General features: G+C 68.3%; 49 protein-coding genes (1 of these 49 only partly in view). 32 read left to right on the top strand and 17 right to left on the bottom strand.

Annotated elements, in window-relative coordinates; all coding sequences use genetic code 11:
* The 3 genes from AC0CH3_RS16635 to clpS all read left to right on the top strand — a co-directional run.
* Window positions 1-1,272, top strand: the 3' portion of a protein-coding gene (locus AC0CH3_RS16635; protein ID WP_354301067.1) for a PHA/PHB synthase family protein. 495 nt of this gene lie to the left of the window's left edge; 1,272 of the gene's 1,767 nt are visible here — the last part of the coding sequence; the start codon falls outside the window, past its left edge; the stop codon is at window positions 1,270-1,272.
* Window positions 1,273-1,393: 121 nt separating this feature from the next.
* Complete coding sequence (locus tag AC0CH3_RS16630; RefSeq protein ID WP_465238085.1) at window positions 1,394-2,266, top strand: phasin family protein; 873 nt, start codon at window positions 1,394-1,396, stop codon at window positions 2,264-2,266.
* Window positions 2,267-2,532: 266 nt separating this feature from the next.
* Complete coding sequence (gene clpS / locus AC0CH3_RS16625) at window positions 2,533-2,901, top strand: ATP-dependent Clp protease adapter ClpS (RefSeq protein WP_354301071.1); 369 nt, start codon at window positions 2,533-2,535, stop codon at window positions 2,899-2,901.
* A gap of 53 nt (window positions 2,902-2,954) precedes the next feature.
* On the opposite strand, the gene AC0CH3_RS16620 is transcribed toward clpS, so the two are convergent.
* The gene (locus AC0CH3_RS16620) at window positions 2,955-3,689 is read right to left on the bottom strand and encodes a Crp/Fnr family transcriptional regulator (protein WP_354301073.1); all 735 of its coding nucleotides are present in this window, start codon (window positions 3,687-3,689) and stop codon (window positions 2,955-2,957) included.
* 326 nt (window positions 3,690-4,015) lie between these two features.
* Between AC0CH3_RS16620 and murA the strand changes: the two genes are divergently transcribed.
* Window positions 4,016-5,299 (top strand): UDP-N-acetylglucosamine 1-carboxyvinyltransferase, encoded by a 1,284-nt coding sequence (murA, locus tag AC0CH3_RS16615; RefSeq protein WP_465238084.1) that lies wholly within the window; start codon window positions 4,016-4,018, stop codon window positions 5,297-5,299.
* A gap of 282 nt (window positions 5,300-5,581) precedes the next feature.
* Here murA and AC0CH3_RS16610 read toward each other — a convergent pair whose 3' ends face one another.
* The 6 genes from AC0CH3_RS16610 to lgt form a co-directional block, all read right to left on the bottom strand.
* Window positions 5,582-6,100, bottom strand: a complete 519-nt coding sequence (locus AC0CH3_RS16610) for a phosphoribosyltransferase (RefSeq protein WP_354301077.1) — start codon at window positions 6,098-6,100, stop codon at window positions 5,582-5,584.
* A gap of 151 nt (window positions 6,101-6,251) precedes the next feature.
* Window positions 6,252-7,601 (bottom strand): cystathionine gamma-synthase family protein, encoded by a 1,350-nt coding sequence (locus tag AC0CH3_RS16605; RefSeq protein WP_056017694.1) that lies wholly within the window; start codon window positions 7,599-7,601, stop codon window positions 6,252-6,254.
* Between the two features lie 76 nt (window positions 7,602-7,677).
* Window positions 7,678-8,436, bottom strand: a complete 759-nt coding sequence (pgeF, locus tag AC0CH3_RS16600; RefSeq protein ID WP_354301079.1) for a peptidoglycan editing factor PgeF — start codon at window positions 8,434-8,436, stop codon at window positions 7,678-7,680.
* Window positions 8,437-8,586: 150 nt separating this feature from the next.
* Window positions 8,587-9,096 carry a GNAT family N-acetyltransferase gene (locus AC0CH3_RS16595; protein WP_354301081.1) on the bottom strand — a complete coding sequence of 170 codons (510 nt, stop codon included), beginning with the start codon at window positions 9,094-9,096 and terminating at the stop codon, window positions 8,587-8,589.
* Window positions 9,093-10,145 carry a class I SAM-dependent methyltransferase gene (locus AC0CH3_RS16590; RefSeq protein ID WP_465238083.1) on the bottom strand — a complete coding sequence of 351 codons (1,053 nt, stop codon included), beginning with the start codon at window positions 10,143-10,145 and terminating at the stop codon, window positions 9,093-9,095. Before AC0CH3_RS16590 ends, AC0CH3_RS16595 begins: the two co-directional genes overlap by 4 nt.
* Before the next feature lie 137 nt (window positions 10,146-10,282).
* A complete protein-coding gene (lgt, locus tag AC0CH3_RS16585; protein ID WP_457325031.1) occupies window positions 10,283-11,167 on the bottom strand; it encodes a prolipoprotein diacylglyceryl transferase in 885 nt (294 codons plus the stop codon).
* Between the two features lie 67 nt (window positions 11,168-11,234).
* Here lgt and AC0CH3_RS16580 point away from each other — a divergent pair, with 67 nt between their 5' ends.
* From AC0CH3_RS16580 to phbB, 4 genes are all read left to right on the top strand, one after another.
* The gene (locus AC0CH3_RS16580; RefSeq protein WP_465238082.1) at window positions 11,235-12,923 is read left to right on the top strand and encodes a class I adenylate-forming enzyme family protein; all 1,689 of its coding nucleotides are present in this window, start codon (window positions 11,235-11,237) and stop codon (window positions 12,921-12,923) included.
* A gap of 234 nt (window positions 12,924-13,157) precedes the next feature.
* On the top strand, window positions 13,158-15,365 hold the full coding sequence (locus tag AC0CH3_RS16575; protein WP_354301087.1) for a xanthine dehydrogenase family protein molybdopterin-binding subunit: 2,208 nt from the start codon (window positions 13,158-13,160) through the stop codon (window positions 15,363-15,365).
* The gene (hemH, locus tag AC0CH3_RS16570) at window positions 15,362-16,369 is read left to right on the top strand and encodes a ferrochelatase (protein ID WP_056017676.1); all 1,008 of its coding nucleotides are present in this window, start codon (window positions 15,362-15,364) and stop codon (window positions 16,367-16,369) included. Before AC0CH3_RS16575 ends, hemH begins: the two co-directional genes overlap by 4 nt.
* Before the next feature lie 36 nt (window positions 16,370-16,405).
* A complete protein-coding gene (gene phbB, locus AC0CH3_RS16565; RefSeq protein WP_056017673.1) occupies window positions 16,406-17,128 on the top strand; it encodes an acetoacetyl-CoA reductase in 723 nt (240 codons plus the stop codon).
* A 74-nt stretch (window positions 17,129-17,202) separates the two neighbouring features.
* Here phbB and AC0CH3_RS16560 read toward each other — a convergent pair whose 3' ends face one another.
* Window positions 17,203-17,517, bottom strand: coding sequence for a hypothetical protein (locus tag AC0CH3_RS16560; RefSeq protein WP_354301090.1), 315 nt, complete (start codon window positions 17,515-17,517; stop codon window positions 17,203-17,205).
* Between the two features lie 439 nt (window positions 17,518-17,956).
* Window positions 17,957-18,343, bottom strand: a complete 387-nt coding sequence (locus AC0CH3_RS16555; protein ID WP_056017667.1) for a glycine zipper 2TM domain-containing protein — start codon at window positions 18,341-18,343, stop codon at window positions 17,957-17,959.
* Window positions 18,344-18,500: 157 nt separating this feature from the next.
* Between AC0CH3_RS16555 and AC0CH3_RS16550 the strand changes: the two genes are divergently transcribed.
* Entirely contained in the window at window positions 18,501-19,529 is a 1,029-nt protein-coding gene (locus AC0CH3_RS16550) for an esterase-like activity of phytase family protein (RefSeq protein WP_354301092.1), read from the top strand.
* Window positions 19,530-19,622: 93 nt separating this feature from the next.
* Here AC0CH3_RS16550 and rpmB read toward each other — a convergent pair whose 3' ends face one another.
* Window positions 19,623-19,913, bottom strand: coding sequence for a 50S ribosomal protein L28 (gene rpmB / locus AC0CH3_RS16545; RefSeq protein ID WP_056017665.1), 291 nt, complete (start codon window positions 19,911-19,913; stop codon window positions 19,623-19,625).
* A gap of 238 nt (window positions 19,914-20,151) precedes the next feature.
* Between rpmB and AC0CH3_RS16540 the strand changes: the two genes are divergently transcribed.
* Together AC0CH3_RS16540 and AC0CH3_RS16535 are read left to right on the top strand one after the other, a co-directional pair.
* Entirely contained in the window at window positions 20,152-20,373 is a 222-nt protein-coding gene (locus tag AC0CH3_RS16540; RefSeq protein WP_056017662.1) for a hypothetical protein, read from the top strand.
* A 72-nt stretch (window positions 20,374-20,445) separates the two neighbouring features.
* Complete coding sequence (locus AC0CH3_RS16535) at window positions 20,446-20,877, top strand: nucleoside deaminase (RefSeq protein WP_354301304.1); 432 nt, start codon at window positions 20,446-20,448, stop codon at window positions 20,875-20,877.
* Window positions 20,878-21,458: 581 nt separating this feature from the next.
* Here the strand turns inward: AC0CH3_RS16535 and AC0CH3_RS16530 are convergent.
* A complete protein-coding gene (locus AC0CH3_RS16530; protein ID WP_056017659.1) occupies window positions 21,459-22,133 on the bottom strand; it encodes a YiaD family glycine zipper/OmpA-like lipoprotein in 675 nt (224 codons plus the stop codon).
* A gap of 140 nt (window positions 22,134-22,273) precedes the next feature.
* Between AC0CH3_RS16530 and AC0CH3_RS16525 the strand changes: the two genes are divergently transcribed.
* Window positions 22,274-23,575 carry a hemolysin family protein gene (locus AC0CH3_RS16525; RefSeq protein ID WP_056019046.1) on the top strand — a complete coding sequence of 434 codons (1,302 nt, stop codon included), beginning with the start codon at window positions 22,274-22,276 and terminating at the stop codon, window positions 23,573-23,575.
* A 278-nt stretch (window positions 23,576-23,853) separates the two neighbouring features.
* Window positions 23,854-24,354 carry a hypothetical protein gene (locus AC0CH3_RS16520; protein ID WP_354301095.1) on the top strand — a complete coding sequence of 167 codons (501 nt, stop codon included), beginning with the start codon at window positions 23,854-23,856 and terminating at the stop codon, window positions 24,352-24,354.
* A 146-nt stretch (window positions 24,355-24,500) separates the two neighbouring features.
* On the opposite strand, the gene AC0CH3_RS16515 is transcribed toward AC0CH3_RS16520, so the two are convergent.
* The 3 genes from AC0CH3_RS16515 to purD all read right to left on the bottom strand — a co-directional run bounded on the left by AC0CH3_RS16515 (window position 24,501) and on the right by purD (window position 26,375).
* Window positions 24,501-24,653, bottom strand: coding sequence for a hypothetical protein (locus AC0CH3_RS16515; RefSeq protein WP_166746399.1), 153 nt, complete (start codon window positions 24,651-24,653; stop codon window positions 24,501-24,503).
* Window positions 24,654-24,715: 62 nt separating this feature from the next.
* Entirely contained in the window at window positions 24,716-24,982 is a 267-nt protein-coding gene (locus tag AC0CH3_RS16510) for a hypothetical protein (RefSeq protein WP_465238081.1), read from the bottom strand.
* Window positions 24,983-25,103: 121 nt separating this feature from the next.
* Complete coding sequence (gene purD / locus AC0CH3_RS16505; protein ID WP_465238080.1) at window positions 25,104-26,375, bottom strand: phosphoribosylamine--glycine ligase; 1,272 nt, start codon at window positions 26,373-26,375, stop codon at window positions 25,104-25,106.
* On the opposite strand from purD, the gene xseA reads away from it, so the two are divergent.
* The 5 genes from xseA to AC0CH3_RS16480 all read left to right on the top strand — a co-directional run bounded on the left by xseA (window position 26,374) and on the right by AC0CH3_RS16480 (window position 33,996).
* Entirely contained in the window at window positions 26,374-27,837 is a 1,464-nt protein-coding gene (xseA, locus tag AC0CH3_RS16500) for an exodeoxyribonuclease VII large subunit (RefSeq protein ID WP_354301100.1), read from the top strand. The two genes, purD and xseA, sit on opposite strands and share 2 nt — an antisense overlap.
* 17 nt (window positions 27,838-27,854) lie before the next feature.
* The gene (locus AC0CH3_RS16495; protein ID WP_056017641.1) at window positions 27,855-28,055 is read left to right on the top strand and encodes a DUF2093 domain-containing protein; all 201 of its coding nucleotides are present in this window, start codon (window positions 27,855-27,857) and stop codon (window positions 28,053-28,055) included.
* 40 nt (window positions 28,056-28,095) lie between these two features.
* A complete protein-coding gene (locus tag AC0CH3_RS16490; RefSeq protein WP_465238079.1) occupies window positions 28,096-29,019 on the top strand; it encodes a M23 family metallopeptidase in 924 nt (307 codons plus the stop codon).
* A 274-nt stretch (window positions 29,020-29,293) separates the two neighbouring features.
* Complete coding sequence (locus AC0CH3_RS16485) at window positions 29,294-32,446, top strand: TonB-dependent receptor (RefSeq protein WP_465238078.1); 3,153 nt, start codon at window positions 29,294-29,296, stop codon at window positions 32,444-32,446.
* 80 nt (window positions 32,447-32,526) lie between these two features.
* Window positions 32,527-33,996: a tetratricopeptide repeat-containing sulfotransferase family protein gene (locus AC0CH3_RS16480; protein ID WP_465238077.1), complete on the top strand. Its 1,470-nt coding sequence runs from the start codon at window positions 32,527-32,529 to the stop codon at window positions 33,994-33,996.
* A 29-nt stretch (window positions 33,997-34,025) separates the two neighbouring features.
* Here the strand turns inward: AC0CH3_RS16480 and AC0CH3_RS16475 are convergent, their stop codons facing one another.
* Complete coding sequence (locus AC0CH3_RS16475) at window positions 34,026-34,547, bottom strand: hypothetical protein (protein WP_354301109.1); 522 nt, start codon at window positions 34,545-34,547, stop codon at window positions 34,026-34,028.
* A gap of 275 nt (window positions 34,548-34,822) precedes the next feature.
* Between AC0CH3_RS16475 and AC0CH3_RS16470 the strand changes: the two genes are divergently transcribed.
* On the top strand, window positions 34,823-37,948 hold the full coding sequence (locus AC0CH3_RS16470; RefSeq protein WP_465238076.1) for a TonB-dependent receptor plug domain-containing protein: 3,126 nt from the start codon (window positions 34,823-34,825) through the stop codon (window positions 37,946-37,948).
* 93 nt (window positions 37,949-38,041) lie between these two features.
* On the opposite strand, the gene clpB is transcribed toward AC0CH3_RS16470, so the two are convergent.
* Window positions 38,042-40,621, bottom strand: coding sequence for an ATP-dependent chaperone ClpB (clpB, locus tag AC0CH3_RS16465; RefSeq protein ID WP_354301113.1), 2,580 nt, complete (start codon window positions 40,619-40,621; stop codon window positions 38,042-38,044).
* Window positions 40,622-40,802: 181 nt separating this feature from the next.
* Between clpB and AC0CH3_RS16460 the strand changes: the two genes are divergently transcribed.
* Entirely contained in the window at window positions 40,803-41,204 is a 402-nt protein-coding gene (locus AC0CH3_RS16460; protein WP_056019034.1) for an acyl-CoA thioesterase, read from the top strand.
* Between the two features lie 269 nt (window positions 41,205-41,473).
* Here the strand turns inward: AC0CH3_RS16460 and AC0CH3_RS16455 are convergent, their stop codons facing one another.
* Window positions 41,474-42,868: a helix-turn-helix domain-containing protein gene (locus tag AC0CH3_RS16455; protein ID WP_354301115.1), complete on the bottom strand. Its 1,395-nt coding sequence runs from the start codon at window positions 42,866-42,868 to the stop codon at window positions 41,474-41,476.
* A gap of 101 nt (window positions 42,869-42,969) precedes the next feature.
* On the opposite strand from AC0CH3_RS16455, the gene AC0CH3_RS16450 reads away from it, so the two are divergent.
* From AC0CH3_RS16450 to AC0CH3_RS16395, 12 genes are all read left to right on the top strand, one after another.
* Window positions 42,970-44,496 (top strand): acyl-CoA carboxylase subunit beta, encoded by a 1,527-nt coding sequence (locus AC0CH3_RS16450; protein ID WP_354301117.1) that lies wholly within the window; start codon window positions 42,970-42,972, stop codon window positions 44,494-44,496.
* A 59-nt stretch (window positions 44,497-44,555) separates the two neighbouring features.
* Window positions 44,556-44,858: a hypothetical protein gene (locus AC0CH3_RS16445; RefSeq protein WP_056673713.1), complete on the top strand. Its 303-nt coding sequence runs from the start codon at window positions 44,556-44,558 to the stop codon at window positions 44,856-44,858.
* The gene (locus tag AC0CH3_RS16440; protein ID WP_354301121.1) at window positions 44,855-45,067 is read left to right on the top strand and encodes a hypothetical protein; all 213 of its coding nucleotides are present in this window, start codon (window positions 44,855-44,857) and stop codon (window positions 45,065-45,067) included. Before AC0CH3_RS16445 ends, AC0CH3_RS16440 begins: the two co-directional genes overlap by 4 nt.
* Complete coding sequence (locus AC0CH3_RS16435) at window positions 45,064-45,573, top strand: hypothetical protein (RefSeq protein ID WP_354301123.1); 510 nt, start codon at window positions 45,064-45,066, stop codon at window positions 45,571-45,573. The genes AC0CH3_RS16440 and AC0CH3_RS16435 overlap by 4 nt, the downstream gene beginning before the upstream one ends.
* Window positions 45,570-45,989, top strand: coding sequence for a methylmalonyl-CoA epimerase (gene mce, locus AC0CH3_RS16430; protein ID WP_354301125.1), 420 nt, complete (start codon window positions 45,570-45,572; stop codon window positions 45,987-45,989). The genes AC0CH3_RS16435 and mce overlap by 4 nt, the downstream gene beginning before the upstream one ends.
* Window positions 45,989-46,768, top strand: coding sequence for an enoyl-CoA hydratase-related protein (locus AC0CH3_RS16425; RefSeq protein WP_354301127.1), 780 nt, complete (start codon window positions 45,989-45,991; stop codon window positions 46,766-46,768). The genes mce and AC0CH3_RS16425 overlap by 1 nt, the downstream gene beginning before the upstream one ends.
* 130 nt (window positions 46,769-46,898) lie before the next feature.
* Window positions 46,899-49,043: a methylmalonyl-CoA mutase gene (gene scpA / locus AC0CH3_RS16420; RefSeq protein WP_354301129.1), complete on the top strand. Its 2,145-nt coding sequence runs from the start codon at window positions 46,899-46,901 to the stop codon at window positions 49,041-49,043.
* Between the two features lie 137 nt (window positions 49,044-49,180).
* Window positions 49,181-50,167, top strand: coding sequence for a biotin synthase BioB (gene bioB, locus AC0CH3_RS16415; RefSeq protein WP_354301131.1), 987 nt, complete (start codon window positions 49,181-49,183; stop codon window positions 50,165-50,167).
* Window positions 50,158-50,517, top strand: coding sequence for a lysozyme inhibitor LprI family protein (locus AC0CH3_RS16410; RefSeq protein WP_354301133.1), 360 nt, complete (start codon window positions 50,158-50,160; stop codon window positions 50,515-50,517). The genes bioB and AC0CH3_RS16410 overlap by 10 nt, the downstream gene beginning before the upstream one ends.
* Window positions 50,518-50,572: 55 nt before the next feature.
* Window positions 50,573-52,672: an acetyl/propionyl/methylcrotonyl-CoA carboxylase subunit alpha gene (locus tag AC0CH3_RS16405; protein ID WP_354301135.1), complete on the top strand. Its 2,100-nt coding sequence runs from the start codon at window positions 50,573-50,575 to the stop codon at window positions 52,670-52,672.
* Window positions 52,673-52,819: 147 nt separating this feature from the next.
* Complete coding sequence (locus AC0CH3_RS16400; RefSeq protein ID WP_354301137.1) at window positions 52,820-55,198, top strand: DUF3772 domain-containing protein; 2,379 nt, start codon at window positions 52,820-52,822, stop codon at window positions 55,196-55,198.
* A 79-nt stretch (window positions 55,199-55,277) separates the two neighbouring features.
* The coding region (locus tag AC0CH3_RS16395) for a TonB-dependent receptor (RefSeq protein WP_465238075.1) at window positions 55,278-57,450 on the top strand (2,173 nt) is incomplete at its 3' end.

Below are 57,450 nucleotides of genomic sequence, written 5' to 3'. Positions count from 1 at the left end.
GAGGTGATCGAGCGGACGATCGAGACGCGCGGCGAGAACCTGCTGCAGGGGCTGCAGAACATGATGGCGGACATCGGCCGCGGGCAGCTGACTCACACCGCGCAAGGCAGTTTCGAGCTGGGCCGCAACCTCGCCATGACGCCCGGCAAGGTCGTCCACCGCACGCCGCTGTACGAGCTGATCCACTATGCGCCGACCACCGACCAGGTGCAGGCGACGCCGCTGGTGATCTTTCCGCCGTGGATCAACCGGTTCTACATCCTCGACCTCACGCCCGAGAAGAGCTTCATCCGCTGGGCGGTCGAGCAGGGGCTGAGCGTGTTCATGGTGTCGTGGAAATCCGCCGACGCGAGCATGAAGGACGTGGTCTGGGACGATTACGTCGCCGCGCAGATCGACGCGATCGAGACGGTGCGCGGCCTGCTCGACGTGCCCGCGGTGCACACGATCGGCTATTGCGTCGCGGGGACGACGCTCGCCGCGACGCTCGCGGTGCTGAGCGCGCGCGGGCAGGCGGACCGCGTCGCCAGCGCGACGTTCTTCACCGCGCAGGTCGATTTCGCCGATGCGGGCGAGCTGCAGCATTTCGTCGACGACGAGCAGATCGGACTGCTCGCCACGCTGTCGCCCGAGGGGTTTCTCGACGGGCGCTATATGGCGGCGACGTTCAACCTGCTGCGCGGGCGCGACCTGATCTGGAATTATGTCACCAACAATTACCTGCTCGGCAAGGACTATGTCCCGTTCGACCTGCTCCACTGGAACGGCGACACGACCAACCTGCCCGCGAAATGGCACAGCGCGTATCTGACCGACCTGTACCGCGACAATCTGCTCGTGAAGCCCGGCGCGATCAGCGTCGACGGGACGCCCGTCGACCTCGGGCGCGTGACGACGCCGAGCTATGTCCAGGCGGGGCGCGAGGATCATATCGCGCCCGCCGAGAGCGTGTGGAAGCTGACCGGGCTGTTCGCGGGGCCGGTCAAGTTCGTGCTGGCGGGGTCGGGGCATATCGCGGGCGTCGTCAATCCGCCCGCGGCGGGGAAATATCAGTATTGGACGAACCCGGCGGCGGTCGAATCGCTCGCGGACTTCATCGCGGGCGCGGTCGAGACCAAGGGGAGCTGGTGGCCCGACTGGGTCGCATGGCTCGGCGAACAGGCAGGGCCCGAGGGCGCGAAGCGGGTCGCGGCGACGGGCGCGCGGATCCCCGGCGGCGGCGCGCTGGCGGCGCTGGGCGACGCACCGGGGGACTATGTCCGGATGCGATAATTAACCTGTATCAGATTGTGGCCGTTTAACTTTGTACAAATGCTGCACTGCACAAAAAGCTTGCGGCGACGGGTGATTCGGACTATTCTGCAACGCAGCATAATAGTGCGGAGAGTTTGCAATGGCCGAGCCGAAATCCGTGTCGTCGAACGCGCGTACCGCCGCTGGAAAGCGCGGCGCGCGCAAGGTCCGGTCCGCTGCGAGCGATGTCGCTGCGGCGGTCCCGGCACCCGTCGCCCCACCGGCCATACCGGCGGTGCTCGCGCGCAAGGCCGCGCCTGTCGCGCCGCCAGCAGCGCTCGCAGCGAGTCCGGTGTCCAAGACGTCCAGCAGCGTTCCGGCAGCGCCGCCCGCCGCGACGTCAGCGACTGCCCCGCCCGTTGTAACGCCGCCGGCCGCTTCACCGGCACCGGTGGATGTCGCGGCCGCGGTCTCGGCCGAACCCGCGGTTGACGCGCAGCCCGCTGCGCCGCCCGAGCCGGCACCCGTTTTACCTTCGCTACCCGCCGCCCCACTGGCGGTTTCACCAGGAAAGGACGTCACGATGAGCTTCGACACGATCTCTGCCGAGAAGAACCCCGCCGACAAGGCGCAGGCGCTGTTCTCCGACCTGAACGACCGCGCCAAGGGTGCGATGGAAAAGGGCGCCGCGATGTTCGAGGACGTCTCCGCGTTCAACAAGGGCAATATCGAAGCCGTCGTCGAATCGTCGAAGCTCGCCGCCAAGAGCGTCGAGACGCTGGGCCATGACGTCGCGGCCTATGCCAAGACCTCGTTCGAGAGCGCGACCGACGCGATGAAGACGCTCGCCACCGCCAAGTCGCCGACCGAGTTCATGAAGCTGCAGAGCGACTATGCGCGCACCGCGTTCGACACGATGATCGCGGACAGCGCGCGCTCGACCGAAATGATGATGAAGATGATGGGCGAGATCACGCAGCCGATCTCGAACCGCGTCGCGGTCGCGACCAACAAGCTGAAGCTGTCGGCCTGAGCGTCCTGCGCGTCGATGTACGACGCGCGTGACGATGGTGACGGGACCCAGCGGGGCAGGGGGGCGAATCGTCCCCCTGTTTCGTTTTGGGGGCGTAGGCGCGACACGGGCATCGCTTGTTGTGCCGCGCGCGCAGGTCGACCGGTGCGCGTTGCGACGGCGGGACACGGGCATGTCGTCCATGTCGTCAGGGGGGCTTGTCCTTCGCTATCCAACTGCCATATTTTCCGATGATGCTTTCACACCCCAACAGACTGGTTCCGACCATGGCCGAATCCGTGGCTGAAGGGGGCGACGACCGCCCCGACGATACCGATGGCGGGCGTGGTAACGGCGGAGACAGCGGCATCGGTGTCGCGACCAAGACGCGGTCGCGGACCAAGCAGCCGACGCCGTACCGCGTGCTGATGCTCAACGACGATTATACGCCGATGGAATTCGTCGTGCTGTGCCTCCAGCGGTTCTTCCGGATGGACATGGAGGCAGCGACGCGCGTCATGCTGCACGTCCACCAGAAGGGCGTCGGCGTGTGCGGGACGTTCACCTACGAGGTCGCCGAGACCAAGGTCAGCCAGGTGATGGATTTCGCGCAGCAGAACCAGCACCCGCTGCAGTGCACGCTCGAAAAGGCATGACCCGGCTCCGGTGGAGCGTCAGGCCCTGCCGACCCGACAAATGACCGGATGGCCTAGCGTGCGGCGGGCAGCCATCTGAGGTCGAGACCGTCGAACCGGTTGATGTAGTTCGCCTCGCGCGCGAGTGCGCTTTCGTCGGTGAAGGTCATCCGGCCCTGACCGCGTGCGATCATGCCGTCCTCCTCGAGCTGGCGCAGCATCCGGTTGACGTGCACCGCGGTCAGCCCGGTCGCGTCGCCGATCTCCTCCTGCGTCAGCGGCTGGATGAAGCTGGTAGCGCTCGCCTGCTGCGTGTGGCGGACGCGGTTGCGGATCTCGAGCAGCAGCGCGGCGACGCGCGCCTTCGCCGAGGTCCGGCCGAGCGCCGCGAGCCGGTCGGTGAGCGCGACCTTCTCCATCTGGTTGATCACCATGATCACCGCGGCCAGTCGCGGATGCTCGATCAGCAAGGTCGCCATCAGCGTGCGGTCGAACGGGCAGACGGTGACGTCGGTCATCGCGACGATCGTCTCGGGGGAGTCGCGATAGACCAGGGCCGACACCGCGAGCATGTCGCCGGGAAAGAGGAAGCGCAGGATCTGGCGGCTGCCGTCGTCGAGCAGGACATAGCTCATCGCCATGCCGCGCTGGAGGATGAAGAGTTCGGACATCGGGTCGTGCTCGCGGAGCAGGATCGTGTCGCGACGCAGGTCGCGGGAACGCTCCTCGAGGCGCACCAGGGCCGCCGTTTCGCTCGCCGTCAGGTCAATAAGATCGCCGAAACGTTCGGCGAAGCAGCTATGCGGCACTCGGCAAGGTCCCCCGTTCCAGAGGAAGACCAGAGCAAACACTTGGTTTTCGTGCATTAAAGTCGATCAAGCCGCCTGCCTGGCCGTGCCACGTTAGCGGTAGCAGCCGCAGGAACGCGCATGTATTCCTTACAAGGCGGGCGGGGCCTCGGGTCTGCGGCGGATGCGGTCGCGTGTGAGCACGGTAGCGGGCCGCTCGCGGCGGCTCGTGCGGCGGCCCCCGCTGCGGCCTGCGCGGCGACTTTGCCCCGCGCGTGCCCCGCCACGTCGTATCGCCGGACGACGGGTGGCTTGCGCGGATCGTGCGGGTCGATAGACAGCCGGACATGGACCGTATTCTCATCCGCGGCGGCAATCGCCTGACCGGGCGCCTGCCCATCTCCGGCGCGAAGAACGCCGCGCTCACGCTGATGCCGTGCGCGCTGCTGACCGACGAGCCGCTGACGCTGCGCAACCTGCCGCGGCTCGCCGATGTCGACGGGTTCGGGCATCTGCTCAACCAGCTCGGCGCGTCGACCGCGATCGAGGGGACGCGCCCCGACGAGTTCGGCCGCGTGATGACGATCCGCGCCGGGAAACTGACCTCGACCGAGGCGCCGTACGACATCGTGCGCAAGATGCGCGCGTCGATCCTCGTGCTCGGGCCGCTGCTCGGGCGCAGCGGCGAGGCGACGGTGTCGCTGCCCGGCGGCTGCGCGATCGGCAACCGGCCGATCGACCTGCACCTGCGCGCGCTCGAGGCGATCGGCGCCGAGCTCGAAATGGCGGCGGGCTATGTGAAGGCGACCGCGCCCGGCGGACGGCTGACGGGCGGGCGGTATCGCTTCCCGATCGTGTCGGTCGGCGCGACCGAGAATGTCGTGATGGCGGCGGTGCTCGCGAAGGGATCGTCGCGAATCGAGAATGCGGCGCGCGAGCCCGAGATCGTCGACCTGTGCAACTGCCTCGTCGCGATGGGCGCGCGGATCAGCGGGATCGGGACCGAGACGCTCGAGATCGAGGGCGTCGACCGGCTGCACGGCGCGACCTACAAGGTGATGCCCGACCGGATCGAGGCGGGCAGCTATGCCTGTGCGGCGGCGATCACCGGCGGCGACCTCGAGCTGGTCGGGGTGAGCCAGGCGGACATGGGCGCGACGCTCGACGCGCTGGTCGAGGCGGGCGTGACCGTGACGCCGACGCGCGACGGCGTCCGCATCGCCGCGACCGGACCGCTCCAGCCGCTGACGCTGTCGACCGCGCCCTATCCCGGCTTTGCGACCGACATGCAGGCGCAGTTCATGGCGATGCTGTGCAAGGCCGACGGCGCGAGCGTGCTGACCGAGACGATCTTCGAGAACCGCTACATGCACGTGCCCGAGCTGGCGCGGATGGGCGCGGACATCCAGGTGCGCGGGCGCACCGCGGTGGTGCGCGGCGTCGACAAGCTGGTGGGCGCGCCGGTGATGGCGACCGACCTGCGCGCGTCGATGAGCCTGATCTTGGCGGGGCTCGCGGCGGACGGGGAGACGTCGGTCGGGCGGGTCTACCATCTCGACCGGGGGTATGAGCGGCTCGAGGAGAAACTGAGCGCGGTCGGTGCGGATATCGAGCGGGCGAGTGATGGGTGAGGCTCTTTCCTCCGTCATCCTGACGAACGTTGGGACCCAGAGCCACGGCGTGCGGCGCTCGTAACCCTGGATCCTGACTTTCGTCAGGATGACGGGGTGGTGGGGGCGTGGCGGCTTGCCGCTTCCGGGCTGCGGGTGGCCGACGCTCGTGTTTTTCGCGCCTGCCCTGCCTGACCCCTCCTCCGTCATCCTGACGAAAGTCGGGATCCAGAGCCGTGAAGCGCGACGCTTGTGACCTTGGGTCCTGACTTTCGTCAGGATGACGAGAAGGGGTGCTGGGCGTCAGGCGATGCGGTCGGGGACTTCGGCGGCGTCGTGTTCGATCGTGGCGGTGGGGGCGACGGCTTCCCAGGGGAAGACGAACCAGTCCTTGGTGTCGCGGCGGTCGATCGTGCGCGCGGTGTAGTCGATGCGCTCGGCGGAGCTGAGATTGTCGATCAACGTCGCGAAGCGGATCGCGCCGGGGGTCGCACCCGCGGCGGCGAGCGCGGTGCGCAGATGGGTGATCGTGCGGCCGGAATCGTTGATGTCGTCGAGGAAGAGCAGGCGTTCGCCCGACTGGGTGCGCGCGGCGAGCTTGACGAGCGGCTGGTCGGCGAAATCCTCGACCTGGCTCGAATAGTCGACCGAGAGCGTCGGGAGGCCGATCGCGTGACTGAGGAACACCGCGGGGACGAGACCGCCGCGGCCGATGCCGATGATGAAATCGGGAGTCCAGTCGGCGTCCGCGCGCAGCTGGGCGGCGAGGACGTGGATCGCGGCGACGAAGTCGTCCTGCGGGATGGGGGTGAAGATCGGCATCCGTTGCGCTTTAACGGGTGGGGGGCGCTGGGGCCAGCCGGTGTTCGGGTTCGGGTTCGGAGGGGGCGGCGCTGCTGGGCTCTGGGTCCTGACTTTCGTCAGGATGACGGGAAGGGGGGGGCGCCCTCTTTGTTAGCGGGCGCCCGGTTGGTCAGATCGCTTCGAGGGCTTGCGTGAAGTCGGCGATCAGGTCGTCGGCATCCTCGACGCCGATCGAGATGCGCACCAGGTTGTCGGTGATGCCGAGCGCCTGCTTGCGTGCGTCGGGGACCGAGAGGTGCGTCATGCCGGCGGGGTGGCTGGCGAGCGTTTCGGTGCCGCCGAGCGAGACCGCGAGTTTCGCGATCTTGAGCGCGTCGAGGAAGGCGAAGCTCTCGCGCTCGCCGCCTTTCAGGTAGAGCGAGAAGGTCGAGCCGCCGCCGGTGCAGTGGCGGCGATAGATGTCGGCCTGACGCTCGGCGCCGGGTTCGTCGGCGAGGAAGCCGAGATAGCCGACGCGCTCGACCTTGGGGTGATGCCGCAGATAGGCGCAGACCTTGGCGGCGTTCTCGCCCGCGCGGCTCATGCGGAGCTCGAGCGTCTCGAGACTGCGCAGCAGCATCCATGCGGTGTTGGGATCGGTGATCGTGCCGATCGTGTTGCGCATCGTCCGGATCGTGTTGATGTGCGCCTTGGTGCCGAGCACGCCGCCCGCGACGAGATCCGAATGGCCGCCGACATATTTGGTCAGCGAATAGACGACGATGTCCGCACCGTGCTTGAGCGGCTGGAACCAGAGCGGTCCGAGGAAGGTGTTGTCGATCGCGATCGGCGGCTTTTCGTCACCGAAGATCGCGTCGCGGCTGGCGGCGACCGCCTCGACATCGACCAGCGCGTTGGTCGGGTTGGCGGGGCTTTCGAGATAGATGAGCGCGACATTGCCGGTCGCGGCCTCGGTCATCACCGCGTCGATCTCCTCGCGCGTGGCGCCCGCGGGGAAGTCGAGCCACTTGACCCCGAACTTGCCGAGCACGCGGCCGATCAGCGTCTCGGTCGCGGCATAAAGCGGCCCCGAATGGACGATCGTGTCGCCGGGCTTGACCATCGCGAGGAAGAGCGTGGCGATCGCGGACATGCCGGACGAGAAGGCGAGCGCGTCCTCCGCCTCTTCCCAGACGCCGAGGCGATCCTCGAGGATCTCCTGGTTGGGGCCGTTGAAGCGCGAATAGACGAGGCCCTCGGCACCGCCCGGACGCTTGCCGGTGACGCCCTCGAAATGGCGCTTGCCCGCGGCGGCGTTGGGGAAGACGAAGGTCGAGGTGAGGAAGATCGGGGGCTTGAGCGACCCTTCGGACAGCGACGGGTCGTAACCATGGCCCATCATCAGCGTCGAGGGCTTCAGCTTGCGGCCGCCGATTTCCTCGACGTGCGGCTTGGGGGCGACGCGCGCGGCGACACCGGTCAGGTCGGCTTCGGTGCCGGCGGCAGTCGCGGCGGGGATTTCACTGGGCGTATCGGACATTCTTAGCTCCTGCGTGGCCCGTCTGGTGCGGGCCGATGCGGCGAGCCTAGCGATGCGCAGCCGGTTTGGGGAGGCGTCAGAGGCCGATGATACTGATCTGGCGACCATAAGTGGGTTCGCCGCGATGGGTCGCACGGCGATAGCTGAAGAAGGCGTCGTCTTCGGTGTAGGTGTCGCGGCCGAGCGCCTCGACCCGGTCGACCCCCGCGGCGGCGAGGCGATTGACGACATAGGCCTCGAGATCGAACTGGTAATGGTCGGTGCGGGCATCCGCGAAGAAGCGTTCGTTCTCGGGATCGGCCTCGCAGAAGCGGCGGAGGAAGCCGGTGTCGACCTCATAGCTGGCGCGCGCGATGCACGGGCCGACCGCGGCGACGATCCGGTCGCGGCGCGCGCCGATCGCCTCCATCGCGAGCAGGGTCGCGTCGGTGACGCCGCCGAGTGCGCCCTGCCAGCCGGCATGCGCGGCGCCGACGATCCCCGCCTCGCTGTCGGCGAACAGGACGGGCGCGCAGTCCGCGGTGAGGATGCCGAGCGCGAGCCCGGGGCGGTCGGTGACGAGCGCGTCGGCGCGCGGGCGGACGGCGTCGTCGACGGGGGCGGTGATCGTCACCGCCTCGGCGGAGTGGATCTGGTAGAGGCCGATAAGCTGTGCGCCGGGGAGGACGGCGTCGGTCGCGCGGCGGCGGTTCTCGGCGATCGCTGCGGGGGAATCGTCGGAGCCGGTGCCGGTGTTGAGGCTGGCGTAAGCGCCGGTCGAGATGCCGCCGGTGCGGGTGAGGAAGCCGTGGGGGATCGCGCCGAGCGATTTTGCGCGGATGGGGGTGGGGGTCATACGCGTGAGTCCTGTCTGTCGTCGAGCACCACCCCGGCGAAGGCCGGGGCCCAATTGGGGGACGGGTGTAACGGGGGGCGGTGCTTCATTAGCTGGGACGTTCCACTTGGGCCCCGGCCTTCGCCGGGGTGGGGTTCGGCAAGTGGCGCGTCACAGCGCCAGGCGCATGATGCGGTCGTCGTCGGCTTTTTCACCGACCATGAAGACGTAGCGGCCGATCTCGGTGAAGCCGTAGCGCTGGTAGAAGCGGTGCGCGCGGTGGTTGTCGACATAGACGCTGAGGATCATCTCGGTCCGCGCCTCGGCGCGCGCGGTGGCGAGCGCCCAGTCCATCAGCGCGGGGCCGACGCCGGCGCCGTGCTGGTCGGCGCGGACATAGAGCTGGTAGAGCTCGACCGCGGTGGCGGGCCAGTCGCCGGGGAAGGCGACGGGGCCGGTCTTGGCGAACCCGACGATCGCGCCCTCGTCGAGCGCAACGTGGATGCGGAAGCCGGGGGCGCCGATCTGTGCGGGGAGCCCCAGCGGACCGAACGCCTGGTCGAGGAAGGCGGCGAGATCCTGCAGACGGTAGAGCGGGCCGAACGTCTCGGTGAACGACGCGCGCGCCATCGCGGCGAGCGCGGGGCCGTCGGCGGGGACCGCGTCGCGGTAGGTGATCATGCGAAGGCGGCCGGGTTGGGCCAGCCGGGCGACGTGATCGCGAGCGCTTTGAACAGCGTCCCCATGTCGTCCATCAGCCGGCGGCGGTCGGCGGCGAGCGCCTCGGCGCGGTCGGGGGTGGCCCTGGCGAGCGCGGAGGTGCGCGGGTCGATGCCGAGACCGCCGAGCAGGTCGCGCTGTGCGACGGGGCCCCAGGCGACCGCGCCCTCGGCCTGCGCGGCGGCGGCGAGCGTGGTGAAATCGACATGCGCGGTGAGGTCGTGCTCGCCCGGTGCCTCGAACGGATTGGCATAGGCGTGCGCGCGGACCGCCTGGAGCGTGTCGCCGATCGCGGGGCCTTCATAACCGTAGTCGACCGCGAGCAACGCGCCGCCCTGCGCGACGAGGCGTTTGGCGAGCGCGCGGACGATGCCGACCGCGGCGGGGGCGGTCTCGAGGATCGATCCGGCGGGCGCGTCGCGGAAGGGCTCGGGGATGACGGCGTCGGGAAGCGGCTTGCCCGCGATCGGGAGGAACAGCAGGTCCTGCGCGGCGACGAGGCGTTCGTGCCAGGCGTCCTCGCGTTTGAGCAACTGGCGGATCGGCAGCGCGTCGAAGAATTCGTTCGCGACGACGATCAGCGGGCGATCGGTCGGGAGCGTGTCGATCGCGTCGTGCCAAATCGCGGCGGGGACGCGCTCGGCCTGCGCGGTGCGGAGCGCGGGGCTGGTCTCGACGAAATGCACGGGGGGCGTCAGGCCGGCCTTCGCCATGGCGCGCAGGGCATCGGCGGCGAGCGTGCCGCGGCCGGGGCCGAGCTCGACCCAGGCGATGTCGGGGCGGCCGGCGCGGTCCCAGAGGTCTGCGCACCACAGGCCGAGGAGTTCGCCGAACATCTGGCTGATCTCGGGCGCGGTGGTGAAGTCGCCTGCGGTGCCGAGCGGGTCGCGGGTCGCGTAATAATGCGCGTTGGCGGCGGCCATGTACTGCGCGACGGGGACGGGCCCCGCGAGCGTGATCGCGCGGGCGAGGCGTTCGGGGAGCGCGGTGTCGGGGGTGGTGTCAGCCATCATGTACTTTTCTACCTCCCCGGCGGAGGCCGGGGCCCAATCGGGGGACGGTGATGACGGGGGCAGTGCGCCCGTCACCTGGGCCTTCCCAATTGGGCCCCGGCCTTCGCCGGGGTGGGGTGAGGGTGGGGAGTCCGTTACGCGACGCTCTGCGTGCCGGCGATCGGTTCGACGCGGACGCGACGTTTGGCGGCGGTGAGGATCAGGAAGAGGCCGCCGAGGATCATCGGGACGCAGAGCCACTGGCCCATGTGGAGCCCGGTCTTCTCGGCGAAGGCGCGCAGCTGCGAATCGGGTTCGCGGAAGAATTCGACGGTGAAGCGCGCGACGCCGTAGCCGAGCACGAACAGCCCGACGAGCTTGCCCGGATCATAGCGCGCCTTGGTCTTCCAGAACGCGAACCAGAGGAGGGCGAACAGCGCGAGGCCTTCGAGCCCCGCCTCGTAGAGCTGGCTCGGGTGGCGGGCGGGCTCGACCATGCCGAAGGGGACGGTGCGCGCGAAGACGATGCCCCAGGCGACGTCGGTCGGCTTGCCCCAGAGCTCGCCGTTGACGAAGTTGGCGAGCCGCCCGAAGAACAGCCCGAACGGCACGCAGCAGGCGATATAGTCGTGGACGCGCAGCCAGTTGAGCTGGTGCTTGCGCGCGAACAGGATCAGCCCGAGCGACACGCCGATCACGCCGCCGTGGAACGACATCCCGCCGTCCCAGAGCCGGAGGATGCGCAGCGGCTGGAGGATCATCTCGGGCGCGTAGAAGATCACATAACCGAGCCGTCCGCCGAGGATGATGCCGAGCGTCGCGTAGAAGACGAGGTCGTCGGCGTGACGCCTAGCCATCGGTGCGCCGGGCTGTGCGAGGAGTTTCAGCAGATACCACCAGCCGAGCAGGATCCCGCCGATATAGGCGAGGCTGTACCAGCGCAGCGTGAAGAAGCCGATCGAGAAGACGTCGGGGTGGAGCCCCAGGTCCTCGAAGCGGATATGGCTGCCGGCGGCAGCCGTAATGGTTGGCAAGATCAAAGGCTTTTCCCCGTGCGTTCGCGCCTGCATAAAGGTGGTCAACGATAAGACCAAGTAGGAGAGCGATATGCGGACCGAGCTGGATGCGGCGATGGATTCGACGATGGCCGCGCTGACCGCCGAGGGCGCGCCGCTCGCGCTCGGGTCGGTCGAGCGGTTCGGGGTCACGCTGCCGACGATCGCCGCGGCACCGCCTGCGCTCAGCTATTATTTCGCGCATTATGCCAATGAGCACCGCGATCTGACGTTCCTGGTCGCGGGCGACGAGCGGCTGACGTTCGGCGAGGTGCATGCCGCGGCGACGCGCGTCGCGCGCGCGCTGGTGACGGCGCACGGCGTCGCGAAGGGCGACCGGATCGGCATCGCGATGCGCAATTCGCCGTCGTGGATCGTGCTGTACATGGGCATCGTGATGGCGGGCGGGATCGCCACGCTGCTCAACGGCTGGTGGCAGTCGGAGGAGCTCGAGGCGGCGATCCGCGACGTCGACTGCGGCCTGGTGTTCGCCGACCCGCCGCGCGTCAGGCGGCTCGCGCAGATCGCCGGGCTGAGCGCGCCGGTGGTCGAGATCGACGATACGCAGCCGCTGGCGACCGCGCTTGCCGCGGTCTTCGCCAACGACAATGACGCGGCCGCGCTGCCGATGCTGGCGCCCGACGATCACGCGACGATCCTGTTCACGAGCGGGTCGACGGGGCAATCGAAGGGCGCGGTGTGCGAGCACCGCGCGATCGTGCAGGCGGTGTTCAACTATCTCGGCCAGGCGATGATGATGGTCGGGATCGCGACCGTGCAGGGCAATCCGCCGGTCGGCCAGCCGGTCACGCTGCTGACGATCCCGCTGTTCCACATCACGGGCGAGGTGCCGGTGTTCCTGCAGAGCTTCGCGATGGGGCGCAAATTGGTGCTGATGCCCAAATGGGATGCGCGCGAGGCGATGCGGCTGATCGCGGCGGAGGGCGTGACCTATTTCGTCGGCGTGCCGCTGATGAGCTTCGAGATCCTCAACCATCCCGATCGCGCGAACTACGACCTGTCGACGGTGACCGATTTCGCCGCGGGCGGTGCGCCGCGGCCGGTCGAGCATGTCCGGCGGCTCGGCGAGGAGATGGGCGGAAGCGCGCCGCTGATCGGGTATGGGCTGACCGAGACGAACGCGGTGGGGACGGGCAACTGGCGGAGCAACTATCTCGCCAAGCCCAATTCGGCGGGGCGGGCGAGCGCGCCGCTGGTCGATCTCGCGATCCTCGACGATGACGGGCGCGCGCAGCCCGCGGGGGTGCGCGGCGAGGTGTGCATCCGCAGCGTGTGCAACTTCACCCGCTACTGGAACCGGCCCGAGGCGACCGCGGCGGCGTTCACCGCGGACGGCTATTTCCGGACGGGCGATATCGGGTTTCTCGACGAGGACGGCTATCTGTTCATCGTCGACCGCAAGAAGGACATCATCATCCGCGGCGGCGAGAACATCTCGTGCCAGGAGGTCGAGGCGGCGTTGTACGAGAACCCCGCGGTGGCGGAGGCGGCGGTGTTCGGGCTGGCGGACGAGCGGTTCGGCGAGGTGCCGGGCGCGGTGGTCGTGCTGCGCGACGGCGAGACGCTGACGCCGGACGATTTGTGCGCGTTCCTCCACCAGCATATCGCGGCGTTCAAGGTGCCGCAGCGGGTGTGGATCGCGGACGCGCCGCTGCCGCGGCTGGGGACGGAGAAGATCGACAAGGTGACGATCCGGGAACGGTATCGCGCGCTCGCCTGAGGTGGTGGGCGCGGGCGGGGTTTGGGGGTGCGGCGGTGTGGCGTTTTGGGGCTCTGGATCCTGACTTTCGTCAGGATGACGGGGTGTGTGGGGTGACGGGGGTGCCTCCTTCTTCCGTCATCCTGACGAAAGTCAGGATCCAGGGTCCGGCAGAATTGCGGTCTGTTCGTCTGCGTCGCCGTAGGGGCGTTGTGGCGGCTTCACCCCGGGGGGGAGACGGGGTAGGGGCGCGGGATGATCAGTCGGCGTGGGATCGTGGCGGGGGGCGGTGCGGGGATCGGGCTGGTCGTCGCCTGGGGGCTGTGGCCGCGCGACTATGCGCCGACGCTCGTCGCCAATCCCGGCGAGACCGCGTTCGGGGCGTGGCTGAAGATCGGCAGCGACGGGCATGTCACGGTCGCGGTACCGCAGGCCGAGCATGGCCAGGGCGCCTATACCGCGCTCGCGCAGATCGTCGCCGACGAGCTGGGCGCGGACTGGCGGACGGTCGGTGTCGAGCCCGCGCCGCTGAACCCGCTTTATGCCAATCCGGTCGGGCTGAACGCGCTGTTCGAGGGGATGCTCGGCGCGATCCCCGATGCGGTCGCGGGCCCGGCGCCGATGCTGACCGGCGGGTCGAGCACGATCCGGATGTTCGAGGAGGCGTGCCGGACCGCGGGCGCGGCGGCGCGCGTGCTGTTATGCAAGGCGGCGGCGCGGCGCTGGGACGCGGACTGGGCGCAGTGCCGGACCGAGGCGGGCTTCGTCGTCGCGGGCGCGCAAAAGCTCCGGTTCGCCGCACTCGCCGAGGAGGCCGCGCGCGAGACGCTGCCCGAACCGCTCGCCTTCGGGGTGCAGGGCGCGGGCAGGCTGGTCGGGACGTCGGTGCCGCGGATCGATACGCCCGCCAAGGTCGACGGATCGGCCAATTTCGCGGGCGACGTGCGGCTGGCGGACATGGTGCATGCCGCGATCCGGCAGGGCCCCGTCGGCGACAGCCGGCTGGTCGGCGTCGACCGCGCCGCCGCCGAACGGATCCGCGGCGTCGTGCAGGTGGTCGAGACGCCGCGCTGGGTCGCGGCGGTCGCGACCACGGGCTGGGCGGCGCAGCGTGCGCTCGACGCGATGCACCCGCGTTTCGCGACTGCGCTCGAGCCGGGTCGCGGCGGGGTGATCGACAGCGCGTCGATCGACCGCGCGCTGACCGCGGCGCTCGATGCGCCCGGGATCGGCATGGCGAAGGCGGGCGACGTCGCGGGGCCGTTGCGCGGCGCGGGCGTGGTGACCGCGGCGTACCGCGTCGCGCTGGGCGTGCATGCCGCGATCGAGACGCGCAGTGCGACCGCGTCGTACCGCGACGGACGGCTCGAACTGTGGGTGCAGACGCAGGCGCCGGGGCTCGCGCGCGCGGCGGCGGCGCGCGCGGCGGGGATCGCCGAGGCGCAGGTCGTGGTGCACCCGATGCCGGTCGGCGGGTCGTTCGGCGCCGCGCTCGAGCACGACGCGGCGGAACAGGCGGCGGTGCTCGCGGTCACGCTCAAGCGCCCGGTCAGCCTTGTCTGGTCGCGCGGCGAGGACCTGCTGCACGACCGCTATCGCCCCGCGGCGGCGGCGCGGATGGCGGCGCGGCTCGCGCCCAACGGCCGGATCCTGGCATGGCGCGCGCAGATCGCGGCGCCGGCGACGGGCGCCGAGCTCGCGCGGCGGATCATGCCGGGCGCGACGACGCGCGCGGCGACGGCGATGGCGCGCGGCGATGCCTATGCGGTCGGCGGCGCGCTGCCGGCCTATGCGATCCCCGCCTATGCGATCGACCACCACGTCGCCGATCTCGGCGTGCCGACCGGGCACCTGCGCGGCGGGGCGCATGGCTATACCGCGTTCTTCACCGAATCGTTCGTCGACGAGCTCGCGCGCGTCGCGGGAACCGAGCCGATGTCGTACCGGATCGGCATGCTGGGCGGCGGCGCGCGGCTGGCGCGGTGCCTGTCGACCGCGGCGTCGCTGGGCGGCTGGGACGGCGGGGTCGCGGGCAGCGGGCAGGGGATCGCCTGCCATGCCTTTCGCGGGAGCTTCATCGCGGTGATGGCGGAGGCGCATCCGGGCGCGGACGGGCGGCCGGTGGTCGAGCGACTCGTCGCGGCGGTCGATTGCGGCGCGCACATCAACCCCGACCTGATCCGCCAGCAGATCGAGGGCGGGCTGATCTTCGGGATGGCGACCGCGCTGGGCGCGGCGACCGGGTTCACGCGCAACCTCGCGGACGCGCGCGGGTTCGCCGACCTCGCGCTGCCGCGGCTGGCGGACACGCCCGACATCACCGTCGAGCTGATCCGCAGCGACGAGGCACCGGGCGGGGTCGGCGAACTGGCGGTGCCGCCGGTCGCCCCCGCGATCGCCAACGCGCTATTCTCGGCAACGGGCTTCCGCATCCGCAATTTGCCTTTAAGACCATCGGCATGATTATGCCCCCCGATCATCCCGCCATCCCCAAGCCCCGGATCGGCGTCCTGCTGATGAACCTCGGCACGCCCGACGGCCCGGACGCGCGGTCGGTCAAACGCTATCTGGGCGAGTTCCTGTCGGATCGCCGCGTGGTCGAGATCCCCGCGATCGCATGGCAGCCGATCCTGCGCGGGATCATCCTCAACACGCGGCCCAAGAAATCGGCGCACGCCTATGGCCAGGTGTGGCGCGAGGACGGATCGCCGCTCGCCGCGATCACGCGGTTGCAGGCGACCGCGCTCAAGGACGCGTTCGGGCCCGAGGTGCTGGTCGACTGGGCGATGCGCTATGGAAATCCGGCGATCGCCGACCGGCTCGCCGCGATGAAGGCGGCGGGATGCGAGCGCATCCTGCTCGCGCCGCTATACCCGCAATATTGCGCGGCGACGACCGCGACCGCGAACGACAAGGCGTTTGCGTATCTGGCGGGGCTGCGCTGGCAGCCCGCGATCCGGACGCTGCCGCCTTATTATGACGATTCGCTGTACATCGATGCGCTCGCCGAGGATCTCGAGACCTCGCTCGCCGCGCTCGACTTCACCCCCGACGCGATCGTCGCGAGCTTTCACGGGATGCCCAAGCGGACGCTGCAGCTCGGCGATCCCTATCACTGCCATTGCCAGAAGACCGCGCGGCTGCTGTCGGAGAAGACCGGACGCGACCTGACGATCGCGTTCCAGTCGCGGTTCGGGCCGCAGAAATGGCTGGGGCCAGCGACCGACGAGACGCTCGTCGCGCTCGCACAGGCGGGCAAGACCAAGGTCGCGATCTTCGCACCGGGCTTTTCGGCGGACTGCCTCGAGACGCTCGAGGAGCTGTCGATTCGCGGGCGCGAGAGCTTCGAGGAGGCCGGGGGGACGCATTTTGCGTATCTGCCGTGCCTCAACGACGGGCCGGCGGGACTTGCGATGCTGCGCGCGCTGCTTGCACGCGAGCTTGAAGGTTGGGTCGCACGCGGTTAGCCTCGCCACGACTGTAAAAAAAGACAGGAGAGAAGCATGGCACGCGTGGCAATCGTAACCGGAGGCACGCGCGGCATAGGCGAGGCGATCAGCCTCGCGTTGCAGGACATGGGCATCGAGGTCGCCGCGAACTATGCGGGCAATGACGAGCGCGCGCAGGCCTTTTCCGAGCGCACCGGGATCGCGGTGTATAAATGGGATGTCGGCGACTACGACGCCTGCCAGGCGGGCTGCGCGAAGGTCGCGGCGGATCTGGGCGAGGTCGACATCGTCGTCAACAACGCGGGAATCACGCGCGACGGCACGATCCTGAAGCTGAGCCACGACGACTGGAAGGCGGTGATCGACACCAATCTGGGCGGCTGTTTCAACATGGCCAAGGCGGTGTTCCCGGGCATGCGGACGCGCAAATGGGGACGGATCGTCAATATCGGCTCGATCAACGGGCAGGCCGGGCAATATGGCCAGGTCAATTATGCCGCGGCGAAGTCGGGGATCCACGGCTTCACCAAGGCGCTGGCGCAGGAGGGTGCGCGCGCGGGCGTGACCGTCAACGCGATCGCGCCGGGCTATATCGACACCGACATGGTGGCGGCGGTGCCCGCGGACGTGCTCGAGAAGATCGTCGCCAAGATCCCGGTCGGCCGCCTCGGCCAGGCGAGCGAGATCGCACGCGGCGTCGCGTTCCTGTGTTCGGAAGAGGGCGGGTTCGTGACGGGCTCGACGCTGAGCATCAATGGCGGGCAGCATATGTACTGACGGGCGAGCGGCGGGTGCGGGGCACCCGTCGGTCGACTGGCCGGGGACGGTGGCCCGGGCTCTCCTGACGTCCGTCAGGATGACGTGGGTGGGGCCGTGTCGGGGCGAAAGCCGAAATAGGCGTGGCGGTAGGCGTCGAGCGCGGTGCCGATGCACCGGACCGCGGGGGACGATTCGGCATCGCCGTCGTCGCCGGCGCGCAGCGTGAATTCGGCGCTCGGCAGGCCGGTCCGGCCGGGGTGGAATTTGCTGCGGACCGCGCCGCACTGCGCGGCGATCCGCGCGACCGCACGCGCGGTGAGGACGGGCTTTTCGCCTCGTCGGTCGGCCGCGCAGCCGGCGAGGATCGGGAGCATCGACAGGCTGGCGAGGAGGAGCGTGCGGGTCACGGGCGTCTCCGGGTGCTGGACGGTTGCAGCGTAGGACGGACGGTGTGGTTGCGGAAGCGTCGATGCGCGGTTGGGACGGTGGGTGGTATCCTGGATCCTGACTTTCGTCAGGATGACGGGGGGGTGGGGAGCCGTTACGTTCATCACATCACGCCGTCATCCTGACGAAGGTCAGGATCCAGAGCCGCGGGCGTTGCGGGTGGTGGCCGGGGTCCCGACTTTCGTCGGGATGACGGGAGGGGATGACGGGAGGGTTGGGCTTAGGCAGGCCTGGCGTCGGTCGGGTTCGTGCGGGCCTCATTCGCCGGGCCATTGAGGGGAGCGTGCGCAGCGCGCGCTGCCCCCTGGACGAACAAGAGGCCGGATTCCTTGCGGAAACCGGCCTCTGCCCTCGATACGCTACGCGAGGGAACTGGGGAACTGGGCGCCTGCGCCGCGGTTAGCGGCGGCAGTAGCGGGGGTTGTCCGACTTATCGATCGCGTTGCCGGCGAGACCGCCACCCGCGGCGCCGAGCAGCGCGCCGATCGTGCCGTTGCCGCGACCGGCGACCGTGTGGCCGAGCAGGCCGCCCGCGAGCGCGCCGACGATCGTGCCGCCGGTGTTGTCGCAGCCGCGACGGTTGTTGCGGTCGTTGCGGTAATTGTAGCGACGGTCGTTGCCGCGATATTCGCGACGGTCATAGCCGCGGCGGTCGTAGCCGCGGTCATAGCCCCGGCCGTCATAGCCGCGATCATAGCCGTAGCGCTGCGCCTCGGCAGCAACCGGCACCAGGGTCGAGGCGCCCATTGCGAGCGCGCTGAGGGCGAGAGTGAAAGTCTTGAACATCGTGCGTCTCCCATTTGGGACCTCGGGATGCGCGCTGGAGGCGGGCCCTTCGATCCTGATGACAGCCTTATGGTCGAGCCGCATTGAGCCGAGCCTGAATGCGCTCGTTATCAACGGTTCAGGGTTCCGCACCGCGGCACAGCGGGTATGAGGCGGCGTGCACCGCGCCCCGATCATCCTGTTCGTGCTCGTCAGCGTGCAAGCGGTCGTCCCCGCATGGAGCGGCGAATCGCGGTTGCCGCTGCTGCGCGACAAGGCGGAGATGACGGTGACGCGCGTCCCGCTCGACCCGGTCGATCCGACGCGGCGTCGGCTCGGCGGGCTGACCTATCTCGGCGGCGCGGTGCTGCGCAGCCGCGATCCGGCGTTCGGCGGCTATTCGTCGCTGGTGGTCGATCGCGGGCAGGTCACGCTGCTGAGCGACGGCGGCAACATCGTCCGCTTTCGCCTCGACGCCGACTGGCGCCCGCACGCGATCGCGTTCTCAGCGCTGCCCGGCGGGCCGGGACGCGGCTGGTCGAAGCGCGACCGCGACAGCGAATCGCTGACGATCGATCCCGCGACGCAGACCGGCTGGGTCGGGTTCGAGCACTGGAACGCGATCGGACGCTATCGCGCGAGCGGGGACGGCACGCCACTGGTGCGGTTCGACGGGCTGGTGCGGCCGAAGGCGATGGCGGACTGGCCCGACAATGGCGGACCCGAAAGCATGGTCCGGCTGCGCGACGGGCGATTCGTCGTGATCGCCGAGACCGCGCGGCCCCGGCGTGCGGACGGCACGCGCGGCCCCGGGCGGCGCGCGATCCTGTTCCCGGGCGATCCGCTCGCGACTGAGCCGGTCGGCTTTATTTATATGCCGCCGACGGGGTTCAGCCCGGCCGATGTCGCGGCGTTGCCCGACGGGCGGCTGATCGTGCTCAACCGCGCGTTCGCGCCGCCCTTCGCCTTTTCGAACAGCATCAGCGTGATCGAGCGCGGCGCGATTCGCGCGGGCGCGGTCGTGCGCGGGCGCGAGATCGCGCGGCTCGCGGCGCCGCTGGTCCACGACAATTTCGAGGGGATCGCGGTCAGCCTCGAACCGCGTGGCGCGAGCGGCGCGCGCGACACGGTGGTGTGGATCGTGTCCGACGACAACGAGACGGTGCTCGAGCGCACGCTGCTGCTGAAGTTCCGGCTGGAGCGGTAGCGGGCGTAAAGGACGGGCATGAGCCGTACAAACGCCGACGGCCCGCCCTCCGCTGGGGAGGACGGGCCGCTGGAGACGCGGACGTCGTCGCGATTAGGCGGCGGCGGCGATCTTCTTGACGACGTCACGCTTCAGGCGACGCGCCTTGAGCGAGAGCTTGTCGTCGGCGGTCTTGACCAGCCAGTTGTCGAGGCCACCATTATGCTCGACCGAGCGCAGGCCGTGCGTCGAGACGCGCAGGCGCACGCTCTGCTCGAGTGCGTCGGAGATCAGCGTGACGTTCTGCAGGTTGGGCAGGAACGTACGCTTGGTCTTGTTGTTGGCGTGGGACACGTTGTTCCCGACCATCCGGCCTTTGCCGGTCAGTTCGCAAATGCGCGACATCTGTCTACCTATCAAGTGTCGGGAGGAACCCCGGAAAGGCGCGCGGATAGCTGGCACGAGCGCCCGCGTCAACCGATTCACCCGTTTTTGGCGACGGGCCGCGGTGGATGCCGCGTCCGATCGGCAGTCTGACGGCGGGCGAACGGCGCTTGCAACCGGCGGGGCTCGATCGACGTTGTTACGCCATCGAACCGGTCGCCTGCTATCAGGGATGCGGCCTTATATAAGGGGAAGTTCAATGCGTACGCTCTTGTCTCTCGTCGCGATCGCCGCGCTCGTCGTCGTCGCGCTGATGTATTTCGGGATCATCAACATCGACCAGACGCGGTCGGGCGCGATCCAGACGCCCAAGTTCGAGGCCGATGTCGCCAAGGTGCGGCTGGGGACCGAGACCAAGACCGTCGCGGTGCCGACGATTTCGGTCGAGAAGCCCGCCAACAGCCAGGCGCCGGCGAACTGAGTGCGCGCCCCGCCGCTTTACCTTGACGGGGCGGCGGGGCAGGGCGGGACGATGTTCCCGCTCCCCGATCCGATGCGCCGCGCGCTCGATGCGGCGCGCACCGCCGCCGCGGCGGGCGAGGTGCCCGTCGGCGCGGTCGTGATGCTGCGCGGATCGGTGATCGCGACCGCGGCCAATGCGCCGCGGACGCTGTGCGATCCGACCGCGCATGCCGAGATGCTCGCGATTCGCGCGGCGGCGCAGGCGCTGGGGCGCGACCGGCTCGAGGACTGCGACCTGTGGGTGACGCTCGAGCCGTGCGCGATGTGCGCGGGGGCGATCGCGCACGCCCGGATCGCGCGGCTCTATTACGGGGCGGCGGATGCGAAGGGCGGCGCGGTCGAGCACGGGGCGCGGTTCTTCGCGCAGCCGACGTGCCATCACCGGCCGGAGGTCTATGCGGGGATCGGCGAGAGCGAGGCCGCGGCGTTGCTGACGGGGTTTTTCCGGGGGCGGCGTCCGTAGAAGAAGAATGGGTTCGCGCGGAGGCGCGGAGGCGCGGAGATGATGCATCCAGCCCTTCGGTCGGGAGACCCTGACCTTTCGTGCTGCCGGAAGTGATCGGGCGGTCGTTTCGCGACACGCCTATTCTCTCCGCGGCTCCGCGGCTCCGCGTGAACCAAACTTCTTCTGTCTCGTGGCTTGCGCTTGTTCAACCGGCTGACGCCGGGATGCAGGGCCATGTGTGTTTGCGCTTGCGACCCTGGGTCCCGGCTTTCGCCGGGATGACGGGTGTGGGTGGGGGCTTTTAGTCGTTGAGAAGAATTGGTTCACGCGGAGACGCGGAGCCGCGGAGGGGGTGCATCAAGCGCTTCGGTCGGGAGACCCTGACCTTCTGCACTGTCGGAACTGATCGGACGGTCGCTTCGCGACACACTCATTCTCTCCGCGGCTCCGCGCCTCCGCGTGAACCGGACTTCTTCTGTCTTTCCGCCCTTGCCCGTCATCCTGAAGCCAGGCGCGTGTCCGTTCGCGACCCTGGGTCCCGGCTTTCGCCGGGATGACGGGAGGGGGGGATGACGGGCGGGGGGCGGCTGGTGTGGCGGTTAGCGCAGGTCGCTTTGCGTGATCGGGACGATCTTCACTTCGACGCGGCGGTTGGCGGCGCGGCCGGCGTCGGTGTCGTTCGAGGCGATCGGCTGCGTCTTGCCGTAGCCGCGGGTGCCAATGCGCGCGGACTGGACGCCGTGGCTCGACAGATAATCCGCGACCGAGCGTGCGCGGCGTTCGGACAAGGTCTGGTTGTACGCGTCGCTGCCCGTCGAATCGGTGTGGCCGTACACGTCGATATAGGTCTGGTTATACTGGCCGAGCGTCGAGGCGACCTGGTCGAGCGTGCGCTGGAACTGCGGCTGCACGGTCGCGCTGTCATAGGCGAAGGTGATGCCCGACGGGATGTTGAGCACGAGGTCGTCGCCCTGGCGAATCACCTGGACGTCGGTGCCCGCAGTGCGTGCGCGCAGGTCGCGCTCCTGCTTGTCCATGTAGGCGCCGACGCCCGCGCCCGCGAGCCCGCCGATGCCGGCGCCGAGCAGCTTCTCGGTCCGGTCGTTACGCCCGCCGACGATGTCGCCGAGCAGATAGCCGCCGAGCGCGCCGCCGATGCCGCCGAGCGCGGTCTTCGAGATCGTGCGCTGGCCCGTCTCCGGATCGGTCGTGCAGGCCGACGTCGTGACGAGTGCGGCGAGTGCTGCGCCGATGAATAAACCCTTGGCCTTCATGTCTCTGTCCCTTTTGATCATGCCGCAGATAACCCGGCATATTCGGCGATTGTTCCACCTGCGCACTGAACCCCTGATTACGATAAGTGTCGAGACCGGTTGTGAAGCGCGCGATTGTGCGCCAAGAGACGATCGAGCCAATGGCACCGCTTCCCCCCTTCCCCTGGATCGACGTCGCGATCATCCTCGCGCTCGTCGCGTTGAACGGCGTATTCGCGATGAGCGAGCTCGCGATCGTGTCGTCGCGGCGTGCGCGGCTCGACGCGCTGGCGCGGACCGGGCGCAAGGGCGCGAGCGCCGCGCTGCTGCTCGCCGCCGACCCCGGCAAGTTCCTGTCGACCGTGCAGATCGGCATCACGCTGATCGGGATCCTCGCGGGTGCCTATTCAGGTGCGAGTCTCGGCACGCCGACCGCGGCGCGGCTGCAGGCGCTGGGGCTGAGCGCGAGCACCGCCGAGACCACGGGCTTTGCGATCGTGATCGGGCTGACCACCTATGCGTCGCTGATCATCGGCGAGCTGGTGCCCAAACAGTTCGCGCTGCGATCGCCCGAAGTCATCGCCTCGTTCATGGCGTTGCCGATGCGCTGGCTCGCGATCATCACCGCGCCGATCGTGTGGGTGCTCGATTCGACGAGCGCGCTGATCTTCAAGGCGCTGCGCCTCAACCGCGAATCGGAGGAGCATGTCACCGCCGAGGAGCTCCACCTGATCGTCGCCGAGGCGTCCAAGTCGGGCGTGATCGAGGAGCATGAGCGCTCGATCATCTCGGGCGTGGTGCGGCTCGCCGACCGGCCGGTGCGCGAGGTGATGACGCCGCGGACCGATATCGACTGGCTCGACTGCAACTGGGATGCCGACGAGATCCGCGACACGCTGCTCGCGTCGCAGCACACCAGGCTGCCGGTCGGCGACGGGTCGATCGACCGCGTGCGCGGCGTCGTGCAGGCGCGCGACATCGCCGCCGCGCTGTTCCGCGGCGAGCCGCTCGACCTCAACGTGCTGATGCGCAAGGCGCCGGTGGTGATCGACCAGATCGACGCGATGGACGCACTGATCGCGCTGCGCCAGGCGGAGGTGCCGATGGCGCTGATCCATGACGAATACGGGCATTTCGAGGGGATCGTGACCCCCGCCGACCTGCTCGCGGCGATCGCGGGCGAGTTCAAGTCGGATGCCGATCCCGATGATTCACCGTCGGTAGTGGTGCGCGACGACGGCTCGCTGCTGGTCGCGGGCACGATGGCGGCGGATGCGCTGGCCGACCGGCTGGGCATCGACCTGCCCGAGGACCGCGACTACGCGACCGTCGCAGGCCTCGCGCTCGCAGTGTTCCGCCATCTGCCGGGCGAGGGCGAGAGCTTCGTCGAACAGGGGTGGAAGTTCGAGATCGTCGATCTGGACGGGCGACGGATCGACAAGCTGCTCGTCAGCGAGGTTTGAGGCTGGGGGTTGGTGCGAGGCTTGAAGGCCTTGCATTGACGGAAAGCCGCAAAGCGGCCGGTCCGCTAACGCCCACAAGCGGTCGTTCGCCGGAGGCCGCCGGATCCTACATCGGTCCGCCTTCCCATCCGCTGGTTGGCAGCTTATGCAAACTAGTTATGCAGGTGGAGCAAGGCCTCTGGGTTCGATCCGACGAGGCGGAAGATGTGGCGGGGTCTCTTCGGCACGCATTGCGTTGCGTTGGATACTTAGCGGACGATCCCCAGACCTGGAAATGGATGGCGCTCGCACTGCATTCCGCACTTCAAGGCGCGTGCGTCTGCCATCTAACAACCTCCTTTCCTCCTGTCGGTGCCGTGACGCCACGCAATGCGGCCGAGTGGATATCGTTCGCTGAAAAGTCCCGCACCGACCCCGCTGCGGAACCGCCGCGCACGCAACTGATGACGTTGCCCGATCTTCTGAAGGCCGTACGCAAGCCGAATTCGGCGGGCGACCGCGGGAACGGTGCCGGGGTTGCCATTTCCGATAGGGAACTTGTTTGGCTTAGGCGATTCCACGACGAAGTCCGCAACCAGTTCGTGCATTTTGAACCAATGGGATGGGCGCTCGAGGTTTCGGGCATCCCGGAAATCGGTAAGCTCGTTGCACGGATTATCGGCGAAATTTTTGAGATCGGGTACGGCTTCCGTCATCGTGATCCAGCATGGCGGGAAGCGTTTACCGCGGACCTTTGCAGGCTATCCACACTCGACTTGCTCGACAAAGCCGCGGCTTAATCTGCAATTTTCATCCTAGCGAATCCATCCTTGCCTTCCGCTTGCGCCGTGTCCGCTGCGATTGCCACCAGCAGGGTCGAGCGGAACGGCCGCTTCCCACAAACCCAGCCATTCGTAATGCAAAACTCTGACGCGCGGCCCGTGCGTCAGAGTTTGCCGAAGACGGCTTCGAAGCCGGGCTTGTCGCCGGCGGCGAGGAGGCGGGATTGTTCGATCCAGCGGTCGCGGCCCATGCGGCCGGTGAAGGCGCCGAGCTGCGCGTCGATGTTCTGCGCTTCGGTTTCGGACAGCGCGGCCATGTCGCCGACGGTGGTGACGCCCAGCTCGGCGAGGCGGGTCGCGACCTTGGGGCCGAGGCCTTTCAGCAGCGTGACGGGGGCGGCGTCGCGGGGCTGTCGGCGGTTGGCTCAGGCGCGGGTTCGGGCTCGACGCCGGCTTCGCGTGCGTTGGCGATGACGTCGCGCGAGGCCTTTACGCGGCTGCGCTTGGCCTTGATGCCCCAGAGCAGCCCCGCGATCACGAAGAGCGCGAGCACCGCGATGATCGCGAAATGGATCGTCGTCAGCGTGGTGATGCCGTCGGGGAGCAGGCTTTCGCCCGAGGCGGACGTCGCGGAAGTTTCGTTCATTTGCCTGTAGTAGCGGGGTGGATCGGGGTGGGCGAGACTTATTGCGTGGCTAGTGCGCGGCGTTGCGTCCGGGGATGCGCCCCACCCCCAACCCCTCCCCTGAAGGGGAGGGGCTTTTCTGTTACCGCGTGAGTTCGCGCCAGCCTATGTCGCGGCGGTAGAAGCCTTCGGGGAAATCGATCGCCTCGACCGCGTGGTAGGCGTTGGCCTGCGCCGAGGCGAGGTCTTCGCCGGTGGCGGTGACCGCGAGGACGCGGCCGCCCGCGGCGACGAGGCCGCCATCCTCGAGCCGGGTGCCGGCGTGGAAGACGGTGCCGCCCGCCGCGCGCGCCGAATCGAGGCCGATGATCGCGCCGCCTGCCTTTGGCGTGCCGGGATAGCCCTTAGCCGCCATGACGACGGTCAGCGCGGTGGCGGCGCTGAAGCGGGCGGGGGGCAGGTCGGCGAGGCGGCCTTCTGCGACCGCGAGCATGGTCGCGATCAGGTCGCCCTCGAACCGCATCATCAACACCTGAGTCTCGGGATCGCCGAAACGCGCGTTGTATTCGATGAGCTTGGGGCCCTGCGCGGTGAGCATGAGGCCGGCATAGAGGACGCCGCTGAACGGGATCCCGTCCGCCGCCATCGCCGCGACGGTGGGGGCGACGATCTCGTCGAGCGCGCGCTGTTCGAGGTCGGGGGTGAGGACGGGGGCGGGGCTGTACGCGCCCATGCCGCCGGTGTTGAGGCCGGTATCGCCCTCGCCGACGCGCTTGTGATCCTGCGCGGAGCCGAACGGCATCAGCGTGGTGCCGTCGGTGAGCACGAACAGGCTCGCCTCCTCGCCGTCGAGGAATTCCTCGATCACCGCCTCCGCCTCGCCGTCCGCGAACAGCGCGTCGAGCGCGGCATCGGCTTCGGCGCGGGTGAAGGCGATGACGACGCCCTTGCCCGCGGCGAGCCCGTCGGCCTTGATCACCACGGGCAGCGAGAAGGTGCGCGTGAGCGCGACATCGGCGTCGGCGCGGGTCGACACCCGGACATAGCCCGCGGTCGGAATGCCTGCGCGCGCGCACAGATCCTTGGTGAAGCCCTTCGACCCTTCGAGCTGGGCTGCGGCTTTCGACGGACCGAAGACGGGGATGGCGGCGGCGCGCAGGCTGTCGGCGAGGCCGTCGACGAGCGGTGCCTCGGGGCCGATCACGACGAGGCCGATCGCTTTGTCGCGGACGAACGCGACGACCGACGCGTGATCCGTCGCATCGAGACGCACGAGCGTCGCAAGGCTCGCGATGCCGGGGTTGCCCGGCGCGGCATAGAGCGTATCGAGGCCTGGAGAAAAGCTGGCCGATTGCACCAGCTTCCACGCGAGCGCATGTTCGCGGCCCCCCGAGCCCAACAGCAGGACGTTCATGCCCGATCCCTTTTCCGATGACGTCGTGTCCAGCGACATGCTGGCGAGCGATATGGGGCGGCTGGTAGCCGAGCCGGTCGCCGGCGACAACGCACTCGCCATGTCGGTCGGCGAACTCGCGTTCAAGCTCAAGCGGATGGTCGAGGGCGAATTCGGCCATGTCCGCCTGCGCGGCGAGATTTCGGGATGGAAGCGCGTCGCGTCGGGGCATTGCTACATGGCGCTGAAGGACGACCAGGCGGTGATCGACGGCGTGATCTGGAAGGGGAGCGCGGCGCGGCTCGCGTTCGTGCCGCAGGACGGCGTCGAGGTGATCGCGACGGGCAAGCTGACGACCTATCCCGGGCGGTCGAAATACCAGATCGTGATCGACCGGATGGAGCTGGCGGGCGCGGGCGCGCTGATGGCGCTGCTCGAGAAACTGAAGGCGAAGCTGGCGGGCGAGGGGCTGTTCGACGCCGCCGCCAAGAAGCCGCTGCCGTTCATGCCGCAGGTGATCGGCGTGGTCACGTCGGGAACGGGCGCGGTGATCCGCGACATCCTCCACCGGCTCGAGGATCGCTGCCCGACGCATGTCGTCGTCTGGCCGGTCAAGGTCCAGGGCGAGGGATCGGCCGCCGAGATCGCCGCGGCGGTGCGCGGGTTCGATGCGATCGCGCCCGGCGGCCCCGTGCCGCGCCCCGACCTGGTGATCGTCGCGCGCGGCGGCGGGTCGGTCGAGGATCTCTGGTCGTTCAACGAGGAAATCGTCGTCCGCGCGGTCGCCGCCTGCTCGATCCCGATCATCTCCGCGGTGGGCCATGAGACCGACACGACCTTGTGCGACTATGCCGCCGACCTGCGCGCGCCGACGCCGACCGCGGCGGCGGAGATCGCGGTGCCGGTGCTCGCCGACCTGCGTCTCACGATCGACAGCCACCGCAACCGGACCGAGCGGTGCGCGCGGCGCTATGTCGAGCGCGGGCGCGAACAGCTCGCGGCGCTCGCGCGGCATCTTCCCAAGCGCGACCAATTGCTCGGGCCGCAGCGGCAGCGCGCGGACGATTTCGGGCAGCGGCTCGACCGCGGGCTCGAACGCCGGCTGACGATCGCGCGCGGGAGCCTCGACCGGTCGGGCGCGGCGCTGCGTCCGGCGACGCTCGAGCGCAAGCTCGAGGGCGCGCGCGCGCGGCTCGACGCGACGTGGCGGCTGGTCCAGTCGCTCAACCCCGATGCGATCCTCGACCGCGGCTATGCGCGGGTGACCGCGCGCGACGGCGGTGCGACGCTGTCGTCGGCGGGGGCCACGCGCGCGGCGGGGGCGATCGCGCTGCACTTCCGCGACGGCGTGGTCGAGGCGCTGGTCGATGACGGCAGCGCGTCGCCGCGCGCGCCCGCGCCGGCCAGACCCGCCGACGCGCCGCGCGGGCGACCCGCGGCGGTGCGCCCGCCTGCACAGCCGACGCTGTTTCACGACCTGTAAGAGAAGGAAGTCCGATCATGCTGATGTCCAACACCGACCGCGTCGCGCGGCTGCATTATATGGCCAACGGGTTCCGCGTGCTGAACCCGGGCGACCATGTCGTGTGCGCGGTCACCGGCCACCGGATCGCACTCGAGGACCTGCGCTACTGGAGCGTCACGGGGCAGGAGGCCTATGCCACCGCCGCCGCCGCGACCGAGGCGATGGCGCCGCGATGAGCGCGGGGGGGGGCGCCGCGATGACCGCGGGGGCGCCGCGATGACCGCGGTGGCGGGGCGCGCGGGGCGGGCGGCGATGCTGGCGATGCTGCTGGCGACGCCGCCCGCCCCCGCGCAGGTGCCGCCATCCAGACTGGCGCCGGAGGCCGGCACCGCGGGGGCGCCCGCCGAGGCGCAGGCTATGGCGCAGGACGCGGTGTTCCGCTGGACGGGGACGCTGAGCCAGGGCGGGATGATCGTCGGGACCGCGCCGCGCGGGACGCGCACGCTGACGCTCGATTCGCGCCCCGTCGCGGTCGCGCGCGACGGCCGGTTCGTGGTCGGGTTCGACCGCGATGCGCCGCCCGAGGCCGTGCTGGTCGCGACGCTGGCGGATGCGCGCGGCGACGGGAAAACCGTCCGCCAGCCGCTCGCGATCGCGCCGCGCGCGTGGAATATCTCGCGGCTGTCGAGCCTGCCCAAATATCCCGTCCCCGAGGCGCTGTTCACGCGGCTGCGCCCGCCAGAACTCGCGCAGATCGTCGCGGCGCGCGCGCGTGATTCGGTGTCCGACGGGTGGCGGCAGGCGTTCGCATGGCCGGTCACCGGGCGGATCTCGACGCTGTTCGGGTCGCAGCGCCTCTATGCCAATGGCGAGGCGGGGTCCTATCATTCGGGCGTCGACGTCGCGCGCGAGACGGGCGCGGTGGTCGTCGCACCCGCGGACGGCGTCGTGATCCTCGCGGCCGACCACCCGTTCACGCTCGAGGGCAACCTGCTGATGATCGACCACGGCATGGGGCTCAACAGCGCGTTCCTCCACCTGTCGCGGATCGACGTGCGCGTCGGCGACACGGTGCGGCGAGGCCAGCGCGTCGGCGCGGTCGGCAGGACCGGCCGCGCGACCGGACCGCATCTCCACTGGAGCCTGCGCTGGCGTGACGCGAAACTCGATCCGCTGCTCGTCGCTGGTGCGATGCGTTAGGCCGAAAGCCTAATTATTGTGCGTCGCGGCAGGGATTTGCCTCAAAAACAGGCGTGCGTCGGGTGCACTGCACCATTCTTGTGTCATTTTCGCTACAGCAATGCGGGAAAGCTGTATCGGCGATGAATGCTCGCTTTACAGCGTCCGGGCACCGCTTCATCCCATGTCACATGTCTCTTGGGCGCCGCACGACGTGTGCGGTGGAGGGGGCGAAAAGACACCGGCTGCGGACCGTCACAACGGCTGCAAGGGTCAAACGAGGGATGGACCAATCGTGATCAGGACTTCGAATTTCGTACGCAAGGCACTGCGCGGCGGAAGCGCGCTGCAGGCGCTTGCGCTGATGGGGGCCGGCGTGGCCGCGCTGTCCGTCGTGGCACCGGCATCGGCGCAGGATTACACCAACCTGAATGCCACCGGCCGCATCCAGAGCACGAGCGGCGAGCCGATCGAGGGCGCAAGCGTCACGGTCACGTCGAACGACCAGGGCTTCAGCCGGACGGTGACGACCGGGCGCGACGGTTCGTTCCGCGTCGCCGCGATCCCGCAGGGCAGCTACACGTTCACGATCACCGCGCCAGGCTTCGACAGCTTCACCGATGCGGCGGTCCAGCTGAGCCAGTCGGCGGCAGCCAACCAGTTCACGCTCTCGCCCGAGGGCGCAACAGCCGGCGGCGACATCGTCATCACCGCAGGCCGCGTCCAGGTCGCTGACTTCGATCGCAACACGGTCGGCGCCACGATCGCGATCGGCGAACTGGCTACGCGCGTTCCGGTCGCACGCGATCTGACGTCGGTCGTGCTGCTTGCGCCTGGTACGGCAGCGGGCGACACCGCGTTCGGCAACCTGCCAGCGGTCAGCGGCTCGTCGGTTTCGGAAAACGCCTATTACATCAACGGCCTGAACATCACCGAATTCCGTCAGGGCCTGTCGCCCGTGACGGTGCCGTTCGAGTTCTACAACACGGTCGAGATCAAGGTCGGGTCGATCCCGGCGGAATATGGCCGCTTCACGGGTGCGTTCGTCAACGCCACGACCAAGTCGGGCGGCAACGAATTCCACGGCGGCATGCTGTTCAACTATCAGCCCGACGCGCTGCGCGAGGACAATCCTGACACGGTCGGCAACTATAACCGCACCGACGTGCGCGAGACGCAGCAGGCCAACTTCTATCTCTCGGGTCCGATCATCAAGGACCATCTGTTCTTCTACGGCCTGTACCAGTCGAACAATGTCGAAGCCGCGGACACCTTCCTGACGGTCAACCCGAACACCACGCAGGTGCTGGCAAACGGGACGCGGCAGCAGGTGCTGCCGTTCGGCACGGGTCTGCGTCGTACGGTCGACAAGTTCACCTCGCCATTTTACGGCGGCAAGATCGATGCGGTGATCGTCGACGGTCAGCGTCTCGAATTCACCTATTTCAACAGCACGCAGACGCGCACGCTCAACAGCTTCAACGTCGTCGACGGCTTTGGCGGTACCTATGACAGCCGCGTCGACGCCGTCGCGCGGACCGGCAGGTACCAGGGTACGCAGGTCATCCAGGGCGGCGGCGAGAACTATGTCGGTCGTTACACGGGTCAGTTCACCAACTGGCTGACGCTGTCGGCGGCTTATGGCGTCAACAAGAACCAGGCGATCAGCGGCTCGAACGACGATAGCCTGCCGTTCGTCTCGGATACCTCGGGACAGTTCAACCCAGCACTGTCGGGCAACCCCGTCCAGCAGATCCAGGAAAACAAGGACAAGCGCACCTTCTATCGCGCCGACGCCGACGTGTATGTGAACCTGCTGGGTCAGCATCACTTCCGTGGCGGTTACGACCGCGAGGAGCTGAACAGCGTCTCGCAGGCCGTTCGTACCGGTGGCTTTGACTATGCCTATGCGTTTGGCGGGGTGAATGGCGATCAGTATGCGCCTGCCAATACCCTGTACGTTGGCCGGACGACGTACGTAAATGGTGGTACCTTCACGTCGCTGAATGAAGCCGCGTACCTGCAGGACTCGTGGTCCGGTTTCGACAATCGCATCAATATTCAGGGTGGCGTGCGTTGGGATCGCTTCAAAGCCGACAACGTGGCCGGGGAGCGCTATTACGACTCGGGTGACCAGTTCGCGCCACGGATCAGCTTCTCGATCGATCCGGTCGGCGACCAGCGCACGAAGATCTATGGCTTCTTCGGCCGCTACTATCTGCCGGTGCCGACCAACACGAACATCCGCCTTGCTGGTGCAGAATTGTTCTTCACGGAGTATTTCCGCGTTGCCAGCGTGGGTGCGAACAACGTGCCCGTCCTCGGTGCGCCGCTGCTCTACACCGGCGCGGGTTCGTGCCCCACGACCGGCGTGCGCAATTGTGACGTGAACGACGACGGTGTCGCTTCGCCGACCGACGCAACGGTGTCCACGACGCTCAAGCCACAGTCGATCGACGAGTTCGTGCTCGGTTACGAGCAGCGCATCGGTCAGCGCTGGAAGGTCGGTGCCTTCGGGACCTACCGCAAGCTGAACGAGTCGCTCGAAGACGTGGCAATCGATGCGGCCGTCAACGGCTATTGCGCACGGAACAACATCGCCGGTTGCGACGATGTCTGGACCGGTTTCCATCAGTACGTGCTGACCAACCCGGGTGCGCCGCTGACCGTCAACCTTTCCGACACGATCGCTGGCGAAACCGCCACCCGCCAGGTCACCTTCAGCGCAGCCGAACTTGGATATCCCAAGGCGGAGCGCGAGTATAAGGCGGTGACGCTGACGCTAGATCGCGAGTTCGACGGCATCTGGAGCTTCTCCGGGTCGTACACCTACGCCAAGAACATCGGTAACATCGAAGGCGGCATCAGGTCCGACAACGGCCAGTCCGACAGCGGTCTGACGACGGCATTCGATCAGCCAGGCCTGACGCTCGGCTCGTTCGGCTACCTGCCGACCGACGTTCGTCACAACATCAAGGCCTTCGGCTCGTATCAGGTCTTCCCGTGGCTGACCGTCGGCGTCCAGACTCAGGTCCAGTCGCCGCGCAGCTATGGGTGTATCGGACTTGTTCCGGCCTCGGCTGACGGCACCGGGTTTGCCGGTCAGTACGGCGCTGCCGGGTTCTATTGCAACGTGGTCAACGGTGCGATCGTGACCAATCCCGCGACGCCTGTCACGCAGGCAGACCTGCAGCAGATCCGCCGCGGCACGGCCTTCAAGTCGGACTGGCAGTCGTACACCAACCTGAGCCTTGCCTTTAAGCTGCCGACCGAGCTCTTCTCGGGCACGTTCCGTGTCGACGTCTTCAACCTGTTCGCAGAGAAGGCCAAGATCGACTTCGAGGAGCGCGGCACGCAGGCCGGCGGCAATCCGCGCGGGGATTATGGGTATCCAACGCTGTATCAGGCGCCACGGTCGGTCCGTCTGCAGCTGGGTTTCGACTTCTAAATCGAACACAGTGTAACTCGGGAGGGGATCGGCGGTGCCGGTCCCCTTTTTTTGTCTGCTTAAACGGGTATCCCGCATTCATGAGCATCACCGCCCCCGCCACGCCTGCCGCATTCGTATCGGCTCTCAAGGCGGGTGATCCTGCGCGGGCCGCGTCGATCGCGGCAGCGATGCTGAAGGCGCGCACGCCGCTTGGCGCGCAGTGGCAGGGCGTCGCGCGCTTTGCCGCATCCGAAGCCGAATGGTCGATCGCGGTCGAGGCGATGCGGCGCTATGTTCTCGACGACCCCGCGGCGGTCGATCGCCGTCTCGCGCTGGTCGATATTCTCAGCCAGGCCGGGCGGATCGACGAGGTCGTCGAGATCCTCGAACCGATCGCGGCGCGGCTTCCTGCCGATGCCCGGATCCGCCACGCGCTCGGCATCGGGCTCATCGAACGCGGCGATCGCGAACCCGGTCTCGAGCATCTCCGGGCCGCGCTGGCCGTAGCCCCCGGATCGGGCGCGACATGGCTTGCGCTCGCCAACGCGCGCCGCTTCTCGCACGGCGACGCCGAGTTTTCACGGCTTGCCGATGCGCAGCCGCTCTTCTCCCGGATGCCGGGTCCCGACCGTGCGCAGGGACTATATGCGTTCGGCAAGGCGCTTGACGATCTGGGCGAGCACGAGCGCGCATTTGCCGCGTTTGCCGAAGGGGCGAGGCTGGTCGCGGCGACGCGGCCCTATGATGCCGCGGGGGACCGCGCGGCGGCGCTGGCGGCAATCCGCGCGCCAGCCGTGACCGACGCCCCGCCGGTCGATACGCGGGCTGACGGTCGTGCCATCTTCGTGACGGGCAAGCCGCGATCGGGAACGACGCTGGTCGAACAGATTCTGGCGAGCCACAGCCGCGTCGCCGGTGGCGGCGAGATCAACGTGCTGGGATCCGCGGTGCGCGGCGCTCTTGGTCCAGACGGCGCGCGCGCGGTCCAGCTGGGTGTGCCCGACAGCGAGGCGCAGGAGGCGGTGCGCCGCCGATATGCCCACCTGCTGACGACGCGGTTCGGCGCCGATGGGCGGGTCGTCGACAAAAGCCTCAACACCAGTCGGTTCGCGCGGATGATCCGCGACGCGATGCCCGACGCACCGATCCTGTGGCTGCGCCGCGATCCGCTGGATACGGCCTGGTCGTCCTTCCGGACGTATTTCGCGCAGGGCGCCGGGTGGAGTTTCGATCTTGCCGCGATGGGGCGCTACCATGCGATTGAGGATGCGCTGTACGCCTATTGGCAGGCGCATTACGGCCCGAAGCTGCTGACGGTGCAGTATGCGGATCTCGTCGCCGATCCCGATGCGACGATCGCGACGCTCCTGACGCATACGGGGCTTCCCGACGAACCGGGCGTGCGTCAGTTCCATGCGGGCCGACGCGTCGTCCAGACCGCGAGCGTCGACCAGGTGCGGCAACCGATCAACCGCGCGGGGCTCGATTCTGCCGCGCCGTACCGCGACAAGCTGGCGCCGTACGAGCGTGCCTATGCCGAGGCCCGGGCGGCGCTGGGGCTGAGCTAGCGCCCGGCGCGTCCGGGAGGCTCGCGGCCTCAGTTGAGGCGTTTGGCCTTGACGGAGGGCAGGCCGGCGACGCTCAGCCTGAAGCTGCCGAGCGCGGCGCGTTTGATCAGGACCTTGTCGTTGGCGCGGGGGCGTCGGGCGATCACGGTGTCGTCGGTCTGGATCCAGCGCGCGCCGTCCGCGAGCACGAAGCTCCAGCGGCCGAAATCGTCGACCGACGCGCTCGCGAGAATCGCCTCGATCTGCGGCAGATCCTCGCCGTTGCTAAGCAGCCCGGTATCGGGGAGCGCGATCCCGAACAGCGTCCGCCGCGTTTCGCGGACCTGCTGCTGGTCGACGACGACGATCGTGCGGCGCGTCTCGGCGGTGTCCAGCGCGGCGACGGACTCGTCGAAACAGGCGAGCCGCGCGGCGGGCTCGGTAATCGCGCGGCACCGCGTGACCGCGACCAGAAGCGGCGCGCGAGCGGCACCCGCCTTGCGCGCCGCATAGGCCGGCGACACCGGTGAGGCGATCACGCTGCACAGCGCCAGGACCGTCAATTTCCGCATCGTCGAACCCGCCCTTTTACCGGTGGCAGGCGATAGGGCGGGGTGTCGCGCCCGACAAGCGGTACGCGCAATCGCAGGCCAAAAAGAGACCATTCGGGCATGTTGTAATTTTGTGACAATGAATCGGTAATGCGACGACCCGTTACTTCTGTGCAATTTTCTTTTGGACAATGCTGCTGCCACTTGCGAGATCGCCGCCGGTCGCGCGCTGAAGTGCGCATAAGTAACTCGCGTCAGTCATCCAGGGATCGACGGCGCGGAAGGGGATTAAATACATGCGAAACCTCATGTTTCGAGATTGCCTGCTTGCATCGACGATGATCGCGGGCGTTGTGATGGCGCTTCCGGCCGCTGCCCAGACCGCACCGGCGCCCGTGCCGGCGCCCGCGCCGCAGGGCACGACGAGCGACGATGGCGCCGCGGCAACGACGCCCGCAGTGTCGAACACGCCGAGCGAGGATCCTGCCGCAGCGGGTACCGCCGAGAGCAGCGACATCGTCGTCACGGGCTCGCGTATCTCGAACCCCAATTTGACGTCGGCGAGCCCGATCACGGTCGTGAACGCCGCCGACATCAAGCTGCGTGGCGCGACGCGGATCGAGGACGTGCTCAACAGCCTGCCGGCGTCGTTCGCGACGCAGACCTCGTCGGTGTCGAACGGTTCGACCGGGACCGCGACGATCAACCTGCGCAACCTGGGTGAATCGCGCACGCTGGTGCTGGTCAACGGCCGTCGCCTGATGCCGGGCAACCCCTCGTCGAGCAGCACCGCGAGCGCAGCCGCCGACGTCAACATGATCCCGACCTCGCTGCTCAAGCGCGTCGACGTGCTGACCGGCGGCGCCGGCTCGGTCTATGGCTCGGACGCGATCGGCGGCGTCGTCAACTTCGTGCTCGACACCGATTACGAAGGCTTCAGCGTCGACGTGTCGGGCGGCATCAACAACCACAACAACCGCAGCGAGCGCTTCCAGGCGCTGTCGGCGGCGAGCGGCTATCCTGCGCCGAGCGGCCAGGCATTCGACGGCACGCAGTTCGACATCAACTTCAAGGTCGGTGCGAGCACCAGCGACGGCCGCGGGCATGTCGTGGGCTATGGCGGCTATCGCAAGATCGGCGCGATCCTTCAGGGGTCGCGCGACTACAGCTCGTGCGGTCTGAACGCGCCGGCGGGCAATGTCGGCAACGATTATGTCTGCGGCGGATCGGCCACCGCGTTCCCCGCGAACTTCTCGCTCGGCGATGCGGTCGAGGGTGGGCCGCCGACCGGCTACACGCTGAACGCAGCAGGGCAGCTGGTCCCCGGTACGACGCTGTATAACGCCAACCCGCTGAACTATTACCAGCGTCCGGACACGCGCTACACCGCGGGTTTCCTCGCGAAGTACGAAGTCAGCGACGCGTTCAAGCCCTATGCCGACTTCATGTTCATGGACGATCGTTCGGTCGCGCAGATCGCGCCGTCGGGTGATTTCAACAACACGTCGGTGCTGAACTGCAACAACCCGCTGCTGTCGGCGGCGCAGGTCTCGACCTTCTGCCGCGCGTCCAACCTGGTGACCGACGCCAATGGCGCGGTGATCAACCTGACCAACCCTGACGGTACGCAGTATCAGCAGGCGAACGTCCGCATCGGTCGTCGCAACGTCGAGGGCGGCGGGCGTCAGGCGGATCTCCGCCACACCCAGTATCGCTTCGTCGCAGGCGCGACCGGCGACATCGACAAGGGCATTTCGTACGAGGCCTATGGCCAGTTCGGCAGCACCGTGTTCAACCAGGTGTATCGCAACGAATTCTCGATCGCGCGCACGACGCGCGCGCTCGACGCGATCACCGACACGCGTCCCGGCTCGGCGACGCTCGGCCAGGCGGTCTGCCGCTCGGTCGTCGACGGCACCGATCCCAACTGCGTCCCGCTCAACATCTTCGGCGCGGCGGCGATCACGCCGGAAGCGCTGAACTATGTCCAGACCCCGGGCTTCCAGTCGGGCGAGAACAAGGAAACGGTCGTCAACGCGTCGTTCACCTTCAAGGGCGCCGAATATGGCGTGCAGTCGCCGTTCGCGAGCGAGGGCATCGCGCTGAACGTCGGTGGTGAGTACCGCAAGGAATCGCTGAGCCTCGAAGTCGACAACGCGTTCCTGAGCGGCGATCTCGCCGGGCAGGGCGGCGCGACGCTGCCGATCCGCGGCAGCTACAACGTCAAGGAAGTGTTCGGCGAAATCCAGCTTCCGCTGGTCAGCGACCGTCCGTTCTTCAACGAGCTGACGGTGAATGGCGGCTATCGCTATTCGAGCTACAGCACCGCGGGTTCGGCGCATTCGTACAAGGGTGAGCTGGTCTGGGCACCGGTCTCCGACGTCCGCTTCCGTGGCGGCTACAACCGCGCGGTCCGCGCACCGAACACGCAGGAACTGTTCGCCCAGCAGTCGGTCCAGCTCGACGGTGCGACCGATCCGTGCGCCGGTGCCGCCGTCAACGGCCTGGTCAACGGCAACACCGCGGCACAGTGCGCGCTCAGCGGCGTTCCCGCGAACCGCTTCGGCCTGATCGCCGCCAACCCGTCGGAGCAGTATAACGGCCTGCTCGGCGGCAACCCGAACCTGCGTCCCGAAAAGGCCGACACGTTCACCGCGGGCGTGATCCTGCGTCCGTCGTTCCTGCCGGGCTTCAACCTGTCGGTCGACGGCTTCCGCATCAAGCTGAAGGACCGGATCGGCGTCATCGGCGCCGACACGATCATCGCGCAGTGCCTCCAGACCGCCGAGCAGCAGTTCTGCGATGCGATCAACCGCGATGCCAACGGTACGCTGTGGCAGGGTAACGCCGGGTTCATCGTCGATACCAACGTCAATGCGGGTACGCTGACGACGCAGGGGATCGAGACCTCGGCGGGCTATACCTACCGGTCGGACAGCATCGGCACGATCGGGCTGTCGTTCAACGGCACCTATGTCGACAAGTTCACGTCGGACAAGGTCGGCGCGAAGTTCGATTGCGCGGGTCTCTATGGCGCGCAGTGCGGTTATCCGATGTCGAAGTGGCGTCACCAGGCGCGTCTGTCGCTCACCACGCTCAGCGGCATCGGCCTGTCGGGCAACTGGCGTCACCTGTCGGCGACCAAGTTCGAGCGCACCAGCAGCGATTCGGATCTGGCCGGGCCGTTCTTCGTCAACGACGCACGCGTGAAGGCGCAGGACTATTTCGACCTCGCCGCCACGATCCGCGTTGCGGACAAGGTGACCTATCGTCTCGGCGTCAACAACGTGCTCGACAAGACGCCGCCGATCCTGAGCGCGACGGCATCGCCGATCGGCTCGTTCGGCAACGGCAACACCTATCCGGGCATCTATGACGCGATCGGTCGCTACCTGTTCGTCGGCCTGACGATCGACATGTAAGCGATCCTTCGGGAACAAGAAAAAAGGGGCGGCGGATCATCGATCCGTCGCCCCTTTTTTTGTCGACCCGGGACCGCAGGGTCAGGCGCGGGGTCAGGCGACGTGCAGCACGAGCTTGCCGTCGCCTTCGTCGACCTTGACCGTGGTGCCGTCCTTGACTTCGCCGCGCAGGATCATGTCGGCGAGCGGGTCCTGGAGGTAGCGCTGGACCGCGCGCTTCAGCGGGCGCGCGCCGTAGACGGGGTCGTAGCCGACGCGGCCGAGCCACGCGCGCGCGGCATCGGTCAGGTCGAGCACGATCTTGCGATCCGCGAGCAGCTTGTCGACGCGCGACACCTGGATGTCGACGATCGGCGCCATGTGCGCCTGCCCCAGACGGTGGAACAGGATCACCTCGTCGAGCCGATTGAGGAACTCCGGGCGGAAGTGCGACCGGACGATCTCCATCACCTGCGGCTCGACCGACGAGACGTCGTCGCCCTCGGCCATGTTCGCGAGATACTGGCTGCCGAGATTGCTCGTCAGGATGATCAGCGTGTTGCTGAAATCCACCGTGCGGCCCTGGCCGTCGGTCAGGCGGCCGTCGTCGAGCACCTGGAGCAGCACGTTGAACACGTCGCCGTGGGCCTTCTCGACCTCGTCGAACAGGATCACCTGGTAGGGACGCCGGCGGACCGCCTCGGTCAGCACGCCGCCCTCCTCATAACCGACATAGCCCGGAGGCGCGCCGATCAGCCGCGCGACCGCGTGCTTTTCCATGAACTCGCTCATGTCGATGCGGACCATCGCCGACGGATCGTCGAACAGGAATTCGGCGAGCGCCTTGGTCAGCTCGGTCTTGCCGACGCCCGTTGGTCCGAGGAACAGGAAGCTGCCCAAGGGCCGGTTCGGATCCTGAAGCCCCGCGCGGGCGCGGCGGACCGCGGTCGAGACGGCCTTGACCGCGTGTTGCTGGCCGATGACGCGCTTGCCGATCGTCGCCTCCATCGCGAGCAATTTGTCGCGCTCGCCCTGGAGCATCCGCTCGACCGGGATGCCCGTCCAGCGGCTGACGACGCCGGCGATGTCGTCGGCGGTGACCTCCTCGCGCAGCATCGCGCCCTTGCTCGCGCCCGCCGCTTCGTCGAGCTGGCGCTGCAGGCCGGGGATAGTGCCGTAGGAGAGCTCGCCTGCCTTTGCGAGATCGCCCGAGCGTTGCGCCTGCTCCAGCTCCAGCCGGGCGGCATCGAGCTGTTCCTTCAACCGTGCCTCGGCGTTGATCTTGTCCTTCTCGCCCTTCCAGCGCGTCGTCAGCTCCGCGGACTGTTCCTCGAGATTGACGAGGTCGCCCTCGAGCGTGTCGAGCCGGTCGACCGCCGCGTCGTCGGTCTCGCGCTTCAGAGCCTCGCGTTCGATCTTCAATTGGATGATCCGGCGGTCGAGATTCTCGATCGCTTCGGGCTTCGACTCGACCTCCATGCGGATGCGCGAGGCGGCCTCGTCCATCAGGTCGATCGCCTTGTCGGGGAGGAAACGGTCGGTGATGTAGCGGTTCGACAGCGTCGACGCGGCGACGATCGCGCCGTCGGTGATCCGGACGCCGTGGTGGAGCTCGTATTTCTCCTTCAGGCCGCGCAGGATCGAGATCGTGTCCTCGACCGTGGGTTCGCCGACCATGACGGGCTGGAACCGGCGCTGGAGCGCGGGGTCCTTCTCGACATATTTGCGATATTCGTCGAGCGTGGTCGCGCCGACGCAGTGAAGCTCGCCGCGCGCCAGGGCGGGCTTCAACAGGTTGCCCGCGTCCATCGCGCCTTCGGATTTGCCCGCGCCGATCAGCTGATGCATCTCGTCGATGAACAGGATGATGTCGCCCTCGGCGGCCTTCACCTCGTCGAGCACGCCCTTCAGCCGCTCCTCGAACTCGCCGCGATATTTCGCGCCGGCGATGAGCGAGCCCATGTCGAGCGACATGAGGCGGCGGTCCTTCAGCGTGTCGGGGACGTCGCCGTTCGCGATGCGCAGCGCGAGGCCCTCGGCGATCGCGGTCTTGCCGACGCCGGGTTCGCCGATCAGCGCGGGGTTGTTCTTGGTACGGCGTGCGAGGATCTGGATCGTGCGGCGGATCTCCTCGTCGCGGCCGATCACGGGGTCGAGCTTGCCGTCGCGCGCCGCCTGGGTGAGGTCGCGCGCGAATTTCTTGAGCGCGTCATAGCGGTCCTCGGCGCCCGCGGTATCCGCGGTGCGGCCCTGGCGGACGGTGTTGATCGCGGTGTTGAGCGCCTCGGGCGTGACACCCGCGGTCTTGAGCGCCTTGCCCGCGGCGGTGTTGAGCGAGAGCGCGAGCGCGACGAGCAGGCGTTCGACGGTGACGAAGCTGTCGCCCGCCTTGGTCGCGATCTGTTCGGCCTGGTCGAGCACGCGCACCGCGTCATTGTCGATGCCCGGCGTGGTCTGCGCGCCCGAGCCCGACACCGCGGGGATCTTGGCAAGTGCGAGGTCGGTCTCGGACGTCGCGCGCTTCGCGTCGCCGCCCGCGGCCGCGATCAGCCCGGCGGCCATGCCCTGTTCGTCCTCGAGCAGCGCCTTCAACAGATGCTCGGGCGCGATGCGCTGATGGTTCATGCGGATCGCGACGGTCTGCGCGGATTGCAGAAAGCCTTTCGCGCGGTCGGTGAATTTGTCGATGTTCATGACGCATTCCTGTGGGATGGGTTCGGTGTTGGCCAAGACATGGTGTTGCATTTGGGCAACACAAGAGGCGGGCGCTGTCGCAATGCTAGGCGCGGCGCGCGGTGGCTGGAATAGCGTTTATTGTCGGTATCGAAGCCGGCGCGTCATCGCTATGTTCAGCTTCGCGTGCTATATGTCCTGCGTGTCAACAGCCATTCCCCACACCTACGCCATCGGCATCGAGCCGGCCGACATCGACTTCATGGGTCACGTCAACAACGCGAACTATCTGAAGTGGGTACAGGCGGCGGTGATCGACCATTGGCAGCGGCTTGCGCCTGCGGATGCGGTGGCGGGGCATCTGTGGGTCGCGCTCAAACACGAGATCACGTACCGCAAGCCCGCGTTCCTCGACGACGACGTCATCGCGACGGTGCTGCTCGAAAAGGTGCAGGGCGCGCGGGCGTTCTACGAGACGATCATCAAGCGCGGCGAGGATGTGCTCGCCGAGGTGAAGTCGAGCTGGTGCTGTCTCGACGCGGAGACGCTGCGGCCGTCGCGACTGGCGAGTAATGTGGTGGAGCGGTTCTTTCCGAAGGATTGAGGCTTTTCGCCAAGACTCGTCATTCCCGCGGAGGCGGGTACCCAGACTGGCTGGCCTTTGTGAGTAACACCGTGGTTCGCCGGTCTGGATCCCCGCCTTTGCGGGGATGACGGGTTTTGGGCGAGCGTTCTGACAGAAAGCTACCTCCCCGGCGGAGGCCGGGGCCCAATTGGGGAGGGCGTGGTAACGGCGCGCTGCCCCTCGTTATTTCCGTCCCCCAATTGGGCCCCGGCCTTCGCCGGGGGGGTGTTTGTGGGCGAGGGAGCCACTCACACCACCTCGTACGGGACCGCGCCGCGGCGGTTGGGGTCGACGCGGATTTCGCTCGCCGCCGGCGGAAACGCGCGCTGGTCGCAGTCGGGGCGCAGGCAGATGCGGCAGGACGAGCCGATCGGGGTCGCGATGCCGCCGGTGCCGAGCGCGTCGGCGTAGATGAATTCGGACGCGTTCGCCTCCTCGCAGCCCAGCGCCACCGCATAGCGGCGGGCAGGCCGCGTGTAGGTCTCGGACGGTTTCACCAGCCCCTTCGCCATCGAGACATAGCGGATGCCGTCGGTCGTCTCGATCAGCTGCGTGAGGATGCGGTCGGGGATCGCGACCGCCTCGTGGACGATCCACAACGGACAGGCGCCGCCGAACCGCGCGAACTGGAGGCGGGTGGCGGAGTGGCGCTTGGTGATGTTGCCCGCCATGTCGACGCGGCAGAAGAAGAACGGGATCCCGAGCGCTCCGGGGCGCTGGAGCGTCGAGAGCCGGTGGCAGGTCTGTTCAAAGCTGGTGCCGAAGATCCGCCGCAGCCGGTCGATGTCGTGGCGGACGCTGCGCGCCTCGGCGCGGAAGCGGGTATAGGGCATGACGATCGCGCCCGCGGCGTAGTTGGTGAGTCCTGCGGTGAGCAGCGCGCGCGCGGTCTCCGACGCCATGTCGGACGCGGCGACGATGTCGGCGATCAGGTCGGCGAATTCGCCGCGCGCGACCTGATGCGCGAGCGAGAAGAGCGTGGTCTCGCCGGGCTGCGATCCGTCGAGCCGCAAGGTCGTGCCGTCATAGTCGCGTAACGGCGCGGCGAGTGCGCCCGAAATCGCGACGGCGGTGCCGCGTGCGGCGAGCCGCGCCTCGAGGGCGGCGATCCGGTCGCTGCCGAGCGTCTCGCCGATCTCCTCCGCGCGGCGATCGAGCGTGTCGACATAATTGCCCGCGGCGTGAAACCAGTCGCGGACATCCTCCCAGGGGAGCAGCCCGGGTACGCCTGACCCCGCCACGAGCCGGTCGTCGAGCGCGCGCAACTGCTCCTGCGCGCGGCGATAGGCGTCGTGCATCGCGACGAGGCGCTGCGCGAGCAACGGCTGGTGCTTCACCGCGCGGCGGATCGCGCTTTCGTCCAGAGTCGGCGCCGCGACGCTGGTGTCGGTGACGGCTTCCAGTGTCGCGACGAGCAAGGCGGTGTCGTCGGCGGCGTCGATGCTGCCCCAGTCGGCGGGAAATTCGCGTGCGAGCGTGACGAGCACGGCCTCGCTGACCGGGCGGTCGCCATTCTCGATCTGCGAGAGGTAGCTGACCGAGATGCCGATCCGGACCGCCATCGCCGCCTGGCTGATCCCGAGCGTCCCGCGCAGGTCGCGCAGCCGGTGTCCGACGAAGAGGCGGCGGGGGGGTGTGGTCATACCTTAAGTCTAGTTTGCAAACATGGTCGCTACAAGTTTGCAACATTGCATTTGCGCGAAGCGTCCCGCTCTGTGAAAGCCAGCAACAGGACGGAGAGACGATGTCATCGACGATCGAAGAGCTTGAACGACGCCGCGAAGCCGCAAGAGTGGGCGGGGGTATCAAGCGGATCGCAGCGCAGCACGCCAAGGGAAAGCTGACCGCAAGGGAGCGCCTTGACGTGCTGCTGGACGAGGGATCGTTCGAGGAGCTCGACATGTATGTCGAGCACAATTGCGTCGATTTCGGGATGCAGGACCAGGTGATCCCCGGCGACGGCGTGGTCACCGGATCGGGCACGATCAACGGCCGCCTCGTCTTCGTCTTCAGCCAGGATTTCACGGTATTCGGCGGGTCGCTCAGCGAGCGTCATGCGCAGAAGATCTGCAAGGTGATGGACAGCGCGATGAAGGTCGGCGCGCCGATCATCGGGCTGAACGACAGCGGCGGCGCGCGTATCCAGGAGGGCGTTGCCTCGCTCGGCGGCTATGCCGAGGTGTTCCAGCGCAATGCGCTCGCGAGCGGCGTCGTGCCGCAACTGTCGCTGATCATGGGCCCGTGTGCGGGCGGCGCGGTCTACAGCCCGGCGATGACCGACTTCATCTTCATGGTGAAGGATTCGAGCTACATGTTCGTGACCGGGCCCGATGTGGTCAAGACGGTAACGAACGAGGTGGTGACGCAGGAGGCGCTGGGCGGCGCGGTGACGCACACGACCAAGACGTCGGTCGCGGACAATGCGTTCGAGAACGATATCGAGGCACTGCTCGCGGCGCGCGACTTCTTCGACTTCCTCCCCGAATCGAACCGTGCGGGCGTGCCCGAGCGGCCGACCGCGGATGACTGGGACCGGATCGAGAACAGCCTCGACACGCTGGTGCCGGCCTCGGCGAACCAGCCCTATGACATGCATGAGCTGATCCGGAAGGTCGTCGACGAGGGCGATTTCTTCGAGACGCAGCCGGCGCATGCGGCCAACATCATCACCGGGTTCGGGCGGATCGAGGGGCGCACGGTCGGCTTCGTCGCGAACCAGCCGATGGTGCTCGCGGGCGTGCTCGACATCAATTCGTCGAAGAAGGCGGCGCGGTTCGTGCGCTTCTGCGACGCGTTCGAGATCCCGATCGTGACGTTCGTCGACGTCCCCGGCTTCCTGCCCGGCACCGCGCAGGAGCATAACGGCATCATCAAGCACGGCGCGAAATTGCTGTTCGCCTATGCCGAGGCGACCGTGCCCAAGATCACCGTCATCACGCGCAAGGCTTACGGCGGCGCGTACGACGTGATGGCGTCGAAGCATCTGCGCGGCGACCTCAACTATGCGTGGCCGACCGCGGAGATCGCGGTGATGGGCGCGAAGGGCGCGGTCGAGATCATCTTCCGCGGCAAGACGCCCGAGGAGATCGCGGCGCGCACCGCGGAGTATGAGGCGCGCTTTGCCAATCCGTTCGTGGCGGCGTCCAAGGGGTTCATCGACGAGGTGATCCAGCCGCACTCGACCCGCCGCCGGATCGCGCTGGGCCTGCGCAAGCTGCGCGGCAAGAGCCTCGAGAATCCGTGGAAGAAGCATGACAACATCCCGCTCTGATCGGGCGGCTTGTTGGGGCATGCCAAGCACATTATCATGTCATGCGAAGGAGTCGTGACATGCAGACCGAACGCGTGACGTTTCTGACCACCCCCGATCACAAGGCGGCGCTCGACGCGTTTGCGGCGAGCAACGGCATGTCGGTCGGGCATGTCGTTCGCGAGGCGACCTCGCGCTATGTCGTGGAGGGCGACATGACCGAGGACGACCGCTTCAAGCTGTTGATCCACGAGCTCGACGAGGCGCTCCCGGCGATGCATGCCGCGCTCGATGCGGCGATCGAGGGACAGCAGCGTCTGCGCGCCGATATCGACGCCAGGCTGCGCGACGCCGGCCTGCTCGACGCGGAGCGTGTCGCATGAGCATGATCGGCGACGCGATGCGGACGATCGAATCCGTCATCCTGCTCCGCAGCAAGGTCGAGCGGTTGAACGAGGAACTCGCCGCGACCAACGGGCAGGTGCGACGCGTGCTCGACTCGGTCATCCAGATCAACGGACGCCTGATCCGCCTGGAAACGTTCGAGGAGATGCGGTCCGGGATACGACCCACCCCGAGGATCGAGCAATGATCGCGCTGTTCCTGTTGCAGGTCGCGGCGGTGGCAACGCCCGCGTGGAAGCTCGCCGACCGGACCAATCCGGCGGGGGTGCGCAGCATCTCCGCGTCGGTCACGGGCAATGACGGGCTGTCGCGGTTCGTCGTGAAATGCGACGTCGGCACCGAGCCGATCGTGTCGATCCAGTTCATCCAGCCGCAGTCGCTCGGGCAGGGCGCGGACAAGCCCGTCGCGGTGCGGTTCGATGGCGGGCCGGCGTTCACCTATAACTGGCAGTTTCCGGGGACGGGGACCTACATCATCGATCCCGAGGCGATCACGCGGCTGACGACGTTCCTCGTCAAATCGAAGACGTTGCGCGTCGAGACGACCAACGGCGCGGGCTTTGCGGTGCAGGCCAATTTCGCCGCGCCGGCGAACGACGCGATGGTCCGCCAGGTGCTCGGCGTGTGCGGCTATACGCTCGGCGTCGTTCCACCCCCGCCGCCCCCGCCGCCTGTGCCAAAGGATACGCAATGACGCTTGGCCGCCTCAACCATGTCGGGGTCGCGACGCCGTCGATCGCGAAATCGATCGAGACGTATCGGGTGTTGCTCGGCGCGACCGCGATCGGGGAGCCGTTCGACCTGCCCGCGCAGGGCGTGAAGGTGTGCTTCATCGATGCGCCCAATACGCAGATCGAGCTGATCGAGCCCTATGACGAGAGTTCGCCGATCGCGGGGTTCCTGCGCAAGAATCCAGCGGGCGGGCAGCATCATGTCTGTTTCGAGGTGCCCGACATCCAGGCGGCGGTCGCGGATCTGAAGGCGAAGGGCGCGACGGTGCTCGGCGAACCGCGGATCGGCGCGCATGGCACGCCGATCGTGTTCGTCCACCCGAAGGACTTTGGCGGGATGCTCGTCGAACTGATGGAAACACCGAAAGGGGGGCACTGATGGCCGAGCATATCCTGAGCGAGCGGCGTGGCGACGTGCTGGTGCTGACGCTCAACCGGCCCGACCGGCTGAATGCGGCGCCGCCGGCGATGTTCGAGGAGATCGCCGCGGCGGTCGCCTCGCTCGACGGTGCGCGGGCGGTGTTGATCGCAGGCGCGGGGCGCGCGTTCTGTTCGGGGGCGGATGTCGGTAGCGGGGCGCTGGGGTCGGACGATCCGGGTGCGGCGACGTACACGGCGCTGACGGGGAGCTATAACCCGGCGATGGCGGCGATCGCGGACCTTGGCGTGCCGGTGGTGAGTGCAGTGCGCGGGCCGGCGGCGGGGATCGGGTGCAGCCTCGCGCTCGCGGCGGATTTCTGCGTTGCCAGCGAGAGCGCGTATTTCCTCCAGGCGTTCGTCAATATCGGGCTGGTCCCCGATGGCGGCGCGTCGTGGATGCTGCCGCGGCTGATCGGCAAGGCGCGCGCGACCGAGATGATGATGCTCGGCGAGCGCGTGCCTGCCGCCAAGGCGCTCGACTGGGGGATGGTGCACAAGGTCGTCGCGGACGATGCGCTCGACGCGGAGGCGTTCGCGCTGGCGGAGCGGCTCGCGGCGATGCCGACGGTGGCATTGGGGCTGATGCGGCGCGCGATTACGGCTGCGTATGCGAGCGATTATGCGGGCGCGATGGAGGCCGAGGCGGTCAACCAGCGTGCGGCGCGCGGGTCTGCGGATTCGATGGAGGGCGGGATCGCGTTCCTGACGAAGCGCAAGCCGGTGTTCACGGGGAAGTGACGTCCGGTTCGCGCACCACCCCGGCGGAGGCCGGGGCCCAATCGGGTAGCGGCGGATTAGCCGGTGCTGCGCTTCGTTACTTCGACCTTTCCAATTTGGCCCCGGCCTTCGCCGGGGGGGTGTTTTGCGTATGACTGACAAACTGAATCCGACGCTTGCCGAGTGGGAGGCTGCCGCCGCGAAAGAGGTCAAGGGCGCCGACCTGACCTGGGCGACCCCCGAGGGGATCGACGTCAAGCCGCTCTATACCGCGGACGACGTGACCGCGGATCCGGGGTTGCCGGGGTTCGCGCCGTTCACGCGCGGGGTGCGGGCGTCGATGTATGCGGGGCGGCCGTGGACGATCCGGCAATATGCGGGGTTCTCGACGGCGGAGGCGTCGAACGCGTTCTACAGGCGTAATCTTGCCGCGGGGCAGAAGGGGCTCTCGGTCGCGTTCGATCTCGCCACGCACCGCGGCTACGACAGCGATCATCCGCGCGTCACCGGCGACGTCGGCAAGGCGGGCGTCGCGATCGACAGCGTCGAGGACATGAAGATCCTGTTCGACGGGATTCCGCTCGACAAGATGTCGGTCAGCATGACGATGAACGGCGCGGTGATCCCGATCCTCGCCTTCTTCATCGTCGCGGGCGAGGAGCAGGGCGTGCCGCGCGCGCTGCTCGACGGGACCATCCAGAACGACATCCTCAAGGAGTTCATGGTCCGCAACACGTACATCTACCCGCCCGAGCCGAGCATGCGGATCATCTCGGACATCTTCGGCTACACGTCGCGCGAGATGCCCAAGTTCAACAGCATCTCGATCAGCGGCTATCACATGCAGGAGGCGGGGGCGACGCAGCTCCACGAGCTCGCCTTCACGATCGCCGACGGCATGGAATATGTGAAATACGGCGTCGCAAGCGGGCTCGACATCGACAAGTTCGCAGGGCGGCTGTCGTTCTTCTTCGCGATCGGCATGAACTTCTTCATGGAGATCGCCAAGCTGCGCGCCGCGCGCGTGCTGTGGCACCGCGCGATGACGCAGTTGGGCGCGCAGGACGAGCGCTCGAAGATGCTGCGCACGCATTGCCAGACGTCGGGCGTGTCGCTGACCGAGCAGGACCCGTACAACAACGTCATGCGCACGACGATCGAGGCGATGGCGGCGATGCTGGGGGGCACGCAGTCGCTCCACACCAACGCGCTCGACGAGGCGATCGCGCTGCCGACCGACTTTTCCGCGCGGATCGCGCGCAACACGCAGATCGTGCTGCAGGAAGAGACGGGGATGACCAAGGTCGTCGATCCGCTGGGCGGCAGTTACTATGTCGAGAGCCTGACGCAGAGCCTGGTCGATGGCGCGTGGACGCTGATTGAGCGGATCCAGGCCGAGGGCGGGATGGCGAAGGCCGTCGCGGCGGGCTGGCCCAAGGCGATGATCGAGGAGGCCGCCGCGGGGCGCCAGGCGCGTGTCGATCGCGGCGAGGACGTGATCGTCGGCGTCAACAAGTACAAGCTGGCCGAACAGGACGCGATCGAGATCCTCGACGTCGACAATGTCGCGGTGCGCGCAGGCCAGGTCGAGCGGATCGCGCGCGTGAAGGCGACGCGGGACGAGGATGCGTGCCGGGCGGCGCTCGATGCGCTCCGCGAGGGGGCGAAGGGGTCCGAGAACCTGCTCGCGCTGGCGGTCGAGTGTGCGCGGGCGCGGGCGACGCTGGGCGAGATCTCGTCGGCGATGGAGGATGTGTTCGGGCGCTATGGCACGCAGCCGACGCCGGTGTCGGGCGTCTATGGCGGCGCGTATGAGGATGATGCGCGCTGGACGCGGCTGACCGACGGGGTCGAAGCGACCGAGCGGCGGCTGGGACGCAAGCCCCGCATGCTGGTCGCCAAGATGGGGCAGGACGGGCATGACCGCGGCGCCAACCTGGTCTCGTCGATGTTCGGCGATCTGGGGTTCGAGATCGTGCCGGGCGCGCTGTTCCAGACCCCGGCGGAGGTCGCCGCGCTGGCGCTGGCCAAGGACGTCGACGTGGTCGGCGCGTCGAGCCTGGCGGCGGGGCACAAGACGCTGATCCCCGAGCTGATCGGCCACCTGCGCGAGGCGGGACGCGCGGATATCAAGGTGATCGCGGGTGGCGTTATTCCCGCACAGGACTATCAGGCGCTGCGTGATGCCGGGGTCCAGGCGATCTTCGGACCCGGCACCAACCTGATCCAGGCCGCCGAGGACGTGTTGAAGCTCCTCGGCCATAATATGGGCCCGCAAGAGGAAGCCGCAGAATGACCGATACGATGGCAAATCTTCTCCCCTCCCGCACGCGGGAGGGGCCGGGGGTGGGCTCGCGCCATCAGCCGGACGCGACGCCGGTAGCGCGTGCCCACCCCCCGACCCCCTCCCGCGAGCGGGCGGGGGAGGTGCGTATGGACTGGACGCGGGCGGAGATCGCGGCGTTGTTCGACCTGCCGTTCGACGCACTCATGTACCGGGCGCAGACCGTGCACCGGGCGCATCATGCGGTGAGCGAGGTGCAGCTGTGCACATTGCTGTCGATCAAGACCGGCGGCTGCCCCGAGGATTGCGGCTATTGTTCGCAGTCGGCGAGCGCGGATACGCAGCTGAAGGCGGAAAAGCTGATGGACGTCGATGCCGTGCTCGCCGACGCGGCGCATGCCAAGGCGGCGGGTTCGCAGCGGTTCTGCATGGGCGCGGCGTGGCGCAACCCGAAGGCGCGCGACATGCCGAAGGTCGTGGCGATGGTCGAGGGCGTCCGCGCGATGGGGCTCGAGACGTGCATGACGCTCGGCATGCTCGACGCGGAGCAGGCGAAGCAGCTCGCCGATGCGGGGCTCGATTACTACAACCACAATATCGACACGTCGCCGGAGAATTACGGCAACGTCATCACGACGCGGACCTTCGAGGACCGGCTGGAGACGCTGGCCAATGTGCGCGATGCGGGGATTTCGGTGTGCTGCGGCGGGATCGTCGGGATGGGTGAGACGCGCGGCGATCGCGTCGGCTTCGTCCATGCGCTCGCCACGCTGCCGCGACATCCCGAGAGCGTGCCGGTGAACGCGCTGGTGCCGGTCAAGGGGACGGTGCTCGGCAACATGCTCGCCGACACGCCGCTCGCGAAGATCGACGATATCGAGTTCGTGCGGACCGTCGCGGTCGCCCGGATCACGATGCCGCTGAGCATGGTGCGGCTGTCGGCGGGGCGCGAGAGCATGTCCGAGGCGACGCAAGCCTTGTGCTTCATGGCGGGGGCGAATTCGATCTTCACCGGCGACACGCTGCTGACGACGGGCAATGCGGGCGACAGCGCGGATGCGGCGTTGCTGGCGAAGCTGGGGATGACGCCGATGACGGGTGCCGAACCGATGCGCGAGGCCAAGACATGCTGCTGATCGCACTCCTGATGGCCGCCGCGCCGATCCAGACACAGGCGCAGATGACCCGGTCCGCGGGCGGCAGCTATGCGCAGGCGGATGCGGCGATGACCGCGCAGTGGAAGCGGACCTATGCCTATATGAAGCGGCGCGATGCGCAGGACACGTCGCGTGGCGGTGGCTTCGGGTTTGCGGGATCGCTGCTCGAAAGCCAGCGCGCGTGGCTCAAGTTCCGCGACACGCAGTGCGTGATCGAGGGCGGGCAATATGCCGGCGGATCGGCGCAGGGGATGACGGTCGCCGGCTGTCGCACCGACCTGACCAAGGCACGGACCGCGCAGCTCAAATCGATGATCTGGTACCAGTAAATACACGTCCGCACCCGGCGCAAAGCCGGGGAGACGGCACAGCTTAGGGCGAGAGATGTTCAAGAAAATCCTGGTCGCCAATCGCGGCGAGATCGCATGCCGCGTGATGCGCACCGCCAAGGCGATGGGGATCAAGACCGTCGCGGTCTATTCCGACGCCGACGTGCGCAGCCCGCACGTGCTGATGGCGGACGAGAGCGTGCGGCTGGGGCCTGCGCCCGCGGCGGAGAGCTATCTCAAGGCCGAGCTGATCCTGCTGGCGGCGAAGGAAACGGGCGCGGACTGTATCCATCCGGGATACGGTTTCCTGTCCGAGCGCGAGAGTTTCGCGCGCGCGTGTGCCGAGGCGGGGATCGCGTTCGTCGGCCCGCCGCCGGCTGCCATCGCGGCAATGGGCGACAAGATCGAATCGAAGAAGCTCGCCAAGGCGGCGGGCGTCAACGTCGTGCCGGGCTATCTGGGCGAGATCGCGGACACCGACGAGGCGGTGCGGATCGCGGGCGACATCGGCTATCCGGTGATGATGAAGGCGTCGGCGGGCGGCGGCGGCAAGGGCATGCGGCTGGCGTATAGCGAGCAGGACGTCCGCGAGGGCTTCGAGGCGACCAAGCGCGAGGGGTTGGCGTCGTTCGGCGACGACCGCGTGTTCATCGAGAAGTTCATCGAGAGTCCGCGGCATATCGAGATCCAGCTGATCGGCGACCAGCATGGCAACATCGTCTATCTGAACGAGCGCGAGTGCTCGATCCAGCGGCGGCACCAGAAGGTCGTCGAGGAGGCGCCGTCGCCGTTCGTGACGCCCAAGATGCGCAAGGCGATGGGCGAGCAGGCGGTCGCGCTGGCGCGGGCGGTCGGTTATTATTCGGCCGGGACGGTCGAGCTGATCGTGTCGGGCGCGGATACGAGCGGCGAGGGGTTCTACTTCCTCGAGATGAACACGCGGCTCCAGGTCGAGCATCCGGTGACCGAGGAGATTACCGGGCTCGATCTGGTCGAGCTGATGATCCGCGTCGCGGCGGGCGAGCCGCTGGGGTTCGCGCAGGACGACGTGAAGCTGAACGGCTGGTCGATCGAGAACCGGGTCTATGCGGAGGACCCGTATCGCGGGTTCCTGCCGAGCATCGGGCGGCTGGTGCGGTATAATCCGCCTGAGACGTCCCCCGTGACTTCGACGTCACCCCAGCGAACGCTGGAGTCTTCCGGTGGGGACACGCGCGGCTCGAACGGGGAGACCCCAGCGTTCGCTGGGGTGACGGACCGTCTGGATGCCTCCGCCGAACCCCGCGTCCGCGTCGACGATGGCGTGCGCGAGGGGGGCGAGGTCAGCATGTTCTATGATCCGATGATCGCCAAGCTGATCACCTGGGCGCCGACGCGCGACGGGGCGGTCGCGGCGCAGATCGCGGCGCTCGACGCGTTCGAGCTCGAGGGGCCGGGGAACAACATCGATTTCCTGTCGGCGATCATGCAGCATCCGCGCTTCCAGTCGGGGGCGCTGACGACCGGGTTCATCGCCGAGGAATATCCCGACGGGTTCCACGGCGCGCCCGCGGACGCCGACCTGCTCAGGACGCTCGCCGCCGTCGCCGCGTTCGCCGCCACCGCGGAGGCCGATCGCGCGCGGCGGGTCGACGGGCAACTCGGCAAGCGGCTTCGTCCGCCCGCCGACTGGGTGGTGACGATCGACACGGTCGACCATGCGGTGTCGGTGTCGACCGACGGGATCGCGGTCGATGGCGCGGAGCTCGATATGTCGCTCGAATACACCCCGGGCGACCGGATGGTGGTGGTCGAGGGCGACGAGCATCTCACGATCCGCATCGCCAAGGCGCGCGCGGGGTTCAAGCTGACGACGCGCGGCGCGAGCCATGTCGCGCGCGTGCTGCCCGCGCGGGTCGCACCCTATGCCGCACACATGATCGAGAAGGTCGCGCCCGACCTGTCGAAATTCCTGATCTGCCCGATGCCGGGTCTGCTCGTGCGGCTCGACGTCGCGGCGGGGGACAGGGTCGAGGCGGGGCAGGCGCTCGCGGTGGTCGAGGCGATGAAGATGGAGAATATCCTGCGCGCGGAGAAGACGGGCGTGGTGAAGGCGGTGGCGGCCAAGACGGGCGACAGCCTCGCGGTGGATCAGGTGATTTTGGAGCTGGAATAGGGGGAGACGCCGCTTGTGTCCCCGCGGAGGCGGGGACCCAGACTGGGCTCCCGCCTTCGCGGGAGAACAGGGGGGCGGTGGGTAAGGGCGGGGCGCCATCGCGGCTGCCCCTCCCGTTTTTGACCGCGAGGCTGTAGAGCCGGGCGGATGAGCGTTTTTCGTTACCTTGCGGCGGTGCTGCTTCTCGTGTCCGCGCTGCCTGCGACGGCGCAGGACGAGCCCAAGGTCGCGACCGTCGCGGCGGGGCTGACGCGCGCGTCGGCGGAGCTCCAGGCGATCGACGATGCGGCGGTGGATGCGCGCGACGATGCGGCGCGGCAGGCGCTGCGCGTGCGCGCGCAGGCGGTGCAGGCGACCGCCGCCGACGCGGTCCGCGTGCTGACGCCCGAGATGGCGCTGGTCCAGGCGCGCGTGACCGAGCTCGGCGCGACGACGCCCGGGGTGGTCGAGGCACCCGAGATCCGCCAGCAGCGCCGCCTGCTTGCGCAGAGCCAGTCGGCGCTCGATTCGGCAATCAAGCGCGCACGGCTGATCGGGGTCGAGGCCAAGCAGCAGATCGACGATATCGGTGCGGCGGAGGCGGAGGAACTCGGCCAGCAGCTCTCCGAGAAATCGCCGTCGCCGCTGTCGCCGACGCTGTGGACCGCGATCGTCGATCACCTGCCGCGCGACACCGCCAGGCTCAACCGGTTCGCGGCCGGGGGGGCGAGGCAGTTCGTCCAGCGGTTCGACAGCCGCGCCGCGACGATCGCGCTCGCCGGACTGCTCGCCGCGCTGGTGCTGCTCTGGCCGGTACGCGGCGCGCTGCACCGGATGGGGCGCGGCTATGCGACCAACCATGCGCCGGGCGGGCGGATCCGGCGGTCGGCCTATGCGCTGTGGCTGGTCGTGATCGGGACGCTGTTGCCGGGGTTCGCGGCGCTCGCGCTGGTGACGTCGCTGCGCTGGTCGGCGCTGTTGTCGACGCCGTGGAACACGCTGGCGTCGAGTTTCGTCGGGCTGTCGTTCTTCACCGCATTCCTGTCGTCGCTCGGCGGTGCGCTGTTGCTGCGCGCGCAGCCGACGTGGCGGCTGCTGCCGATCGGCGATACCGCCGCGCAGCGCCTCAGGCCCTATACCTGGGCGGCGGCGGCGCTGATCTTTGCCGGGCAGCTGCTGATCGCGGGCAACGTCCTGATCGGCGCGAGCGCGGCGGCGTCGACCGCGGCGAACGCGCTGATCGCGGTGCTGCATCTCGGGCTGATCGCGAGCGTGCTGATGGCGCTCGGTCGGCTGCGCGCGGCAGCGTTGCCCGACCCCGAAAAGCCCGCGCGCAACAGCGTGCTCGCGATCGTCGCGCTGCTGGTGTGGATCGCGGTCGTCGTCGCGCTGGCCGCGACGCTGATCGGCTATGTCAATTTCGGGCTGAAGATCGGCCAGTGGATGCTGTGGGGCGCGATCGTCGGCGCGACGCTGTATTTGTTGATGACGTTCACCGACGACGCGTCGCGCGCCGCGCTGTCGAGCACCAACCGGATCGGCCGGACCGCGAACAGCGGCTTCGGCGTCGGCAACCGGACGGTCGACCAGATCGGCGTGCTGGTGTCGGCGGCGCTGCGACTGGTGCTGATCATGCTGGCGATCGGCGCGGTGATGGCGCCGTTCGGCGCGGGCGTGACCTCGGTCTTCGAACTGTTCGGGACGGTCGCGGGCGGCGTCACGATCGGCGAGGTGACGATTTCGCCGGGGGCGGTGCTGCGGTCGTTCGCGGTGCTGTTCGTCGCGCTGGCGATCATGCGCGGGCTGCAGCACTGGCTGGTCAACAGCTATCTGCCGACGACCGCGATGGATGCAGGCGCGCAGAATTCGGTGACGATGGTCGCGCGCTATGCGGGGATCATCGCCGCGGTGCTGTGGGCGCTCGCCGCGCTCGGGATCGGGATGGAGAAGCTCGCGGTCGTGCTCGGCGCGCTGTCGGTCGGGATCGGGTTCGGGTTGCAGGCGATCACGCAGAACTTCGTCTCGGGGCTGATCCTGCTCGCCGAGCGGCCGGTCAAGATCGGTGACTGGGTGCGGATCGGCAACCAGGAGGGCGACGTGAAGCGGATCAACGTGCGCTCGACCGAGATCCAGGTCGCGGACCGGTCGACGCTGATCGTCCCCAATTCGGAGCTGATCACCAAGACGATCCAGAACATGACGCTGGCGGCCCCCATTGGCCGGATCCAGCTGCAATTCTCGGTCCCGCTCGAAAGCGATATCGATGCGGTGCGGACGATGCTGTTCGCGGCGTTCGCGGAAAAGCCCGAGGTGCTCGACGATCCCGAGGTCAAGGTGTTCATCGATTCGATCGACGCGGGCCGCGTCAAGCTGAACTGCTTTGCCTATGTCGCGAGCCCGCGCGACACCTATCCGGTGCGCAGCGACCTGCTGTTCACGCTGTTGCGCCAGTTCCGCGAGGCGGGGATCGACCTCGGCACGACGACGACGAAGATGGAGCTGATCGCGGCGCCGCCGGTGTCCGTCGTGCCGTCGGTCGCGCCGTGAGGGCGCGTGCCGCGCGTCGGGCATAATCCTGCGACAATTGGCCGCTAGCCGGGGCACTCGACGAACGGGGTGCCAGTATATGCGTAAATTCGGTCTGATGCTGGTGGCGAGCCTGCCCTCGATCGCGGCGGCGCAACAGGCGCCGGTGCCCGCACCGACTGCGACTGGGGCTGCGACTGGGGCTGCGGCGCAGACCGGCATCGAGGCGGGAGAGGCCGAAGAGGCGGGCGAGGCGGGCGAGGCGGACGAGATCGTCATCACCGGATCGCGCAAGCTGCCGGGGTCGGTGGTCGGCGACATTCCGCCCGACCAGACGCTGGGGCAGGCGGAGATCCGGTCGTACGGCGTCAGCTCGATCTCCGACCTGCTGACCGAGCTCAGCCCGCAGACGACGAGCGGGCGCGGCAGCGGGGGGGCGCCGGTGGTGCTGCTCAACGGACGGCGCATCTCGAGCTTTTCGGAGATCCGCGACATTCCGACCGAAGCGATCCAGCGCGTCGAGATCCTGCCCGAGGAGGTCGCGCTGAAATATGGCTATCGCGCGGACCAGAAGGTGGTGAACTTCGTGCTGCGCCGCCGCTTCCGTGCGGTGACCGCGGAGGCGATCGGCCGGATGCCGACCGAGGGGGGCAGCAGCACGCCGGAGGCCAAGCTCGACCTGCTGACGATCGCGCGCGACCGGCGCGTAAACCTGCACGCCGAATACAGCTCGACCTCGGCGCTGACCGAGGCGGAGCGCGATATCGTCCCCGTCACGGGGAACAGCGGGGGCACGAGCGGGGCGGTCGGCGCGGGCGCGGCGGTCGGCGCGGGCGGGGCGGTCGTCGACCCGACGCCGTTCCGGACGCTGCTGGGGTCGAGCAACACCTTTACCGCGAACAGCGTCTATGCGCGCAACATCTTCGGCAATGTCGGCGCGACGATCAACGGACGCGTCGAATCGACCGACACGCGCAGCCTGAACGGCCTGCCGATCGCCGCGCTGACGCTGGCGGACGGGAGCAGCGTCAACCGCGCGCTCGACGATGACGGGTTCCTGCCGCTCGCACAGCGCGTGTCGTCGATCGCGGCGCATCTGGGAACGACGCTGAACGGCGACGTCGGCACGTGGCGCTGGACGCTGACGGGGAATTACGATCGCAGCGACACGCAGACCTTCACCGACACCGGCGTCGATGCGACCGCGTTCAATGCGCGGCTCGCGGCGGGCGATCCGGGTGCGCAGCCGTTCGGACCGCTGACGCCGGGCGACATCGGCGCGGCGGCGGGCAACCGCGCCTATGCCTCGCAGAACAGCGGCGGGGTCGACGCGGTGGTCAATGGCAGCCTGTTCGCGCTGCCCGCAGGCGCGGTCTCGACGACGATCAAGCTGGGCGCGGAGACCGCCGGGTTCGAGAGCCGCTCGTATCGCGCAGGCCTGACGCAGCGCGGCGAGGTGTCGCGCGATACGGTCAACGGGCAGGTCAACCTCGATCTGCCGATCGCGAGCCGGTCGAAGGACGTGCTGCCGTTCCTCGGGACGCTGTCGGCCAATCTCAACCTGGCGAAGGATCATCTGTCGGACTTCGGGACGCTGACGACGCTCGGCTATGGCGCGAACTGGTCGCCGATTCCGGCGCTGCGCGTGATCGCATCGGTGACCGACACCGACCAGGCGCCGAGCGCGCAACAGCTCGGCAACCCGTCGATCACGACGCCCAATGTGCGCGTGTTCGACTATGTGCAGGGGACGACCGCGACGGTCACGACGATCAGCGGCGGCAACCCGGGGCTGATCGCGGACAATAACCGCGTGAAGAAGCTCGGGCTGACGCTGAAGCCGTGGAGCGAGCGCGACGTGACGCTGACCGCGAACTATGTCGACAGCCGCACCGACGATCCGATCGCGGCGTTTCCGACCGCGACCGCGGCGATCGAGGCGGCGTTCCCCGACCGGTTCACGCGCGATGGATCGGGCGCGTTGCTCCGGATCGATCGCCGGCCGGTCAACTTCGCGCGCAGCGAGCGGTCCGAACTGCGCTGGGGGATCAATTTTTCCGCGCCGCTGAAGTCGAAGGTCCAGCGCGAGCTCGAGGCGTTTCGCGCGGGGACCGGCCCCAATCCGTTCGAGGGGATGCAGCCGCCGGGTGGGCGGCGTCGCGGCGAGGGCGGCGACGCCCCCGGCGCGCGCGGTGCGAATGCGTCGCGTGAGGGCGGCGGTCCCGGTGGTCCCGGTGGTGGTGGCGGCCGTGGGGGCGGTGGCGGTGGCGGGG

The sequence above is a fragment of the Sphingomonas sp. AC449 genome, from assembly GCF_979253475.1.
This window is presented reverse-complemented; position numbering and strand designations above follow the sequence as displayed.

Bases quoted from the DNA above. Each gene is read 5' to 3' on its own strand.
- AC0CH3_RS16450 (WP_354301117.1), top strand. From the start codon at position 42,970: ATGTCATCGACGATCGAAGAGCTTGAACGACGCCGCGAAGCCGCAAGA.
- AC0CH3_RS16435 (WP_354301123.1), top strand. From the start codon at position 45,064: ATGATCGCGCTGTTCCTGTTGCAGGTCGCGGCGGTGGCAACGCCCGCG.
- scpA (WP_354301129.1), top strand. From the start codon at position 46,899: ATGACTGACAAACTGAATCCGACGCTTGCCGAGTGGGAGGCTGCCGCC.
- AC0CH3_RS16595 (WP_354301081.1), bottom strand. From the start codon at position 9,096: ATGATCACCTACCGCGACGCGGTCCCCGCCGACGGCCCCGCGCTCGCC.
- murA (WP_465238084.1), top strand. From the start codon at position 4,016: ATGGACCGTATTCTCATCCGCGGCGGCAATCGCCTGACCGGGCGCCTG.
- clpS (WP_354301071.1), top strand. From the start codon at position 2,533: ATGGCCGAATCCGTGGCTGAAGGGGGCGACGACCGCCCCGACGATACC.
- phbB (WP_056017673.1), top strand. From the start codon at position 16,406: ATGGCACGCGTGGCAATCGTAACCGGAGGCACGCGCGGCATAGGCGAG.
- AC0CH3_RS16515 (WP_166746399.1), bottom strand. From the start codon at position 24,653: ATGGCCGCGCTGTCCGAAACCGAAGCGCAGAACATCGACGCGCAGCTC.
- AC0CH3_RS16410 (WP_354301133.1), top strand. From the start codon at position 50,158: ATGCTGCTGATCGCACTCCTGATGGCCGCCGCGCCGATCCAGACACAG.
- xseA (WP_354301100.1), top strand. From the start codon at position 26,374: ATGCCCGATCCCTTTTCCGATGACGTCGTGTCCAGCGACATGCTGGCG.
- AC0CH3_RS16610 (WP_354301077.1), bottom strand. From the start codon at position 6,100: ATGCCGATCTTCACCCCCATCCCGCAGGACGACTTCGTCGCCGCGATC.
- AC0CH3_RS16540 (WP_056017662.1), top strand. From the start codon at position 20,152: ATGCGTACGCTCTTGTCTCTCGTCGCGATCGCCGCGCTCGTCGTCGTC.
- AC0CH3_RS16510 (WP_465238081.1), bottom strand. From the start codon at position 24,982: ATGAACGAAACTTCCGCGACGTCCGCCTCGGGCGAAAGCCTGCTCCCC.
- AC0CH3_RS16520 (WP_354301095.1), top strand. From the start codon at position 23,854: ATGGCGCTCGCACTGCATTCCGCACTTCAAGGCGCGTGCGTCTGCCAT.
- AC0CH3_RS16440 (WP_354301121.1), top strand. From the start codon at position 44,855: ATGAGCATGATCGGCGACGCGATGCGGACGATCGAATCCGTCATCCTG.
- hemH (WP_056017676.1), top strand. From the start codon at position 15,362: ATGATTATGCCCCCCGATCATCCCGCCATCCCCAAGCCCCGGATCGGC.
- rpmB (WP_056017665.1), bottom strand. From the start codon at position 19,913: ATGTCGCGCATTTGCGAACTGACCGGCAAAGGCCGGATGGTCGGGAAC.
- AC0CH3_RS16580 (WP_465238082.1), top strand. From the start codon at position 11,235: ATGCGGACCGAGCTGGATGCGGCGATGGATTCGACGATGGCCGCGCTG.
- mce (WP_354301125.1), top strand. From the start codon at position 45,570: ATGACGCTTGGCCGCCTCAACCATGTCGGGGTCGCGACGCCGTCGATC.
- AC0CH3_RS16470 (WP_465238076.1), top strand. From the start codon at position 34,823: ATGCGAAACCTCATGTTTCGAGATTGCCTGCTTGCATCGACGATGATC.
- AC0CH3_RS16530 (WP_056017659.1), bottom strand. From the start codon at position 22,133: ATGAAGGCCAAGGGTTTATTCATCGGCGCAGCACTCGCCGCACTCGTC.
- AC0CH3_RS16495 (WP_056017641.1), top strand. From the start codon at position 27,855: ATGCTGATGTCCAACACCGACCGCGTCGCGCGGCTGCATTATATGGCC.
- AC0CH3_RS16425 (WP_354301127.1), top strand. From the start codon at position 45,989: ATGGCCGAGCATATCCTGAGCGAGCGGCGTGGCGACGTGCTGGTGCTG.
- AC0CH3_RS16475 (WP_354301109.1), bottom strand. From the start codon at position 34,547: ATGCGGAAATTGACGGTCCTGGCGCTGTGCAGCGTGATCGCCTCACCG.
- bioB (WP_354301131.1), top strand. From the start codon at position 49,181: ATGGACTGGACGCGGGCGGAGATCGCGGCGTTGTTCGACCTGCCGTTC.
- pgeF (WP_354301079.1), bottom strand. From the start codon at position 8,436: ATGACCCCCACCCCCATCCGCGCAAAATCGCTCGGCGCGATCCCCCAC.
- AC0CH3_RS16445 (WP_056673713.1), top strand. From the start codon at position 44,556: ATGCAGACCGAACGCGTGACGTTTCTGACCACCCCCGATCACAAGGCG.
- AC0CH3_RS16455 (WP_354301115.1), bottom strand. From the start codon at position 42,868: ATGACCACACCCCCCCGCCGCCTCTTCGTCGGACACCGGCTGCGCGAC.
- AC0CH3_RS16605 (WP_056017694.1), bottom strand. From the start codon at position 7,601: ATGTCCGATACGCCCAGTGAAATCCCCGCCGCGACTGCCGCCGGCACC.
- AC0CH3_RS16535 (WP_354301304.1), top strand. From the start codon at position 20,446: ATGCGCCGCGCGCTCGATGCGGCGCGCACCGCCGCCGCGGCGGGCGAG.
- AC0CH3_RS16575 (WP_354301087.1), top strand. From the start codon at position 13,158: ATGATCAGTCGGCGTGGGATCGTGGCGGGGGGCGGTGCGGGGATCGGG.
- AC0CH3_RS16525 (WP_056019046.1), top strand. From the start codon at position 22,274: ATGGCACCGCTTCCCCCCTTCCCCTGGATCGACGTCGCGATCATCCTC.
- AC0CH3_RS16590 (WP_465238083.1), bottom strand. From the start codon at position 10,145: ATGGCTGACACCACCCCCGACACCGCGCTCCCCGAACGCCTCGCCCGC.
- AC0CH3_RS16400 (WP_354301137.1), top strand. From the start codon at position 52,820: ATGAGCGTTTTTCGTTACCTTGCGGCGGTGCTGCTTCTCGTGTCCGCG.
- clpB (WP_354301113.1), bottom strand. From the start codon at position 40,621: ATGAACATCGACAAATTCACCGACCGCGCGAAAGGCTTTCTGCAATCC.
- AC0CH3_RS16480 (WP_465238077.1), top strand. From the start codon at position 32,527: ATGAGCATCACCGCCCCCGCCACGCCTGCCGCATTCGTATCGGCTCTC.
- AC0CH3_RS16555 (WP_056017667.1), bottom strand. From the start codon at position 18,343: ATGTTCAAGACTTTCACTCTCGCCCTCAGCGCGCTCGCAATGGGCGCC.
- purD (WP_465238080.1), bottom strand. From the start codon at position 26,375: ATGAACGTCCTGCTGTTGGGCTCGGGGGGCCGCGAACATGCGCTCGCG.
- AC0CH3_RS16490 (WP_465238079.1), top strand. From the start codon at position 28,096: ATGACCGCGGTGGCGGGGCGCGCGGGGCGGGCGGCGATGCTGGCGATG.
- AC0CH3_RS16630 (WP_465238085.1), top strand. From the start codon at position 1,394: ATGGCCGAGCCGAAATCCGTGTCGTCGAACGCGCGTACCGCCGCTGGA.
- AC0CH3_RS16405 (WP_354301135.1), top strand. From the start codon at position 50,573: ATGTTCAAGAAAATCCTGGTCGCCAATCGCGGCGAGATCGCATGCCGC.